Origin of the sequence: Crocinitomix catalasitica ATCC 23190, assembly GCF_000621625.1 — a bacterium.
Taxonomy (GTDB): Bacteria; Bacteroidota; Bacteroidia; order Flavobacteriales_D; family Crocinitomicaceae; genus Crocinitomix; species Crocinitomix catalasitica.
The window spans coordinates 288,357-340,518 of the sequence record NZ_JHXV01000005.1 but is presented as its reverse complement, the minus strand read 5'-3'; the positions used below and the strand labels follow the sequence as shown (position 1 = coordinate 340,518).

The 52,162-nt window shown below is 33.2% G+C and carries 46 protein-coding genes (1 of these 46 running past the window's edge); 28 read left to right on the top strand and 18 right to left on the bottom strand.

Annotation, left to right across the window (positions count from 1 at the left end; translation table 11 throughout):
• A partial coding sequence (locus T367_RS0103890; RefSeq protein ID WP_027418676.1) for an ISAon1 family transposase N-terminal region protein occupies positions 1 to 265 on the bottom strand: 265 nt, incomplete at its 3' end.
• 60 nt (positions 266 to 325) lie between these two features.
• Between T367_RS0103890 and T367_RS24470 the strand changes: the two genes are divergently transcribed.
• Together T367_RS24470 and T367_RS0103880 are read left to right on the top strand one after the other, a co-directional pair.
• Positions 326 to 958: an SGNH/GDSL hydrolase family protein gene (locus tag T367_RS24470; RefSeq protein WP_211252681.1), complete on the top strand. Its 633-nt coding sequence runs from the start codon at positions 326 to 328 to the stop codon at positions 956 to 958.
• A gap of 79 nt (positions 959 to 1,037) precedes the next feature.
• Positions 1,038 to 1,985 carry an NAD(P)H-dependent flavin oxidoreductase gene (locus T367_RS0103880; RefSeq protein WP_027418675.1) on the top strand — a complete coding sequence of 316 codons (948 nt, stop codon included), beginning with the start codon at positions 1,038 to 1,040 and terminating at the stop codon, positions 1,983 to 1,985.
• 10 nt (positions 1,986 to 1,995) lie between these two features.
• Here the strand turns inward: T367_RS0103880 and T367_RS0103875 are convergent, their stop codons facing one another.
• Together T367_RS0103875 and T367_RS0103870 are read right to left on the bottom strand one after the other, a co-directional pair.
• Positions 1,996 to 5,625, bottom strand: coding sequence for a TraB/GumN family protein (locus T367_RS0103875; protein WP_027418674.1), 3,630 nt, complete (start codon positions 5,623 to 5,625; stop codon positions 1,996 to 1,998).
• A 170-nt stretch (positions 5,626 to 5,795) separates the two neighbouring features.
• Positions 5,796 to 7,028, bottom strand: a complete 1,233-nt coding sequence (locus T367_RS0103870; RefSeq protein WP_027418673.1) for a DEAD/DEAH box helicase — start codon at positions 7,026 to 7,028, stop codon at positions 5,796 to 5,798.
• 165 nt (positions 7,029 to 7,193) lie between these two features.
• Here T367_RS0103870 and msrA point away from each other — a divergent pair, with 165 nt between their 5' ends.
• From msrA to T367_RS0103855, 3 genes are all read left to right on the top strand, one after another.
• Positions 7,194 to 7,901 carry a peptide-methionine (S)-S-oxide reductase MsrA gene (gene msrA, locus T367_RS0103865; protein WP_027418672.1) on the top strand — a complete coding sequence of 236 codons (708 nt, stop codon included), beginning with the start codon at positions 7,194 to 7,196 and terminating at the stop codon, positions 7,899 to 7,901.
• Positions 7,902 to 7,964: 63 nt separating this feature from the next.
• Positions 7,965 to 9,086 carry a M14 family metallopeptidase gene (locus T367_RS0103860; protein WP_027418671.1) on the top strand — a complete coding sequence of 374 codons (1,122 nt, stop codon included), beginning with the start codon at positions 7,965 to 7,967 and terminating at the stop codon, positions 9,084 to 9,086.
• 56 nt (positions 9,087 to 9,142) lie between these two features.
• Complete coding sequence (locus T367_RS0103855) at positions 9,143 to 11,434, top strand: FdhF/YdeP family oxidoreductase (protein ID WP_027418670.1); 2,292 nt, start codon at positions 9,143 to 9,145, stop codon at positions 11,432 to 11,434.
• 5 nt (positions 11,435 to 11,439) lie between these two features.
• On the opposite strand, the gene T367_RS0103850 is transcribed toward T367_RS0103855, so the two are convergent.
• Positions 11,440 to 13,971: a putative LPS assembly protein LptD gene (locus T367_RS0103850; RefSeq protein ID WP_157454115.1), complete on the bottom strand. Its 2,532-nt coding sequence runs from the start codon at positions 13,969 to 13,971 to the stop codon at positions 11,440 to 11,442.
• 100 nt (positions 13,972 to 14,071) lie between these two features.
• On the opposite strand from T367_RS0103850, the gene T367_RS0103845 reads away from it, so the two are divergent.
• The 6 genes from T367_RS0103845 (at position 14,072) to T367_RS0103820 (ending at position 19,435) form a co-directional block, all read left to right on the top strand.
• Complete coding sequence (locus T367_RS0103845; RefSeq protein ID WP_027418668.1) at positions 14,072 to 15,184, top strand: N-acetylmuramoyl-L-alanine amidase; 1,113 nt, start codon at positions 14,072 to 14,074, stop codon at positions 15,182 to 15,184.
• Between the two features lie 136 nt (positions 15,185 to 15,320).
• Positions 15,321 to 16,349: an MlaD family protein gene (locus T367_RS0103840; protein WP_027418667.1), complete on the top strand. Its 1,029-nt coding sequence runs from the start codon at positions 15,321 to 15,323 to the stop codon at positions 16,347 to 16,349.
• Between the two features lie 38 nt (positions 16,350 to 16,387).
• Positions 16,388 to 17,707 carry a (Fe-S)-binding protein gene (locus T367_RS0103835; RefSeq protein ID WP_035842302.1) on the top strand — a complete coding sequence of 440 codons (1,320 nt, stop codon included), beginning with the start codon at positions 16,388 to 16,390 and terminating at the stop codon, positions 17,705 to 17,707.
• A complete protein-coding gene (locus T367_RS0103830; protein ID WP_027418665.1) occupies positions 17,697 to 18,119 on the top strand; it encodes an LNS2 domain-containing protein in 423 nt (140 codons plus the stop codon). Before T367_RS0103835 ends, T367_RS0103830 begins: the two co-directional genes overlap by 11 nt.
• Positions 18,120 to 18,150: 31 nt before the next feature.
• Positions 18,151 to 18,939 carry a (Fe-S)-binding protein gene (locus tag T367_RS0103825; protein ID WP_027418664.1) on the top strand — a complete coding sequence of 263 codons (789 nt, stop codon included), beginning with the start codon at positions 18,151 to 18,153 and terminating at the stop codon, positions 18,937 to 18,939.
• A gap of 31 nt (positions 18,940 to 18,970) precedes the next feature.
• Entirely contained in the window at positions 18,971 to 19,435 is a 465-nt protein-coding gene (locus tag T367_RS0103820) for a hypothetical protein (protein ID WP_027418663.1), read from the top strand.
• 15 nt (positions 19,436 to 19,450) lie between these two features.
• Here the strand turns inward: T367_RS0103820 and T367_RS0103815 are convergent, their stop codons facing one another.
• Entirely contained in the window at positions 19,451 to 20,482 is a 1,032-nt protein-coding gene (locus tag T367_RS0103815) for a hypothetical protein (RefSeq protein ID WP_027418662.1), read from the bottom strand.
• 318 nt (positions 20,483 to 20,800) lie between these two features.
• Between T367_RS0103815 and T367_RS0103810 the strand changes: the two genes are divergently transcribed.
• On the top strand, positions 20,801 to 22,450 hold the full coding sequence (locus T367_RS0103810; protein ID WP_027418661.1) for a T9SS type A sorting domain-containing protein: 1,650 nt from the start codon (positions 20,801 to 20,803) through the stop codon (positions 22,448 to 22,450).
• Positions 22,451 to 22,636: 186 nt separating this feature from the next.
• On the opposite strand, the gene T367_RS0103805 is transcribed toward T367_RS0103810, so the two are convergent.
• Positions 22,637 to 23,845, bottom strand: a complete 1,209-nt coding sequence (locus tag T367_RS0103805; protein WP_027418660.1) for a 3-oxoadipyl-CoA thiolase — start codon at positions 23,843 to 23,845, stop codon at positions 22,637 to 22,639.
• Between the two features lie 155 nt (positions 23,846 to 24,000).
• Between T367_RS0103805 and T367_RS0103800 the strand changes: the two genes are divergently transcribed.
• Entirely contained in the window at positions 24,001 to 25,455 is a 1,455-nt protein-coding gene (locus tag T367_RS0103800; RefSeq protein WP_084274296.1) for a glycosyltransferase family 39 protein, read from the top strand.
• Positions 25,452 to 26,213 carry a Rossmann-like and DUF2520 domain-containing protein gene (locus T367_RS0103795; RefSeq protein WP_027418658.1) on the top strand — a complete coding sequence of 254 codons (762 nt, stop codon included), beginning with the start codon at positions 25,452 to 25,454 and terminating at the stop codon, positions 26,211 to 26,213. Before T367_RS0103800 ends, T367_RS0103795 begins: the two co-directional genes overlap by 4 nt.
• Here T367_RS0103795 and T367_RS0103790 read toward each other — a convergent pair.
• The 3 genes from T367_RS0103790 to T367_RS0103775 form a co-directional block, all read right to left on the bottom strand.
• Positions 26,210 to 27,688: a T9SS type A sorting domain-containing protein gene (locus tag T367_RS0103790; protein WP_027418657.1), complete on the bottom strand. Its 1,479-nt coding sequence runs from the start codon at positions 27,686 to 27,688 to the stop codon at positions 26,210 to 26,212. The two genes, T367_RS0103795 and T367_RS0103790, sit on opposite strands and share 4 nt — an antisense overlap.
• Before the next feature lie 129 nt (positions 27,689 to 27,817).
• Positions 27,818 to 28,921 carry a hypothetical protein gene (locus T367_RS0103780; RefSeq protein ID WP_027418656.1) on the bottom strand — a complete coding sequence of 368 codons (1,104 nt, stop codon included), beginning with the start codon at positions 28,919 to 28,921 and terminating at the stop codon, positions 27,818 to 27,820.
• Entirely contained in the window at positions 28,921 to 30,498 is a 1,578-nt protein-coding gene (locus T367_RS0103775; RefSeq protein WP_027418655.1) for a hypothetical protein, read from the bottom strand. The genes T367_RS0103780 and T367_RS0103775 overlap by 1 nt, the downstream gene beginning before the upstream one ends.
• Before the next feature lie 149 nt (positions 30,499 to 30,647).
• Here T367_RS0103775 and T367_RS0103770 point away from each other — a divergent pair, with 149 nt between their 5' ends.
• On the top strand, positions 30,648 to 31,112 hold the full coding sequence (locus T367_RS0103770; protein ID WP_027418654.1) for a DUF6495 family protein: 465 nt from the start codon (positions 30,648 to 30,650) through the stop codon (positions 31,110 to 31,112).
• Positions 31,109 to 32,320: a BaiN/RdsA family NAD(P)/FAD-dependent oxidoreductase gene (locus T367_RS0103765; RefSeq protein ID WP_027418653.1), complete on the top strand. Its 1,212-nt coding sequence runs from the start codon at positions 31,109 to 31,111 to the stop codon at positions 32,318 to 32,320. Before T367_RS0103770 ends, T367_RS0103765 begins: the two co-directional genes overlap by 4 nt.
• Here the strand turns inward: T367_RS0103765 and T367_RS0103760 are convergent.
• Positions 32,317 to 33,756: a two-component system sensor histidine kinase NtrB gene (locus tag T367_RS0103760; protein ID WP_027418652.1), complete on the bottom strand. Its 1,440-nt coding sequence runs from the start codon at positions 33,754 to 33,756 to the stop codon at positions 32,317 to 32,319. The genes T367_RS0103765 and T367_RS0103760 overlap by 4 nt on opposite strands.
• A gap of 171 nt (positions 33,757 to 33,927) precedes the next feature.
• Between T367_RS0103760 and T367_RS21265 the strand changes: the two genes are divergently transcribed.
• The 8 genes from T367_RS21265 (at position 33,928) to T367_RS0103715 (ending at position 39,520) form a co-directional block, all read left to right on the top strand.
• Positions 33,928 to 34,251, top strand: coding sequence for a YtxH domain-containing protein (locus T367_RS21265; RefSeq protein ID WP_035842297.1), 324 nt, complete (start codon positions 33,928 to 33,930; stop codon positions 34,249 to 34,251).
• A 4-nt stretch (positions 34,252 to 34,255) separates the two neighbouring features.
• Positions 34,256 to 34,618: a phage holin family protein gene (locus T367_RS0103750; RefSeq protein ID WP_027418651.1), complete on the top strand. Its 363-nt coding sequence runs from the start codon at positions 34,256 to 34,258 to the stop codon at positions 34,616 to 34,618.
• Between the two features lie 175 nt (positions 34,619 to 34,793).
• Positions 34,794 to 35,822, top strand: a complete 1,029-nt coding sequence (locus T367_RS0103740; protein WP_027418649.1) for an AI-2E family transporter — start codon at positions 34,794 to 34,796, stop codon at positions 35,820 to 35,822.
• The gene (locus T367_RS0103735; RefSeq protein ID WP_027418648.1) at positions 35,809 to 36,180 is read left to right on the top strand and encodes a response regulator; all 372 of its coding nucleotides are present in this window, start codon (positions 35,809 to 35,811) and stop codon (positions 36,178 to 36,180) included. The genes T367_RS0103740 and T367_RS0103735 overlap by 14 nt, the downstream gene beginning before the upstream one ends.
• A gap of 40 nt (positions 36,181 to 36,220) precedes the next feature.
• Positions 36,221 to 37,624: a sigma-54-dependent transcriptional regulator gene (locus tag T367_RS0103730; RefSeq protein ID WP_027418647.1), complete on the top strand. Its 1,404-nt coding sequence runs from the start codon at positions 36,221 to 36,223 to the stop codon at positions 37,622 to 37,624.
• A 167-nt stretch (positions 37,625 to 37,791) separates the two neighbouring features.
• A complete protein-coding gene (locus T367_RS0103725) occupies positions 37,792 to 38,214 on the top strand; it encodes a hypothetical protein (RefSeq protein ID WP_027418646.1) in 423 nt (140 codons plus the stop codon).
• Between the two features lie 120 nt (positions 38,215 to 38,334).
• Positions 38,335 to 38,883, top strand: a complete 549-nt coding sequence (locus tag T367_RS0103720) for an acyl-CoA thioesterase (protein ID WP_027418645.1) — start codon at positions 38,335 to 38,337, stop codon at positions 38,881 to 38,883.
• 136 nt (positions 38,884 to 39,019) lie between these two features.
• Positions 39,020 to 39,520, top strand: coding sequence for a DUF6155 family protein (locus tag T367_RS0103715; protein ID WP_027418644.1), 501 nt, complete (start codon positions 39,020 to 39,022; stop codon positions 39,518 to 39,520).
• Between the two features lie 77 nt (positions 39,521 to 39,597).
• Here T367_RS0103715 and T367_RS0103710 read toward each other — a convergent pair whose 3' ends face one another.
• The 5 genes from T367_RS0103710 to T367_RS23625 form a co-directional block, all read right to left on the bottom strand.
• Positions 39,598 to 41,742 carry a S46 family peptidase gene (locus T367_RS0103710; protein ID WP_035842295.1) on the bottom strand — a complete coding sequence of 715 codons (2,145 nt, stop codon included), beginning with the start codon at positions 41,740 to 41,742 and terminating at the stop codon, positions 39,598 to 39,600.
• Positions 41,743 to 41,854: 112 nt separating this feature from the next.
• A complete protein-coding gene (locus T367_RS0103705) occupies positions 41,855 to 42,643 on the bottom strand; it encodes a T9SS-dependent choice-of-anchor J family protein (protein ID WP_027418642.1) in 789 nt (262 codons plus the stop codon).
• 71 nt (positions 42,644 to 42,714) lie between these two features.
• Entirely contained in the window at positions 42,715 to 42,999 is a 285-nt protein-coding gene (locus T367_RS21260; protein WP_157454114.1) for a septum formation initiator family protein, read from the bottom strand.
• A 91-nt stretch (positions 43,000 to 43,090) separates the two neighbouring features.
• Positions 43,091 to 43,753, bottom strand: coding sequence for an endonuclease III domain-containing protein (locus T367_RS0103695; RefSeq protein ID WP_027418641.1), 663 nt, complete (start codon positions 43,751 to 43,753; stop codon positions 43,091 to 43,093).
• Entirely contained in the window at positions 43,746 to 44,327 is a 582-nt protein-coding gene (locus tag T367_RS23625; RefSeq protein WP_051568326.1) for a tetratricopeptide repeat protein, read from the bottom strand. Before T367_RS23625 ends, T367_RS0103695 begins: the two co-directional genes overlap by 8 nt.
• Positions 44,328 to 44,352: 25 nt before the next feature.
• Here T367_RS23625 and T367_RS0103685 point away from each other — a divergent pair, with 25 nt between their 5' ends.
• Positions 44,353 to 44,586, top strand: coding sequence for a hypothetical protein (locus T367_RS0103685; RefSeq protein ID WP_027418640.1), 234 nt, complete (start codon positions 44,353 to 44,355; stop codon positions 44,584 to 44,586).
• Positions 44,587 to 44,589: 3 nt separating this feature from the next.
• Here T367_RS0103685 and T367_RS0103680 read toward each other — a convergent pair whose 3' ends face one another.
• A complete protein-coding gene (locus T367_RS0103680; RefSeq protein WP_027418639.1) occupies positions 44,590 to 45,528 on the bottom strand; it encodes a hydrogen peroxide-inducible genes activator in 939 nt (312 codons plus the stop codon).
• Positions 45,529 to 45,626: 98 nt separating this feature from the next.
• Here T367_RS0103680 and T367_RS0103675 point away from each other — a divergent pair, with 98 nt between their 5' ends.
• Positions 45,627 to 46,097, top strand: coding sequence for a Dps family protein (locus T367_RS0103675; protein WP_027418638.1), 471 nt, complete (start codon positions 45,627 to 45,629; stop codon positions 46,095 to 46,097).
• 125 nt (positions 46,098 to 46,222) lie between these two features.
• Positions 46,223 to 46,684 carry a DUF4268 domain-containing protein gene (locus tag T367_RS0103670; protein ID WP_027418637.1) on the top strand — a complete coding sequence of 154 codons (462 nt, stop codon included), beginning with the start codon at positions 46,223 to 46,225 and terminating at the stop codon, positions 46,682 to 46,684.
• Positions 46,685 to 46,686: 2 nt separating this feature from the next.
• Here the strand turns inward: T367_RS0103670 and T367_RS0103665 are convergent, their stop codons facing one another.
• Together T367_RS0103665 and T367_RS0103660 are read right to left on the bottom strand one after the other, a co-directional pair.
• A complete protein-coding gene (locus tag T367_RS0103665) occupies positions 46,687 to 47,577 on the bottom strand; it encodes a DUF4249 domain-containing protein (protein WP_169736018.1) in 891 nt (296 codons plus the stop codon).
• A gap of 4 nt (positions 47,578 to 47,581) precedes the next feature.
• Entirely contained in the window at positions 47,582 to 50,014 is a 2,433-nt protein-coding gene (locus T367_RS0103660; RefSeq protein WP_035842288.1) for a TonB-dependent receptor, read from the bottom strand.
• A 371-nt stretch (positions 50,015 to 50,385) separates the two neighbouring features.
• Between T367_RS0103660 and T367_RS0103655 the strand changes: the two genes are divergently transcribed.
• Positions 50,386 to 52,162 carry the 5' portion of a transglutaminase domain-containing protein gene (locus T367_RS0103655; protein ID WP_084274295.1) on the top strand. It continues 221 nt past the right edge of the window, so only the first 1,777 of its 1,998 coding nucleotides appear in the window; its start codon is at positions 50,386 to 50,388; its stop codon lies beyond the right edge, outside the window.

Here is a 52,162-nt window from a genome sequence, read left to right as displayed (position 1 = left end):
TTTCAGATGTTTCTTTATCTGTCCATCTACGTCGTTTAATATGAAAAAAAACAAACATACCTTTTAAAGGAAAATCCTGAACTGTAATGGTTTTATGAAAACCTTTTGAAATTAATTGACGTGAATTAAATTCTTGGGGAACAGTATTCTTTTCCTCAAAATAAAGGTTCAATCGTTCTCCTACTTTTTTTGATTCCGTAAGCTCAAAATGTGCTACTAAAATCTCAGGTAAAATCATTTTTATTAAGTCTAAATATCCCTCCAAAACTTATTCTTTTTTACAAAGAAAATCATTTTAGTCTAAATTCTTCCCCAACTTTTGTGACTGATCCAAAAGGAGGACCAAAATATTTCTTTCCTCGCATTAGGAGACTCATACACTATTGGTGAGTCTGTTGATATTAATTTACGCTGGCCAAATCAACTGGTAGAAAAATTAAAGTCCCAAGATGTTTTAATTGAACCTGTAAAAATTATTGCTAAGACTGGTTGGAGAACGGATCAGTTATTATTAAGCGCTAGAACAGTATTAAATGAATCAAAATTTGATTTAGTCGCATTATTGATCGGTGTAAACAACGAGTTCCAAGGTGAAACAATTGAAAGTTTTGAAGAAAAGTTTAGAAAATGTTTAGCATTTGCAATAGCTCAAGCTAGATCAGGAGAAGCGGGTGTATTTGTTTTGAGTATTCCTGATTATGGCTTCACACCTTATGGTGCTCCCAATCAAGCTAAAATATCAGCACGAATTGATGGGTATAATAACATTTGTAAGTCTGTTTCGTTTGAATTCGGAGTGACATATTTTGATATCACGGAAATATCTAGACAAGGTTTAGTTGAAACAAAACTTGTAGCCTCTGATAATTTGCATCCATCAGGATATCAATATTCATTATGGGTGGATAAATATTATAAAAAGATTCTCGGTATGATTCAATCGAATTTGAATAATTAATTATGCGTGCATAAAATAATTACCATAAACGTTTGAGCTTTTAAATTAATAAAGTAACTTTATAAGGAATTTATTAAGTATGAAAGACAAACGATTATTGACCGAGATTTTGGGAATTGAATTCCCGATAATTATGGCACCTATGTTTTTGGTGTCAAATTCTAAAATGTTAATTGCTGCTTCAAACAATGGCATTACAGGTGCCGTTCCAGCTTTAAATTATAGAACAGACGAAGAATTTAGGGCAGCTATCAAAGAAGTTCGTGCAAAATCGACAGGTCCAATGGGCGTTAATTTGATTGTTAATAAATCGAATCCAAAAATGGAACAGCAATTAAAAACATCAGTCGAGTTGGGCGTTGACTATATCATTACATCATTGGGTTCACCAGCAGAGGTTATTAAACAATGTAAGGCAAAAGGAATTAAAGTCTTTTGTGATGTGGTGGATTTGAAATTCGCTAAAAAAGTTGAGCAATTAGGTGCTGATGCTGTGATCGCTGTGAATAAAGAAGCTGGCGGACATGCTGGACCGATGTCACGTGAAGAGTTGATACCTCTTTTAGTTGAAGAATGTAACATTCCAGTTATTTCAGCTGGAGGAGTAGGGAACAAGGCAGAATTAGACCATGTATTATCCCTTGGTGCTTGCGGAGCATCAGTAGGAAGTATTTTTATTGCAAGTGAAGAATCTGATGTGTCAGATGAGTACAAACAAGCTTGTGTCGATTACGGGGCAAAGGATATTGTTTTGAGTACAAAGGTTTCAGGTTCGCCCTGTACAGTGATTAATACACCCTATGTTCAAAAAATAGGAACGAAACAAAATTGGTTAGAAGCCATGTTAAGTAAGAACAAACGTTTGAAAAAATGGGTAAAGATGTTGACTTTTGTAAAAGGAATGAAATCGCTTGAAAAGTCAGCATTCAGTGCTACATATAAAACTGTTTGGTGTGCAGGACCGACAATTGAACATGTCAAATCAATTCGACCAATTTCAGAAATCATAAACGCTCTGGTAAAGTAGGGAAGAAGGATTAGTACATTCCATAAAAATCTTCGTAATTACCATATCCAGTATTCGTTTTAACACGTTTTCTATGTTGTAATTCGAAATATTCGATCGTTTTATGAATTGTAAGTTCTATTTCCTCTTCATTTTGTACAGCGAACCCCAACTTCTTTTCGAAATAGCCGTCGATTAACTTCTCGTCACTTATTGGTAAAAGTCCAACATAATCAATCATCCAATTTAAATTGTCATCATTCTTACGTTTAAAAAAGTAAATAAATCCCTTTTCTTTTCCATTGTCAACTTCTAATTTTTTCAAGAATACAATGGTATCTTTTTCATCATCTAAATTATTGTTGTAAAGAATAGCTTCTGCCATATCTTGCTGAGAAATATGCGCTGGGAAATATGTCAATAATTCCTCGTCTTCTAAACGGTTATAAACCCATTGTCTATAATCTAAATCATTCGCTACTTTATTAATTTTAGCAGTATCTACTGGTAGTCCTAATTGATGATGAATGATCTCTGCCTCTAATAAAAACTTATTATTTTCTATTCGATCAATATCTTTAAAAAACACATCAACATCTTCGTTCCCATTGACTTTAAAGCCACACATCAAAGTATAATAGTCCATCAATAGATTATGGTAAACACCATACTGATTAGTAAGCGTATAATCTCTATTATATTTGTCTTCTGATTTGATTTTTTTCTGCGCTGCGACCATTCGCTTTAACTCTATTTTTGCATTTCTGTAGATTGAGTTTTTTTCAGATTTGAAATTGTCAAAAGTGAATACTGAATCTAAGTATCCTTCAGCTAATAATTCTAAAACGTAAGGATTATAGTCGGCATATTGAACTAGATCTAACATTTCAGGGAAGTAATCTTTAGCTAATTCTAATGAATCGTATAGATTATCGAAGAAGTTCAATTTGCGTTGATTATTTGTGAAAGGCGGATTTTCTAGCAGTAATTTTTTAATAGCCGCGTAAGCTTCTTCTGTTTCCGTAAATGAGAAACAATGTAAAACAGCGAATTGCAGGTCGGCGTTAAAGTTGTTTTCGTCAAAAACTGAGAATAAAAAATCGTATGCTTTTTGATCTTCAACATTCCCTAAACCATGAATTAAATTCTCCCGTTGAAGAGCTTCCTGTTTTTCGTCAAATTCGAAATTGTGATATACTTCTACCAATTTTTCAATATCTTTTTCTTTAAAATCTATTGATTCGATAGATTTCATTGCATTTACCTTAAGTAAACTATCTGTCGAATTTACGTGCTCAAAGAAAACATCAGCTTTGTCTTCAAAAATATTTCTTCCAACCATGGTATCCATAGGGTTGAAAGTTTCAAAAAATGTTTGCACATATTCCGATGGACCTTTAGTCGTATCAATTAAAGCTTGTATGGTGTAAAGAACACCGTGTTGCGCAACCAATTGCGTCATTATTCCTTTTGCGCTTCCAGTATCGCTCAATAAGAACGAGAGTTGGTGTCCATTATCTAATTCTTTATGTTTTTCTCTTGACAGAATAAAATCATTGTCTTCAATAAGCTTCTTTTTTCTGTAATCCCAGAAAGCGGCTAATGAATCAGCGCCATCATAATTGTGGAATTTTGAATAACCTACATAGATGTCTTCTCCAGAACGCGGTTCGTTATGAAAATTACTTGACGTCGATCCTTTATAAGTCTCATCCTCGTCAGATTGATTATTATTTCTATAAAAATCATAACCACCACCAAAAGTTTTAGCTTCTTTCTTCTTGATTGTTTGAACAGTATAAAAACGAACAGTATCCTCGTATTCTTCGTATGGCTGGTCTAATTTATAATCCGTTAATTTAAACGAGTTAAAAAACTTTTCACCGTCCGCATCATTTGTTGTTGAGCACATCAAGTAGTATTGACCACGTTCAGTAATTAAATTGATATAAAGTGAAGATTTACGATCTGTATATTTGTCTTTTATTTTTAATTCTTGTCTGATATTAGCATACCCTTTATTCGTGCTAAAATCAGTTGATGCAATATCATATCCTAATCGCTCCGCAAATTGTTCCCCTAAATAAGCTAAGTCAAACGAATCCTCTTCAATATAATCTAGGTCGTTCAGTGTATACCTCATTGCCATATAATAATTCTTAGTTGATTGATCGTATGATTGGTAAAAAGGATCAATTCCGCTATCTTCAAGTCCTGGTATCAAGTCTTGGCCAGTAACAAGTCCTTTCATTTGCCATTCGGCACCACCAAATTCAGGTGTTACTGTCGTCCAATTAGAATGACTTGGAGCAAGGGATAATTTACTAAAAAACGATTTAGGGCCTGATTTTAGAATATAATCTTTCAATCCAAATCCTTTTAAAACTACAATCTCTGTAGGAGTGAAGAATACATTATAATTAACAAAGGCATTTTTACTCGTTTTGGTTAGAATATTATAACCTTTATATCCATTAACCTCAATATCTTCCTTTTTAATTAATTCCCCAGGTGTAGCGATATAAAGAAGACTATCTAAAGATTTTTGATAGAATTCAGGGTCTTTATTGAAAATGGGACCGAGTGTAAATTGTCTGATTACATTATAATAACCACCATTAATCGGCTCAGGGCACAAATATTCCATTCGTCCGACTTTGCCAGTTGGCATTTCATATAATTCTCCAGGTACGCTAACCTTCATAAAATCATCAATGGTTTCTTCTTCCTGAAACGGAATTGATTTGTATAAAGCTTCAAGTTTTTTTCTCATTTTATGGGACTTATTCGACGATTTAGAGGTTACGGAACGAACAGTAAAACCTTCATTTCTCAACAATTCAATCATCCCTTCATCTCCCGGTAAATGAGCGGCACCGACTCCAATGAATAAGGATTTGGAATTGACAATCGAATCAATTCTTCTCACCATATTTTTGTTTCTTTCAACAATAAAATACTTATGGTAAACCGAAGTTGGATTGTCAGTTTTACTTAGTGAGTCAATTTGATTCAAGTCGCCGCGTCTATATGCATCCTCTAATAGAACGTATTTGTGCTGTCTATCTTTTTCAAGTAATGAATTTTTAGTATTTTCTCTTTTCTTTTCCTTGTCCGGTGTCATTGATTTCACCGAAAGATCAATCACTTCATCAAGTGTTTCAAGGCTATAAATAGGTTTGGCATTTTTAGCACCCGCTTGATAGATAAACATGTCTAAAAAGGTATTCTCTTCATAATCATCGTTTCCAGGTCTATATCTGTACAAGATTTGGTTCATTAAACCATTTTTGTTTTGCAATAGATTATAGATGACAGCAGATTCAGGTGAGTTTATATTAAAAGCTTGTTGGTAAAAATCTTTACCGTATCCAAAATTTTGAGGCGTAAATGCTCCCATTTCTCGATAATCTTCCATCCAATTCGCCGGAGAAGATTCTAAAGCAATTCCCTCTGCGTTATTCAAACACAAATAGAATGAATCGCTCACATTAAAAGCTAATTTATTAGAAACATGCATCGTTCCATATAAATAACTGGGTGTGTTGAGTCCGTTCCCAGAGATTTCCCAAAGTAAACCTTGGTAACTTTTCTCTTGTGCATTTAAAAAGTTCGCTGAAGAAATAGAGATGATTAAAAATAATAGGGTTGTTATTTTCATGAGGAGGAGAATATTTTAAACGTTAAATTTAACAATGAATGATCAAAGAAAAGTCGAGATTAGATAATTGAATCAAGGAATTAAGGTTTCTTATGATTTAACAAAGCATAGTTATACATATAAAAGAATAAGTAACAATTTAAAAACTGTTACTTAGTGAAAGACCGAAGTTAATCAGCTTTTGCTTTATGTTGATTTGTTTTTTTAGGTTTCTTATTGAAAGGTTTTTTCTTGAATTGTGGTTTCGAAGGTTTTGCATTCCAATCAGGTGCAGCACCTAATTCTTCAGGAACAGCAATTTTAGGAACTTCATTCTCGATTAATTTTTCAATTTTACGCAATTTGTGAAAATCCTTAGGATTGACGAGGGTATAAGCTTCACCTTTTGTGTTGGCACGAGCCGTTCTTCCTATTCTGTGAACATAATCTTCAGCGTCATGAGGAACGTCATAATTAATTACCATACTTATTTCCTTAATGTCAATTCCACGTGACATCACATCAGTAGCAACTAGAATTCGAATTCTTTTCGCTCTAAATTGTTGTAAAACCTCTTCACGCTCAGTCTGGTTCAAATTCGAAGAGATCGTTTTCGATTGAAATCCATTTTTTCTTAAGAATTGATTGATCTGAGATACCTTAACTTTCGCAGATGTAAAAATGATGATCCCGTCATAGTCTTTTCTTTCGTCAAGAATATGTTTCAGTACAGCGTTCTTTTGATCGTCAAAAGTAATGTAAGCGCCCTGAGTAACACCTTCTGCAGGTTTTGAAACGGCTAAAGTAATCTCCATCGGGGACTTCATCGTTTTTCTTGCCAATTCCTTAATTTTAGAGGGCATTGTTGCACTAAACATTAATGTCTGAATGTTTTTAGGGAGGTAAGAAATGATTTTAGTTAAATCCTCATTAAATCCCATATCTAACATTCTGTCCGCTTCATCAAGAACCAAATGTTTAACTTGCTTAAAGTTAACATATCCCATTTTTAAATGAGATAATAATTTCCCTGGCGTTGCAACAATAATGTCTTTACCATTTTTTAGTGCATCTCTTTGTAAATCCCAGTCTTTACCGTCTCCACCTCCATATACAGCTTTAGATCCAACTGAAACAAAATAGGCTAAACCTTGAATTTGTTGTTCAATTTGGATGGCTAATTCTCTCGTTGGAACGATAATTAACGTGTTGATCGATGGATCTTTTTTACCGACTAATTTATTTAGAATAGGCAGTACAAATGCGGCAGTCTTACCTGTTCCCGTTTGTGCACATGCGATTAAATCTTTATTATCTAAAATATAAGGGATTGCTTTTTCTTGGATTGGAGTTGCATTTTCAAACCCCATATAAGACAATGCTTCAAGTAGCTCGTCTTTTAAGTTTAATTCTGTAAATTTCATAATTATCGGTTAAGATAATTACATTTTTCTGAATTTTCGGATGAAACTGATCATTTGATTAAAAAAAATGAATCAAATTCTCTGTCAATTATTTAATTTTATAAATTATGACTTCATATTTTGTAAGTTCAGCTGATTAAATGCGTCCAACAAATAAAATTAATTATGATCAAAGTAAGTATGTTATTGAATGTGTTTTTTATGGCAATATTCGGCTTAACAGCCTGTGATTCGCCTGTTGAAACAAATAAATCTGATCAAGAATTGCCATCTTTTTTAAGTGAAGAATTAAGTAAAGACGTCGATGTTTTAGAAGTTGATGAGGAGATTAACGAAGCTTATATTAAAAAGGCTTATTTCGCATCCGGTTGTTTTTGGTGTGTAGAAGCTATTTTTGAAAGTGTAAAAGGGGTAAAAGAAGTTTATAACGGATATTCAGGAGGTCATACAGATAATCCAACTTACGAAGCATCTAATACTGGTCAAACAGGACATGCTGAGGCGGTTGAAATTTTATATGATTCTACAATCGTAAGTTTCAAAGATCTTGTGGATGTTTATTTTGGTAGTCAAAATATTGAGCAAGTGAATGGACAAGGTCCTGATCATGGTAGTCAATATCGCAGCATTGCTTTTTATTCGAATAATATTGAAAAAGAGATCATCGATAAAAAGATAGTTGATTTAGAAGCTACAGGATTAAATGTTGCCAGTGAAGTCAAGCGTTTTGATAAGTTTTGGATGGGAGAGGGGTATCATCAAAATTATGAAAGACTTCATCCGAATAGTGGTTATATTCGTTCTGTCTCAATTCCAAGGTTGAATAAATTTCAGGCCAATTATCCGAATTTATTAAAGTCGAAGAGACATTAAAAAATCAATTCTTTTTCAATTTTTGTTTTCGATATTTGAGTATTTTGTGAAAAAAAACACATAATGAAAATCTCAACTAAATTTGATAGCGGTAATATCGAGGTCGTTAGCATAAATTCTAACGGTTTAATAAAACTGAATATCAGAAAAGATACGAAATCGGACTTTTTGCAATGGTTCCATTTTCGATTGACTGGAGTGATTAATCAAGCAGTTACTATTGAGATTTTAAATGCTGGGCAATCTACTTATCCTGATGGATGGGAAAATTATAATATTTGTGCTTCATACGATAGAATTGAATGGTTTAGAATTCCTACAACCTATGTGGATGGCGTTTTGAAAGTCGATTTTGAACCAACGCAAAACAGTTTGTATTTCGCATATTTCGCCCCATATTCATACGATAGACATCAAAATCTAGTGCATTCAGCAGAATTATCTGATTTATGTAAAGTTGAAGTTATTGGAGAAACGGTAGAGGGGAGGGATATCGATTTATTGGTTATTGGTGAAGAAGGTATTGGGAAAAGTGTTTGGGTAGTTGCACGTCAACACCCTGGTGAAAGTATGGCAGAGTGGTTTATTGAAGGATTAGTAGATCGTTTATTAGATAGCAATGATCCTGTTTCTAAAAAATTATTGGAGGATGTTTGTTTCTATATCATTCCGAATATGAATATTGATGGCTCTATTGCGGGAAATTTACGAGCGAATGCAGCTGGAATGAATTTAAATAGAGAATGGGCGAGTCCTTCTATCCAAAATAGTCCAGAAGTATATCATTGTCTAGCGAAGATGGATAAGACAGGGGTTGACTTATTATTGGATATTCACGGAGACGAAGCAATTCCATTCAATTTTGTGGCAGCTTCAGAAGGTATCCCAAGTTATAATTTAGAGCTAAAACAATTAGAAGAACAATTTAAGAACAATTGGATGGCGGTGAGCCCTGATTTTCAGGATGAACATAATTATGGGGCTGATAAGCCAGGAGAAGCAAATTTAACGGTCTGTTCAAATGCTGTAGCGGAAAGGTTTAATTGTCTGTCATTTACGATAGAGATGCCTTTTAAAGATAATGATGATTTACCGGATACAATTTATGGATGGTCTCCAGAACGATCAATGGTATTTGGGGAGTCAATTTTGAATCCAATTTTACATGTGTTGCCTGAACTCTAATAGAAATTTATTAATTTAGTTTTTCGTTCAATTCCTAACTGCTCAAACAAGCCAAAATGATCACAAAAAGAAAAGTGCAAATTGTTCCGCCTGAAGAATTTTCTCAACTTAAATTAACATCTCCGAAGAAAAAAGCTGTTGGTATTCCAGCATTGATTTCTTCTATGCAACATATCTCAAGAGAAATGGGATTATGGCGCGGGATAAAATTGTTGAATAAAATGAATCAAAAGGATGGGTTTGACTGTCCTGGTTGTGCTTGGCCTGATCCTGATGGTAAACGATCTAAATTAGGTGAATATTGTGAGAATGGCGTTAAAGCAATTGCCGAAGAAGCAACGATAAGTAAGGTTGGTCGTGAGTTTTTTGCTGAATATTCGGTTGAAGAATTGAGCACAAAGTCTGATTATTGGTTAGGAAAATCTGGACGTATTACAGAACCTTTTTATTTGGCTGAAGGAAGTTCGCATTATCAACCTATTTCTTGGGAAGAAGCGTTTGAAAAAATGGCGACCAAATTAAAGTCATTGAACGATCCGAATGAAGCTATTTTTTATACCTCAGGTCGAACAAGTAATGAAGCTGCTTATTTGTATCAATTATTCGTTCGTCAATTTGGAACAAATAATTTACCTGACTGCTCAAACATGTGCCACGAATCGAGTGGGGTAGGTTTAAGTGAGACTGTTGGTATTGGTAAAGGTTCAGTTACGTTAGAAGATTTATACGTTTCAGAATTGATCGTTGTGATGGGGCAGAATCCTGGAACGAATCATCCGCGAATGTTAGCAGCTTTAGAAAAATGTAAAGAGAACGGTGGAAAAATAATCAGTGTTAATCCAATTCCCGAAGCGGGGAACAACGTATTTGTTGATCCTCAGAATCCTTTGGCGATGATTAAAGGTGGAACACAATTAGATGATCATTATTTACAGGTGAAAATAAATGGAGATGTTGCATTGTTGAAAGCGATCATGATATTGATGCTTGAAGCTGAGGAGAAAAATCCTGGTACCGTTTTCGATCTTGATTTTATTGCCAATCAAACAGCTGGAATAGATGCGTTGTTGGCGGACTTAAAAGCAGCAGATTTTAACGAAGCTGTTGCTGCGAGTGGTGTAAGTGAAAAAGAAATTAGAACGGTTTCTAAATTATTCATTGAAAAAAAGAAGATAATTATTTGTTGGGCGATGGGCCTTACACAGCACGAGAATGGTGTTCAGAACATTCAAGAAGTAGTCAATATTCTTCTTTTAAAAGGAAGTATAGGGATTGAAGGTGGTGGAACTTGTCCTGTTCGAGGACACAGTAACGTTCAGGGTGATAGAACGATGAATATTTGGGAGAAACCTAAAGATGGATATATTGATAAAATTGATGCACATTTCAAAATGAAATTCCCTAGGGAGCATGGTTATGATGCTGTTGAATCGATAAAAGCATGTCATGAAAATAAAGTGAAGTTTTACTTCTTTATGGGAGGAAACTTTATTTCAGCAACCCCAGATAGTCAGTTCACTGGAGAAGCCATTCAGAATTGTGATATGACTGTTCAAGTTTCTACAAAATTGAATAGATCGCATATCGTTACTGGAAATGAGGCTTTAATTCTACCATGTATCAGTCGTTCAGAATTAGATATTCAAGCATCAGGAAAACAGTTTGTAACCATAGAGAATTCGATGGGTGTTGTACAGAAATCATACGGTAGTCTTGACAATGCATCACCAAATTTAAAAAGTGAACCTGCAATTGTCGCTACTTTAGCAAAGGCTGTTTTTGGCAATAGCCCAATTGATTGGGAGAAAATGAGAGACAATTATGACAATGTACGAGATGCAATTGAAGCAACAATAGACGGTTTTCATGATTATAATAAAAGAGTAAGAGTGCCTGGTGGATTTTATTTACCAAATTGTACAAGAGATAGAAAATTTAATACAGCTAATGGCAAAGCAAATTTTACAATAAATCCTATTCCTCAGAACAATGTTGCGGAAGGTCATTTAATTTTGATGACAATCCGTACGCACGATCAATACAATACAACCATTTATGGTATGGACGATCGTTATAGAGGTATTTTAAACGAACGTCGTGTGATTTTGATGAATAAGTCTGACATGGATGCACAAGGTTTAAAAAACGAAGAGGTTGTTCATATAAAAAGTCATTTCAGAGGAGAAGAGCGAATAGCTAATAATTTTAAAGTAATTGCTTATAATATTGCAAAAGGTTGTGCGGCGACTTATTTTCCAGAAGCGAATGTTTTAGTTCCGGTGGATAGTACAGCGAAAAAAAGTAATACCCCAGTTTCTAAATTCATTGAAATAAGTTTATTCAAATAAATTTATTATAATGGAAATGGATTCTTGATGGTTTGATCATACTTGATCGCCTGGAACATGTCGGCTTTAATTCCAATATGTAACTGAACTGACCAATTGGCTTTGAAGTCTGTAACTTCGGAATTTGTAAAAGGACCAAATTGTTGGAACTTTAAACTTGTTTCCCAGCAATGTAAATCACGCCAAATTTCAACTCTAAATTGCGGTACTTTTTTTGTGATAAGATCGAAATCTACCATATATCCTACTTTCCATTTCTCAGCGATATTAATGTCTCCGTTAAACTGGGCAGTATGCACAATTACTGCAGAATCAACATATTCTAAATTGTTGCTAATTGAAGCTCTTGTATAGCTAATATTATAGGCAATATTTAATTGCCATGGGATTTCAAAATCAATTAATCTATTGCTTGTGGCAATTTTATTATTATTGGCATTCTCTCTGGTTTTAGTATCATTCTCTTCTTGTTCTGCTCTACCTTTAGCGTTTGTAAAATTCGCATTAATAACACTCGATGCTTTTGAGAATCTTCCTAATCCATTGCCATCATTCCATGCATAGGTGCTCAGCTTAGCACCCGTTTCATTATTCCAGCTATAAGGCGTAAATGTAGCATTCGACTGGAAACTGAAAATATTAAAGAAACGAGAAGTTCTAAATGATAAATTAAAGTCACTCAAGTTAAACGAGTCCTTTAAAAAATCGTAGTTACCATTCACCGATAGGGCATCAATCAATTTCAAGGATTTGACTTCGTTGTTTAAAGTGTCTTTCTTGTTCTTACGTTTCATTTCTAATGTATTGTTTACATCGAAGTTAATTCGTCCAGAAGCTCCCGCTGAGCCTTCTCGATACTTGCTTTTATAAAAAGGAGAATAAAATTGAGTTTTACCAGTTGAGTCAATTTGAATTTCTTCAAACAGGCCAATATCTGGAGATAAAGTAAAGCTAACATTCGGTGATGCTACATGTCTAAATCTTGTTTCTGAAGGACCAACAAGTTGATAATAACCGTAGAAGTTAGAACTCACACGACCAGATAACGCAACATTTCTAGAACTTCTGAATCCATTTGAAGAAGTCGTGTCAATTTTTTGAAGATCCTCATTCCAAGTCAAATCTTCAGATTGAAAATTCCATAACTCATTATAAGTTAAAGCAGGTGTCAAAGTAAAACGACCTTTTAATACATTTAAATTGGATTGCAATCCAACATTATGTTTAATTCCATTCGCTGCATAATCCCCAATCTGATTAAATTCGTCGGCAGTAAATATACTATCTGGTGCTAAAATGGAATTCTCTGCATTTAAACTGTAGTTAACAGTAATATTCTCGTACCATTTTTTACCAATAGCACTTCCTCTTAATACTCCTAAATCGAATCTGTTGACGGTTAAGTTATAGCTAGGTAACTGAATTGTGTAGTTCCCGCTCTGTGTATTTTGTTGCAAAGAAGACTTTAAGGTCATAGCGCCATTAAAACGATTTGTATTCCAGCCTTTGGTTAAGTTAATGCTCGAGTTGAAAGTATTGTTAAAGTAATCTTCGTTGATTAGGTCTAATGTCGTTTTAGAACTATTATCAGAAACATAATTAATATTCGTTGAGAATTTGATAGAAGGATGTGATTTAGCATCTTGATTGTGCGTCCACTTTAAAGTAAGTTTATTACTAATGTTTTGGGCATAGAACTTTCCTCTTAACTGTTCGAATTTAAGGCCGAAATTACCTCTGTATTTATATTTTTGATAATAATTGGTTTCGTTTCGTATCCCCCAACGTCCACTCGTGAAGACAGTTCCATAAAAATATGTTTCCCAATATTCACCAAGTGGAATATAATATCCAAGGTCAGTGATACCAAAACCGTAAGAATCGTAACTATTAAAAGAAAAGTCAGGAATGATAATTCCAGCTTTTTTTGTTTCAGAATTAGGAAAAAAGCCAAATGGCGCAGCTAAAGGTAATGGTACACGCAAAATTTGCATATAAACTGGTCCAGTAATAATTCTTTTATCTGGAACGACAATTGCACGTGTTAATTTAAAATGATAATGCGGTTTTTCATTCGAACAAGTCGTGAATTTACCATCTCTGAAATGAATTTCTTCATTGGGTTGAACTTTAGATTCTGCCATGTGAATATAACCTTCACCTTGCTGCATTCTAACTTCTTTTACAAAACCTTTTTTTGTGTCGAAATTGTATTTAATATAATCACATTCGCTTTGTTCTCCACCAGCAGTAAATAACGGTTTTCCAAAAGGATTTCCGAGGCTATCAATGCCATACGTGGCAGTTACCTCATTCTTCTGAATGTCTATCTCTATTAGTTCAGACAACAATTCAATGTCTTCATAGTTCACTTTCGCATCACCATATAAACGAACAATCTGGTTCGGGATATCTGCCACGATAGAATCCTTAGCTTCGTAAAAAACAGGCGCATTTAATCCGCTTGATTGAACGGAAGCTTGTTCCTGCGCATAGATTTTAAATGATGTAGTGTTGATGATTATCAACAAACTCAAATTGAAAACTAACCTTATGTATTTGTTTAAATGCAAACTTTGGTCTTAACTTTGTATAGTAGGTTTAAAAAGATCAACAAATCTATAACAATTAGATCAAATGAAGATACAGGCTTATAACAAATCGAACTTAATTATATTGTGTTTGTTAACGTTTTTTATAAATTCGGCTCACGCTCAGTTAGATGATGCATTGCATGGAATTAAAAAAGTGGTAATAGATCCTGGGCATGGAGGGCAAGATCCAGGTTGTCACGGTAGTCATTCTAAAGAGAAAGAGGTTACTTTGGCCATTGGACTTAAATTGGGGGCTTTCATTGAAAAGAACTATCCTGATGTGGAAGTGATATATACGCGGAAGACGGATATTTTTATCGAATTGGACGAGCGTGCTAAAATTGCCAATACCAATAAAGCAGATCTTTTTATCTGTATTCATGCGAATGCAGGGCCTTCGACTGCGGTAGGTGCAGAAACGTATGTTTTAGGTTTACATAAGACAGAAGCGCAACGAGCGATTGCTGAAAGAGAAAACTCTGCGATCGAATTCGAAAAGGATAGTGATATTAAATATGAGAAACTCTCTGCTGACGCTATTATTGCGAGACAATTGCAATTGAGTGTTTTCTTAAACCACTCAATTGAATTTGCAGCAAGGGTTCAAAACGAATTCACTAAATTAGGTAGAGCGAGTAGAGGAGTCAGACAGGCTGGGTTTTTGGTGCTATATAAAACAACGATGCCAAGTGTCTTAATTGAAACTGGCTTTCTTACGAATAAAGAAGAGGAGTTATTTCTGAGCGATACAAGTAATCAGACAAAGATGGCAAACTCTATTTTTACAGCATTTGAAGATTATAAGGTTTATTACGAGACAGCTGATCAATCTACACATTTAAATACTAGCGAACCAGTAGATTTTGGTGGGGAAGACTTGACGGTGGATGCTGAAGAAGTATTATTTAGAGTGCAGATATCAACCTCTTCAAGTCCTTTAAAAACAAGCGATCCACAGTTTTTAGGAATGGATGTTTGGTCGTATGAAAATAATAACTTGTTTAAATATACCGTTGGCCTATTTAATAGTTTTGATGAAGCGAACAAATTGAAACAACAAATGAGAGAAAAAGGATTTGAAAACGCCTTTGTTGTTGCCTTTTCAGGAGGAGAAAGAATGAACATTGAAAAAGCAATTAAAATGACTCAAAATTAAATTCAATCGGATTTTTTCCATTATTTTAGCGAATTGAGTGAAATAATATTGGTAATAAACAGAATTAACAATATACCATTGCTTTAGAATATGTTTTGAGAAATCATAGTATTCATAGGCTTGATAATTAATAACAATGAAAGTATCAAAAGAATTTAAAGTAGGATTATTAGTCATTTTAGGCATATTCTTATTGCTCTTGGGGGTGAACTTTTTGAAGGGGAGCTCGCTTTTTGGTAAGAATAGAGTTTTTCATACTGTATTTACAAATTCATCAGGATTACAAGTTTCGAACGAAGTTCAATTAAATGGATTGAAAATTGGACAAGTTTCAAGTGTTGGATTGCATCCTGAAAATCCGAACATAATATTGGTGAGTTATACTTTGAATGATAACGAATTACAAATTACTAATTCATCCGTAATTGAATTAATTAGTTCTGATATTTTAGGAACTAAAGCATTAGATTTAAAATTAGATATAACACCTCGAAATGAGTTCGCTTATTTTGAAAATGGAGATACTATTCCTGGAACAATCGCAAAATCATTAGAAACGCAGATTAGTGAAGAGTTATTACCATTAAAAAAGAAAACGGAAGAGTTAATCAAGTCGGTTGAGTCTATCATCGTTTCTGTGAATGCATTTTGGGATACTAGTGCTGCTTACACCATTGATGAAGGTTTAGATGAAGCAAGGTATGCAATTGCTAAATTCGGTGATCTTGCGAATAACTTGAGTTACTTGATTAAAAAAGAAACAGACAGAGTTGATGTTATTCTAAGTAGTGTTGGAGGTATTACTGAAAACTTATCTAATAAGTCTGAACAAATTAGTGGTATCATCAACAATCTTGAAGCAATCACAGCAAGCGTCGCAGATGCTGATTTAAAACCATTGGTTGGAAACCTGTCAACTACTTTGGTTGAGTTGAACGAATTATTAACAAGTGTGAATCAAGGTGAAGGAACTATAGGTGCTTTATTACATACCGATTCCTTGCACAATGAATTGGTTAATACTAATTTAGCGATACAAAGTCTATTAGAAGATATGCAACGTAATCCGAATAAATACGTTCATTTTTCTCTGTTAGGTAGAAAAGTTAAAGGTGTTCAATTATCGCAGCCAGAAGAAGATAAATTGAGAGAGATATTGAAGTAAACCATTCGCTAAGTTTAAGATGATATAAAAGTGTTTTTATGACAATAAGTAATATAATATTTATAATCGTTTTTTTAGGAGCATTGGCCTTTTTTGGATTTAAGGTCAAGCAAATAATCGCTAACATTAAATTGGGGAAAGCTGAAAACAGATTTGATCGAAAGTCAGAAAGACTAAAAACGATGCTTCGAGTTGCGCTCGGCCAATCTAAAATGCGGGCTAGACCAATTGCTGCTATTTTGCACATGTTCATCTATGTTGCATTTATGATCACTCAAATTGAATTAATTGAGATCATTATTGATGGTGCGACAGGTTCACATCGAATTTTCCAGCCTATGTTGGGTGGTTTGTACACCTTTACAATCAGTTTAATTGAAGTTTTATCGCTATTAGCCTTAGTCGCAACGATTGCATTTTTGTCGAGAAGGAATCTAATCAAATTACCACGCTTTGTAAAAAGTGAAATGAATGGTTGGCCTAAATTAGATGGTAATATCATCTTATATCTTGAGTTTGTTTTAGTGATTTGTATCTTCACAATGAATGGGGCAGACGAAGTTTTGCATGTTAGATCTGGACATGAATCTTATGGTTTTGCAATTTCATCGTGGATGGGGCCAATGTTTTTCGGTGGTATGGAAACAACTACTCTAATCATTCTTGAAAGAGTAGGATGGTGGGGACATATCATCATGGTTTTAACTTTTTTATGTTATTTACCTTTCTCAAAACATTTACATATTATTTGGGCTTTTCCGAATACCTATTTTTCAAAATTGCGTCCAATGGGGCAATTTACAAATATGGAAAGTGTTACGAATGAGGTGAAATTAATGATGGATCCGAATGCTGACCCTTATGCTGTTCCCGCTGTCGACCCTGATGCTGTTCCTCAAAAATTTGGAGCAAAAGATGTTGAAGACTTGAGTTGGGTAAATATATTGAATGCCTATACTTGTACTGAATGTGGGCGATGTACATCTGAGTGTCCTGCGAATATTACAGGTAAAAAATTATCACCGCGTAAAATTATGATGGACGTTCGTGATAGAGCGGAAGAAGTAGGTGCAGGTAAAAGAAAAGAAGGAGATAAGTTTAATGATGGTAAATCGTTATTAGGAGATTTTATCACTGAAGAAGAGATTTGGGCTTGTACTAGCTGTAATGCATGTGTTCAAGCTTGTCCTGTGAATATTGATCCATTAGAAATAATTATGGATTTAAGAAGGTATTTGGTAATGGAAGAATCTAAGATGCCATCAGAATTGGCAACAATGAACACCAATATTGAGAATAACCAAGCGCCTTGGCAATTTTCACCATCAGACAGATTTAAATGGAAAGATGAAGCATAAATTGATAAAAGCAACTGATGGGGATCATAACCTTTCTCCAATTTTGCCTGAAGAGGTTAAAAACTATTTAATTGATATAGACGGTACCATTTGTGATGATATTCCTAATGAAGAGCCTGAAAGAATGGCTACTGCGAAGTTATATCCGGATGCATTAGAAACATTAAATAAATGGTTCGACCAAGGTCATATTATTACCTTTTTTACTTCTAGAATAGAAGAACATAGAGCAGTGACTGAGGAATGGTTGAATAAGCATGGTTTTAAATATCATAGCATGGTGATGGGGAAACCAAGAGGAGGAAATTATCATTGGGTTGATAATCATATTGTGAAAGCAACACGCTATAACGGTAAGTTTACTGATTTGATTAAAATTAATTCAGAAATTGAAGTATTTAAAGATAAATAATTGTTTTTTTAAGACATTAATATAAATTATTATGGGAGAATTGAGGGTGCCAACAATGGCGGAATTAGCAGCGAAAGGTCAACAACCTGACGTTTTATTCTGGGTAGGTTGTGCTGGTAGTTTTGACGATCGAGCAAAAAAAATAACAAAAGCCTTAGTCAAAATATTGAATAAGTGTGATGTTAATTTTGCTGTACTAGGTGCAGAAGAGTCTTGTACAGGTGATCCTGCCAAAAGAGCTGGAAATGAATTCTTGTTCCAGATGCAAGCAATGATGAATATTCAAGTATTGGACGGTTACGAAATAAAAAAAATTGTGACGGCTTGTCCTCATTGTTTTAATACACTGAAAAATGAATATCCAGGATTGGGTGGGAAATATGAAGTGATACACCACACTCAGTTAATTCAAGATTTATTCGATTCTGGAAAATTAACTGTTGAAGGCGGAACGTTTAAAGGAAAGAAAATAACTTTCCATGATCCTTGTTATTTAGGTAGAGCGAATGGTGTTTATGAAGCACCACGTGAAATTCTAAGTAAGCTTGATGCGGAATTGGTAGAGATGAAAAGGTGTAAAGCTAAAGGACTTTGTTGTGGAGCAGGGGGAGCACAAATGTTTAAAGAAGCTGAAAAAGGCGATAAAGAAATTAACGTTGAGCGAACAGAAGAGGCATTAAAAACGAATCCTAATATTATTGCTACTGGTTGTCCTTTTTGTAATACAATGATGACTGATGGTGTTAAAAACTTTAATAAGGAAAATGACGTTCAAGTATTAGATATCGCTGAAATGATTGCTAATGCTGCCGATTTATAGTAAATAACTATATTTAACAAAACTTTTAACTATGAAAAACGCTATTAATTTTATACTAATTGCATCTTTAATTCTATTTGTAGGTTGTAAAAAACCCGGCTGTACTGATGAGGCAGCTGAAAATTTTAAGCCTGTAGCCAAAAAAGATGATGGTACTTGTATTTATCCTCCTGCGGATAAAAGAATTACATACCTTGGAGATTATGTAATGGTTGATTCTCTATTTGCAGGTCCTGATTTTGTAGAAGTAAGAAAATATACCTTAAATGTGAAAATTGATGAAGGTGTTCCAGAAAGTCCAGAAATTTTATTGTCAAATATTTGGGGACAAACAATCGTCGTTAAAGCAGAGTTAACAGGAAATGTTTTTAATATTCCTAATCAAGAATATGAAGATAATCGCTTCGTAACAGGTAAAGGTCAGTTTATTGGCACTAAAATTTCTTTCACAACAGAAAGTGCTGGAGGAACATCTAAGGCTGTTGGTTACAGATAAGCTTCAGTTTTAAAATTAGAATATCCTGATACCCAATCTTATTTCAAGGTGGAGTATTAGAATTTCACCCATAGTCCTGCAACTCAAGAATTCTTCGTTTTTGTGATAAACACTAAGTTCCTTTCTTAGTAGGGTTACGTTTTCTTTTGTTGAAAGCGTATCATTTTTCATTCTTCTAAGAATACTTTTTGTTCGTTGCTTTTCGGAAAGATATCTCTTTTTTAATGCTGCTCGTTCTTGTTGTTTATATTGATCAGCAGTTTCATTTGATAATAATTCTTGCGCCAATTTAACTAAACTGATATTGTCTTTATAGAATTGAGGTAAATACATGTTTATTCGACCTTCATATGTTTGCTGGTCAAAATCCATCGCTCTTAATCGGTATTGAATATTGTCAAAATCCTGGTTGATTTCAACAACAAAATTATAGGCACGCATATCACCTAATAATTGAGTAAAGCATCGCTCGTTAAATTTGACAAATTCTTTCGCAAGTCTCAAACGATTTTCGACTTTTCGTTTTGCATGTTTTTTAATGAAATCATCACAAGGAACACCAATAACATGTTCTTCAATCAATGTGTTTTCGTGCACCAAATAGTTCATTTTATTCGGTGAAAAAATATGTTCAATTTCTAAACCATAAATTCGTGAAGCATCTGCTTTTTTTATATAATAATAATCGTGGTTGTCATTTATTTCATTCACAATCTTAATTCTAAACGGTTGTGAATTGCCATAAGTACAGAAGTCTACGCTACCAACTTTTATGTAGGCGGTTGGAGCACCATCAGCATAAAGTTTTTCATACAATAAAATTAAACTGTGATAAATTTGTTCCATATCACTCGGTTGAAATAATACAGCATTCCATAAAGTCGAATTCCCATTATCATCGGTAATCGGCAAGATGTCGCTATGATGAAGAAGATCTTCGTATGCAATTGGAAAAACATCTAAACGCGAATATTGTCGCAAGTGATCACGCAAAGGCTTCTTTATCTTATAAAATGGTTTTTTATATTTTATCTGATTGAATTTCATATGGAATAATATACTTATTATTTATCTGATCTAAATTGAAATTGTTATAATTTATTCTCTTAAATAGAGCGCTTAAAAATTGACTTAAGCAAAAGCATTGATTCTTATATAAATAATAATTAACTTTAAAAATCAGTTCTGATTAAATGAAAGGTTAAATCTATAAAAGAATACGCGATTAATTTTATTATTCGAATGTTATTCTTATCATTTCTATCAAATTGTTTGTGTCTTAAATCTTAAGAACTTTATAATGAAAAAATATAAAGGCTTGAGGATTGATTTACATTTCCCGGTAGGGATGAATTTTAAAGATTTATGAGAAAAATACTATTGCTTACACTATTTAATTTATGTTTTGTTCAGTTTTCTTCAGCACAATGTGATGAAACAGCAGAGGATAAAATTCTTCTATTGGGAGATAGCTGGGCTTTTTTTATGCATGTTGATGGTACTTTAAATACTATTGAAGAAAAATGGGGGCATTCTAATTATAGCTATTATAGTTCTCCGACATTGTCAGTGAATGGTGCGAGAACAGAAGATTTTTTAACTCCCACTAAAATGACAGAAATTGAAAATACCTTAATTGCTAATCCGCAATTCAAAGCAGTTCATTTAAGTATTGGAGGAAATGATGTTTTAGGATCGTGGACAGTGGATTTTACACCAGAACAAAGTGACTCTTTAAAAAGTAAAGTTTATGACCGTATTGTTTCAATTATAGACTTTATACATGGTGTTCGTCCTGAAATTCAAGTGATTTGGAGTGGTTATATGTATCCTAATTTCGAAGAAGTAATCGCCGAATTCGCTCCTTTAGAGACTTCTCATCCCTTTTACGGGAATTGGGAAGGTATGGGGTTTCCATCTTTTGAAGAATTGAATACTATTTTATCAGATTTTTCAAATGATCTTGAAGTATTAGTCGCAGGAGATCCCCTCATTTCTTTTGTGTCTGCTCCAGCTTTAATGCAGAAATATTATGGACAGGAATTGCCCTTAGAAGTGGCGCCGTTTGGAACTTATTCGGCGGGTTTTCAACCTCTTCCAGCTGGAGATATTACTTATCCATCGCCGAAAGTTTCAATGCGGGATTATGGTTTAGCAAGAGACTGCTTTCATTTATCGGCTGAAGGATTCGAAATAATGATGGATTATCAATTTCAAAAGATTTATCATAAATTATTAATGGATGATCTTTATTTATTCCCAGAAGGAGAAGGAATTTCAGGTACTATTTTTAATGATAGTACAGGTTCTGTTTTTACTGTTGGTGATGAAGGGATCGGCAAACAAGTAACGTTATTATCATTCAATACCGCTGAGATTACTGATACAGTGATTGACCAAGCCTCAATATTTTTAAGAAGAAAAAATTTGTCAGGCGTTCGACCTTTTACCTCTATGGTAAATGTTCGTTTTAAAAATGGCTACTTTGGAACAAGTGAGGCAATTGAATTAGAAGATAAAGACGAAGCCGGTGATTTAAGTAGTGATCTATGTGTTTTTGGTAAAAATGATACAGAAGGTGATTGGTTACGGATTGATTTAGATCCAGAAATGATTGCTATGATTTCGAATACTGAAAATTTTCAAGTTATAATAGAAGCCAATGCGGCGGGTGAGGACAATATTATAGAATTTAGTGATTTATTAGATGAGGAATTTGCTCCAGTTTTAAATTTACAATACAAAGGAATCAACTTGTCAATTTCAGAAAACGAATTGACGCAAGAAAAAAATAGGATTCAACTTTTCCCCAACCCAACCCAAGGTGTCTTATATTTCAATGCACATGGAGAAGAAGTTAAAAGTATTTCAATCCTTAATTTGGCAGGCCAATCAATAATGCATGAAGAAATTAATTCGAATTCGATTGATTTATCGGCAATTCCACAAGGAGTTTATTTCTTCAAGGTAGAGACGATTAACGGAGTGTTTGTTGAACAATTTGTTAAACAATAAAACTTTTTTTGTTTTCATTGTAACTTTATTCTCGTTCAAGTGTCTTATAAGTATGTGGGAAACAATAGCTAAGGAACTCCCACTTTTTTAGTTCTATTTTTTTTATGAGTAAGCGTGTTTAAGAAATAGTAAACTTTTTCAAAAAACCGCATTTGGTCAACGGACCGAATGCGGTTTTTCTTTTTTTTAAACTCTTTCTATAATTGTAGCATAACCTTGTCCAACTCCTATGCACATTGTTACAAGCGCATATCGTTTATTTGTTTTCGCTAATTCAATAGCAGCAGTCTGTAAAATTCTACCACCAGACATTCCTAGAGGATGACCAATTGCAATTCCACCACCATTAGGATTGATACGTGGGTCATTGTCAGCAATTCCCAACTTTCTTGTACAAGCAAGAACTTGAGCCGCAAATGCTTCGTTGATTTCAATGATATCCATATCATCAATTGTTAGTCCAGCTCGCTTTAACGCCTTTTCTGAAGCGTAAACTGGACCGATACCCATTATTCTTGGTTCGACTCCTGCAACTGCAGCTGAAACAATTCTAGCCATAGGCTTAAAACTATTTCGAATGACAGCCTCTTCTGAACCTATTAATAATGCAACTGCTCCATCGTTTAAACCTGAAGCGTTACCAGCAGTAACTGATCCACCTTCTCTTTTGAAAGCGGGTCTTAATTTCCCTAATATTTCAAGTGTTGTAGTTGGCTTGATAAATTCATCCTGATCAAAAATAATTGGATCTTTTTTTCTTTGTGGAATTTCAACAGCTACAATCTCTTCTTTAAATCTGCCTGAAGCTTGCGCTTTTGTCGCTTTCATTTGACTATTAAAAGCAAATAAATCTTGATCTTCTCTTGAAATACCATACAATTCAACCAAATTCTCAGCTGTATTTCCCATACCATCGGTACCAAACATTTCTTTCATTTTTGGGTTGATAAATCTCCAACCAAAACTTGAATCATGCATTTCTGCATCACGACCGAATGGGGTAGAGGCCTTGGAAATAACCCATGGTCCTCTTGTCATATTTTCTACACCGCCAGAAATATATAAATCACCAGCGCCATCTTTGATTGCACGCGCTGCATTAATTGTAGATGCCATACCAGAAGCACATAATCTGTTTACTGTTTCACCACCTGCTGTAAAAGGTATTCCAGCTAATAATGAACTCATACGTGCAACATTCCTATTGTCTTCACCTGCTTGATTGGCACATCCAAAAATTACATCCTCAATTTCTTTAGGATCTAAAGAAGAATTTCGTTCAAGCAGTGCTTTCATTACTACCGCTCCTAAATCATCTGTTCGAACTGGAGCTAATGTTCCACCGAAATTTCCAACTGCTGTTCTAATTGCGTCAATTATAAATATATCTTTCATTTATTGTTCTTAAGTTTGAATTGTAAATTTAATAAGATTATATTGAATCGTAATTTACGATGGACGAAAAGGTAAATGTATATTTGCTTAATCATGCATAATATAAATTAAGAATGATTAATAATGACAATGAATAATGAATTAGAATATTGAATATGACAGCGCTAAGGACATATTTAAAAAAGGATCATCGCTTTACCATTTTAATATTAATCTGCATTCAGTTATTATTGACTTTACCTTTTATAAACTTCCATCCAATAGCCCTAGATGAGCCTTTTACGATTTTTCATTCACAGAAATCATTTGGGGACTTGTTAAGTTTGTTTACAAATGAAAATAACCCCCCTTTACATTTTATTTTAGTTCATTTTTGGATTAAACTTTTTGGAATTGGTGTCGTTCAATTGCGACTTCTATCGTTGATTTTTAGTTTAATCACTATTCCAATATTGTTTAATTTATCATTAAAGATATTTAACAAACAATACAACATTGCACTCTTAATATCTGGTCTATTTATATTTTCTACTTTCCATCATTTCCATGCCGTTGAAATAAGAGTTTATTCTATACTTGTTTTACTCTTTTCTTTGATTGTGAGTGATTTATATAGATTGATTTTCGAACAGGCAGAAGGAAGGATTTGGACATTGATTTTTTGGAATATTTGTTTAATTTATGCCCATTATTTAGGGTTCATAATAATTATTAGTGAATTAATAATAGGATTAGTATTCATTCGACAAATATCGAAAACAGCAAAAATAAAATTACTTATAGGTGCTTTAGTTATGGTGCTCTCTTTTATACCAATAATGCAAATATTTTTGACGAGACTTGGTACGGTTTCATCTTCAGGAACCTGGGTTCAAGCACCACATTGGACTGAATTGTATGGTAATATATTGAGGTTTTTTAATGGGACTGTTGCTTTCTTTTTGATCTTATTTGTTTTATTAATTCTTTTTATAAGAGAGAAGAATAAAGACTATTCGGTATCATTAATTTTCACAAAAAAGAATGTTTTCATTATTTTGTTTTTTGCGATTCCTTACTTTGGGATGTATCTAATATCAATATTTTTTGAACCTGTTTTTATTGATAGATATCTTCTTTTCACAACAATTCCGTTATACCTTACTTTTGGTATTGTTGTTAAATATATAACGCAGAATAAATTAACTTTTGAATTTGTCTTAATAGCTCTTTTACCGTTGATTATTTTTTTAAATTATGAGCCAAATAATGATCGCGAGCCTGACAAAATTGCATCATATTTGGCAACTAGTTACGAAAAGCAGGAGGCTACAATTATAATCTGTCCACCTTATTTTGATAAAACATTACTTTATCATTTAGATCAAAATGTATTCTCTCAGCCAGTTAAATTTGACTCGTTGTTAATGAAACGAAACATTTTTCCAATATTTAATAGTCAAGAACTAGCTTCTATTGAATTGATGGATATTGTCCGTTTTATTGATGTAAACGCGTCTTTTACTTTACCAGAGAATAATATAATAATAGAACTATTAAAAAGTTATGACATGATTGATAGTGCAGGTTTTAAGGGTGGGGTAACGGTTTACAAATTATCTAAAAAATGATTAAGATAAATATTATTGGTTCTGGAAATGTTGCAAAAGCTTTTGCTTTACAACTTTATAAAAAAGTAGAAATTGTTTCTGTTTATTCTCGAAATTATGAGAATGCACTTGGCCTTGCTAATAAAGTCAAAGCATTTGCTTATAATGATTTGGAAGAATTGAATTTTGATGTTGATCTAAATATTATTGCTGTTAAAGATGATGCGATAGAAGATATCGTGAAGTGTTTACCGAATAATATATCTGTTGTACATACATCAGGTTCTGTGGGAATTGAAAGTTTAAATAAGTTTGATGAATTCGGTATACTTTATCCATATCAAACATTTACAAGTGGACGAATAATAGATATGACTAATATTCCTTTTTTCTTGGAAGCAAACACGACTTCATTTAAAAATGAATTAAATGATTTCTGTTTAAAAAACTTCTCTGCTCAAATTTATGAAGCTAATTCAGAAAAACGAAAACACATTCATTTGGCGGCGGTGATTACGAGTAACTTCACGAATCATTTATTGTTTGAGGCAGAAAAAATTTTATCAGAGGTAAATTATCCTTTAGATATTTTAAAGCCATTGTTATTAGAAACCATCGAAAAAGCAATAAGTATAGGACCGAAAAACGCACAAACTGGTCCAGCGAAAAGGAACGATGTAAAAGTGATGTCTAATCAGATTAATTCTATCGAGTCCAGAGAATTGAAGATTGTATACGAATTAATGTCAAAGTTGATTATAGATGTAAAAAAAGATTAATTTTTAATTATTTTCCTTGTAAACGTTTGCCCATTTCTTACAACCTTTATAAAGTACATTCCATTGTCTACAATTGAGATTTCTATTAGGTTGCTATTAACTATATTTTTTTGAATAATTTGTCCGTTAAGGTTAATCAAAAACACTTCATCTAATAATTCTAGCCCTTCAATATAAACTGTATTCGTTGTCAATGTAGGGAAAACACGGATATCTTTTAACGCTTCCTGTGAGTGAAAGCTGAGTGTGATATCTTCATATCCCATATCCAAAGGAGATATAGGTTCAGTATTAAACTCATCAATTTTAAGAATAAACATATTAACTCCTCCTGACGAAGTAAACGGCATAGTTCCAACAGCAACAACTCCGTTATCCGTACAGTATTCAACACCATTAATCACATCATTTCCTAAAGCTCCAACATTTCTGACATAGGTCGCGTCAGTATAATATGTAAAAGCCATTCTTCCAAGAAAAGCTTCTGTTTTGCCTTCGCTTATATCCACGGATCCCCAGCTAGTAGTTGAACCTCCGTAAAAAATATCATTGTTTGCGTTTATTGTGATGTCATTCACAATATCATTTCCAACTTGTTCGCCATCCCAAGATGTATCTGCGATAATTGAATAATCGAATTTATCCATTTTATAAATCCAGAAATCATTAAAACATTCACAACCATATGCATTATGGTAGCTTCTAGAGCCTCCTAATAAATAATAGTCTTCGTTAGTGAGGATTGAATTAAAATAATCGTCACGATCCTTCCCTGCTAATTTTACCCAACCTAAGGTTCCATCGATATGATACTTCAAAATAATTCCATCAGACATGCCAGCACCAAACGAATTTGTACCACCAACAACCACAATCGAATCGCCATCAAGGATAACATCTTTTGCATAATCATCAGCTAATCCTCCATAAGTTTGAGTCCAGAGGGTATCACCAAATTTATCCGTTCGTACGATGTAAATATCTGTTCCACCAGCTCCATAACTATATGTTTCTCCAACGAGTACAAAGCCGCTGTCTTCTAATTGAACTAAACTGTATGCTTTGTCCCAATCACTTCCGCCATAAGTTTTCTCCCAAATTGGAACGCCGCTGTGGTTAGTATGAACCATGTAAAAATCGAATCCTCCGGCACCAAAACTATTTGTATATCCGGCAATAGTAAAAGATGAATCGTGGGTTAAAATTACTTTTTCGCTCCAATCCGAACCAGATCCACCATAATTGTAAGACCATTTAAAGTTTCCCATAGAGTCCACTTTTAATAGAAAAGCATCCGCGTTCTCGGAAAGAAAACTACTTGAGCTTCCTGTTGCTATATACCCTGTGTCTAATGTTTGTTTAATGTCTCTTCCGTAGTCATACCCCGTATTACCGTATGATTTTAGAAAATTTATATTCTGTCCAAAAATGAAATTGGAGCAAATAAGTGTTAAAATAAAAAGTAATTTTTTCATAACGTTAAAGTTTAAAATTTAACATGAGGTTCGCACCGCGTCCATAACCTTGTTTTTTAGAAGCTAGTCCAATAACATCATAGGTTCCTAATGCAAGTGAGAATTTATTAATGGTCCAGAAGTTAAGGTTTAACCCCATTTCAAACCGCCAAATCCTCCGTATGATAATCTACTAGATATTGCGATATGATCGGTTGGTTTGTAAAATCCACCAGCAAATATGTAGGGGAAGTAAGCAGAAGTTAAAATGGTTTTAAACCCGCCTATGAGTTGAAATTTTTGATGACTTTTAAGGTCAGGGATTTTTTGTAATACAAATTCAATAGGTAGACTTGTGTAATAGTTGTCTTGTTTTGTCAATATACCTATGGTATCTTTAAAATTATAGACGTCATTCTCTTCGTTAAGAAGTCTGTTGACATCAAACCCGTCATAAGAGATAGTAGAATCAATATATACACGATTCGAAGATTGATTCCAGAAAATAACACCTAAATTGTTTAGCTTTAAGTTAACGATTTGCAGATTTCCTTTTTTGTTTTCAAATAAAAGATTATAATTCATATCAATTGAAAAACCACTTCCTTGGAATCCAAAATAAGGTGAGAATTCATTACTATAAGAACCAAGTCCCAATAGTTTTAAATGAACGCTATCTTCTTCGCTAAGCATATACGAATTGTTCAAATTCATATTGACCTCTTTTGAACCGGCAACGAATGAGACTTGAATGCTTGACATCGTTTTTTTGTGGAAGAAACCAAATCCCATTTTCTGGAAATGTAAATATTCCATCATCGCACCTTGAAAACGCATTGTATCTCCTAAATAGTTTGCATTTCCATACATGCCGAGATTAAACAAATCTGTAGGTACATTAGCTGTTAAGAAATGATTATCGGAAAAGGAAGCGACAAAACCGAAATTAGGATTCTTAAAAAGTTTTATATCCTTGTTGTAGAAAGTGATTGACTGTTCGGCTTCAGCTCCTAAAACATTCGAGCCTGATAATTTATTAGCATTTCTTGTTTTTAAATCTTCCGTAATTGTTCCTCCAAAAATAAATTTATCTGTTAATTCATTATTAAAGGTATTACTCGAATAATAATTGAATGTTGAGATTTGAAATTCATTTTTTTCAAAAACAGTATCTGAAAATAAAGGCAGTAATTCTTGACTAAAACCACAAGATATGGCGAATACGAAAATCGTTGATGTAAGTAGATGCTTCATTATAATTCAATCCCTAAGTTTAAGTTAGAAAACATTTTAAAATCAAAATATGCAGTTGGATCAATCTTAACTTTAGCTGACTCGTGAGAATTAAATGAGACAAATAATAATAATTTCGATGCAGATTCTAGATTCCGCAACTTGGCTGCTGTGAAATTAAAAATTGAATTACCGATATACGGACTTGTCTCATAAGTGTCTGAATTGTATATGCCTGCATTGATGTTGGCTACATTGTTCAACGAATCAATTTTTTCACCTGCCTCATTTAGCATGTATAGAACTGCGTTTGCTGCAATTGGAAAAGCATTTTCATAATTAATTTTTAAATAACCATCACCTGGAATTATCTGGGCAGGTGCTTTATAATCAATTTCAAAAGTATCTGCAATAGTTAAATCATTCGCTCCAAAAGATAATGGGAATTCACCATCTAGAAAAAGTTCAAATTTAGATCCAGGAAAAAACTCATCATCACCACCAGTAATATTCCCAAATGGATTAATTGCCAATTCATATCCCAATTCAACAGAATCAGGCAAAAGTTCAATAAAGTCTATAATGTTCGAATTTCTACTATTCATCAATAAATCATAACTTGAAGGAACAAAATCCCAATATCCCCCTGTCGCTGGATTGATATTAAGCATGTTATTCAAGCTTGGGAAGTCTAACAATACATTTTCACCCGTACGAGAATTCAGGCCGTTAATTAAGCTTATTTTAGCTTGAGCTACAAGATTAAATCCATTTAACACGGATATTTTCAAATTGATAGAATCGAGATTTATCGAACCGCGAACAATTTTTTTCATTGGAGGTAATGCCAAACCAATTGTGTCTGTGAAATGATATTCTCCGAAATAACCTTTGGCATATTTTGGAACCAAGCCTTTAAAAGAGAATTCAAAGTTTATTTTATCTGCACTTGTAATGGTAAATGGTAATTCTTGATTCGATTGCATCACGACATTAGCCAGTATAGTATTGATTAGTGTCCCATCTTCACCGGTTAAGCCCATGTCAAAATCTTTCATATCAACTGTTGAGCTCGCAGTAGAAGGAACTTCAATGGATCCTGCCTCTAGAAAATAGGTTCTGCTGAAAACGCCATCGGGCGTTTCTATATAAGGAAAAGAAAAGTCTATTTGTGATTTCCCAGGCCATGGCGATTTAATGCCTACTTCAGTTGTACCTTCAGATAATATAACTCGTTTTAATTCAATTTCATCCAATACATAGTTTTGTTCAAAATTATCATCGATTACCAATTCAGGACCAACTTCAATACTGGGGATTTCAATGCCAGAATTTACGACAATTGATGTGTCTGGTAATTTAATCAAGGTGTCTAAAGAAAATCCAAAGACTGATTCATGAATGACCAACGACAAATAACCATCATCATTAGTTGTCGTGTATTCGATAGGAATCATATCATTGATAGTGAGATGTCCATGCGCTATAGGTGCTTGCCAAGCAGTCGACCATTTTGTTTTCTCTTTCTTACATGATGAGAGATAAAAACAAAAAATCAAACCAATGAAAATTATTGTACTTTTTCCGAGGAACTTCATTTAGTATTCTTTGTTAAGAAAACGAAAATAATCATAATTTGGTTGGTATAGAAGTGTTGAAAGAATTACTTATGGCTAAGAAATTAACAATCATGTTTAAATCTCCTATTATTAAATTTATCTTTGCATCTAATTTTGAATATTAAAGAATGATTAAATATCGCGTCTTAAATCAAGTTGAATTAGAGGAATTGGAACCTGAGTTTATTCAGTTTCTTGTCGTGAATGGAGTGACTGCTGATGATTGGGTTCGTTTGAAAGAAGAAGAAAAGGAGAAAGCAAATACACTAATCGAACTGTTTAGTGAGGTTGTTTGGCAAAATATAATTGATAAAGTCAAATTCCTTGAATTGTACACTGATAAGTACATTCAAGCAATTCAATGTAATAGTGATAAGTTTATAATGGTCGCAGTGACGCATACTGATAAATCGTTTGTTTTTACGGAGAAAATTAAGTTAGAAACAGCATCTGGAGAGGATTTCTTATTGCATACTTCTGAAAAGGAATATACTAAAGGTCGCGGTGAAGAGATTTTTAAATTGTTGAATCAGGGGTATCAGATAAGTGAAGGAGCAGCATTCAAGAAATTAATTCTAGCTTCTGTAAAATGAGAATAGCTGTTATTGGAGGTGGTGCGGCAGGTTTTTTCTCAGCGATTCATGCGAAAGAAAATCATCCTATTGCTGAAGTGACAATTCTAGAGAAATCCAAGAAGCTATTGTCAAAGGTTAAAATTTCTGGAGGTGGAAGGTGCAACGTGACCAATGGAACAGATTCTTTAAGTATGCTTGCAAAGGCCTACCCAAGAGGTGAGAAACAATTGAAAAAGATCTTCCCTACATTTTCTAATAAAGATACAATTGCTTGGTTTGAAGCAAGGGGAGTGCCATTGGTTAAACAGCCTGATGGTTGTATATTTCCTAAAAGTCAAAACTCTCAAAGTATAATCGATTGTTTTTTGAAAGAGACCAAACGTCTTAATATCTCTGTTCGAACAGAGACAAAAGTCAAAGAATTGATTCCAATTGAAGGAGGTAGGATTCGTCTGCAAATTAATGAATCGGAAATAGAGGATTTTGATAAAGTGATTGTTGCAACCGGCGGATCTCCCAAGAAAGAAGGTTTATTGTGGTTGGAACAATTGGGACACGAAATTATAGACCCTGTTCCATCTTTATTTACTTTTAATATGCCTGATGAGGATGTGAAATCCTTGATGGGAATTGTTGTCGATCCAGTGCAAACAAAAATAGAAGGAACAAAGTTAAAAGCTTCAGGTCCGTTATTGATTACGCATTGGGGAATGAGTGGTCCTGCTGTTCTAATTTTATCAGCTTTTGGAGCTCGATTATTGAGTAAGAAATCATATGAATTTAAACTTCATGTGAATTGGTTTAATGATTTGAATGAGATCGGTATTAGGAGAGAGATAGATGCGTTAGAAGAAAATTATCCTAAGAAGATATTACAGAATATACGTCCACTACAAATTCCTGACAGATTATGGCAATTTCTACTAACAAAAGGGAATATTTCTTCTCAAAAGAAATGGGAAGAAATAGGGAAGAAGGATAAAAATAAACTGGTTGATTTACTCTTTAACGACGTTTATCGGGTAAAAGGTAAAACTACGTTTAAAGAAGAGTTTGTGACTTGTGGTGGGGTTAGCCTGAACTCGATTGATTGTTTAACTATGCAAAGTAAAATAGTTCCTAACCTTTACTTTGCAGGCGAGGTTATGGATATAGATGGGATTACAGGAGGGTATAACTTTCAAGCCGCTTGGACAACAGGTTTTTTTGCGGCTAAACTTAGTTAACGTTGATTTATTTTAATTGTAAAAGTCGTTCCTTTATTGAGTTCACTAGTTGCTTGTAACAAACAATCATGCTGCAATAGAATATTCTTTACATGTGTTAAACCCAGACCAAATCCTGTTTTTTTCTTCGTGTAGAATGGGTTGTATATATTCTGTAAAGTTGATTGATCCATACCACATCCATTGTCAGTTATTGTCAAGTTGAGTTCCTTATCATGTCTTGTCAGCTCTATAAATAACTGAGGATTTTCAGTTTCAGACATAGCTTCAGTTGCATTTATCATAATGTTAGCTATTGCAATTTTGAATTTTTCAATGTCTAAGTCGAGTAAAATTGCGCAATCAAGGCCGCTCACTTTTAAGTCGATTTCCTTTAAAATGATTCGGTCCTCACATAAAGCAATCGCATCTTTAATAATTGGAATTAAGTCAGTCTTTTTCATGTTCAATTCAACGAGACTGGTACTGTGCAATAGATTATCTATTAAGTCTTTTATTCGAGTTGAGTTTCTCTTAATCATCTCGAAGAGTATTTTACTGTCATCCGATTTAAGTTCAACTTCCTCTTTTAATTCATCTGTTGCCAAAAATATATTGGTTAATGGATTCCGAATTTCATGTCCGATCAGTCTTGCCATTTTACCTGAATAGTTCATTTTTTCAGTTTCAATTAGTTTTAATTGTACCGTTTCTAAATCTGATACATCTTCAATCACGCCTTGGTAATAAGTACTTATTTGATCAAATTTTTCATGAATCCTACTTAGTTTAAATTTGGCAATTATAATTTCTTTTCTGGTGTTAACCATTTGAACTTTAATTACTTTATTTGTGCCATTCTTCTTTGTGCGCGTTAATAATTCTTCAAACTTTGTATAATCGTAAAATAGATCTCGAATTTCCTTCATCTCACCTTCTTCTGTTTTAAACAATTTAGCGAATGAATTATTAAACTCAATAATTTTAAAATCTTGATCTGCTATGAAAACGGCATCTATGGTGTGCTGAAATAGTTTTTTATACCGTTCGTTTTGTATTTTAAGTTTTCTTTTTTGATCTAAAAAGGCTATTGCATGGAGTAGGGTGTTTTCAACAGTACTCGAAGTTAAATGACCGGTATTTAAATGTTTGATAAAACGTTTAGAGGAATATTCAAAAAGGTCGTCTTTCTCTGTGAATAAGATAGTAGGTACATTCGACAATTTATCATTTAAGAGGACCCTAGTATTGGACACGAGAGAATCATTGACACAGCAAACATCAATTTGTTTGAGTTCTTTAATTCCTGTTAGGCTTTCAAAGTTTGGAATATCAATAATATTCCACTCAAAATCCTTTGGAAGCTTATTAAAGCAAATTAATGCAACATCAGTCAGCCCAATTCTTAAAATCGTTTTCGGTTTGATTGTCGATCTTGATATTTCTAACTCCTTCATGTGTGTATAAATGTAAATTGTGTGGAATTTTATCACAGTTTATGTGTAAAACAACTACGTATTCGATACCAATTTATAATTTATTGTTTAATTAGTGACCTAATTGCTCATTTATATAAGGCTGGCATAAGATTTGAATAATACTAATCAAATTATAAAAACAAAAACATTATGGAAAATCAAGCAAAAAATATTGTAGCAACAGCAGTAGCAGGTGTTGCAGTAGGAGCATTATTAGGTGTGTTATTTGCACCAGCCAAAGGAGCCGATACAAGAGCTGCCATTGCAGAAAAAGCGCACGACGTGAAAGATTCTGCGGTTGACTTAAAGGATAGTATTAAAGATAAGTTTACAAGTGGATCTTTACAACCGTCTGAATTATTGAATAGTCTAAAGGACCAAGTTCAAACAACATTATCTAATGGTAAAAAGGATGTGAAAGACGGTTTGTTAAAAAAGATACAAGAATTAGAAGAAGCAATTGCTAAAGCCTAAAAATATGAGTGTTATAAAAGAAGATATAAAATCTCTAGTAGAAGATGCTCAGGCATATACTGAAGCAAAAATTGAACAGTTTCAATTAGATGCGATGGAGAAATCGATACGTGTATCGAGTAAAGTGATTACATGGTTAGTTATTTCTGTTTTAGGAATACTTGCATTGATGTCATTTTCTATCGTGTGTGGATTGTTACTTTCTGATTTAATTGGAAGTTATATAGCTGGTTTCGGAATACTTGGGGCTTTTTATCTTCTTCTTTTTATCTTGTTCTATGTATTGCGAGATAAATGGTTGGATCACCCAATTAAAAATGCACTATTCGGTGTCATGCTATCCATATATACTAAGAGAGATGAATAATATAGAAAAATTCGAAAAAATAAAGCAATTACAGCGGCTAAAGGTCGAGTACCATAAAAGAAACATGTCATTAACAGTTCGACGATATACAAGTTTATCGGAAGGAAATGGATTAGAACGTGTTTTTAAAATTTCAAAGTTGGTATATAAAGTTTATAGATTATTTAAAAAATAAATGAAGACAAAAAGCTTAATAGATGTTTATCTTAAAATTGCTATTCTATCGACAATAGTAATACTTGCGGTATACTATGCAGGCAATATTATTATGCCAATTTTACTGAGTGGTGTGATTTCATTGATACTTTTTCCGCTTGTAAGAAAGTTGAATATTTGGGGCATTCCTAAATCTTTAGCTGTTGGACTGGTTGTTCTGCTTGCTTCAGCAAGTATGCTTATTGTGATTTTTGGAATTGGATTTCAAACCCAAAAAATTATCAGTGAATTTCCTGAAGATGAAGTAGAGGAAGTATTTGATGATCCAATTCAATCTGTTGAGGATAAGACAGACGTAAAAATATCAAAATACACCAAGGAAATTGAAAATGTTATTGAACAAGTCAAGAGTGTTTTGGTGGAGGCAATACCTTCAGCATTAAATCGTTTAACAAATACAATCGTATTTTTTATTACTTGTCCAATTTATATATTCTTCATGCTATTATATAGCGAGAATATAAGAGATTTTTACCTGCAAAGTATTAAAAATAGAAGTAGGGGTAAAGCGTTTATTAAATCTTTAGAAGCTACTTATCAAAACTACGTTAAAGGAATGTTGATGGTAATACTTATCGTTTCTGTACTGACCGGGTTAGGATTATTCTTACTTGGAATTAAGTACGCTATTTTTATTGGTATATTGACTGGTATTTTAACCTTAATTCCATATGTCGGTGTATTTATAAGCGCTTCGATTCCAATAGTTTTAGCATTGATAACGAAAGAAAGTATTTGGTATGCTGTAGGTGTGTTATTGGTGTATGTTGTTGTGCAATTTTTGGAAGGGAATTTCATCACTCCAAAAATTGTTGGCAATCAAGTCAGTCTAAATCCCCTTGTAGTAATAATAGGATTGGTTATATTTGGAGCGGTTGGTGGCGTCGCTGGAATGATTATTACGATACCTGTTTTAGCCCTTATTAAAACTATGGCCAATCATAATCCTTCGTGGAGACCATTGAAAACATTAATTGAAACTCGATAAATTGAAAAAACAAGCCAAAATATTAGTTGTAGACGACGAAGAAGATATTTGTTATTTAACAAAAAGTATTCTGCGTAAAAACGGTTATACAAATGTGCGGATTGCAAATTCTGTAGAGAAAGCTAGTGAACTAATTAATCAGCACGAATTTGAAATATTGTTCATTGACCTAAGTCTAGGAGATGGAACAGGAATAGATATTGTTCAATATGTAGAAAACACATATATGAACCATCCTTTAATGAATATCATTACAGGTTTTTGCTCAATCGATGACAGGAACAAATTGGAGTCATTAGGAATAGACTCAATCATAACGAAACCATTAACCAGGGAAAAAATATTAAATGCGATTTAAAATTATTAATTAATCGTAAATTCAGGCCAAATTAATATCTATGAATAGAATACTGGTAATTGATGATGACAGAGATATTTGTATGCTCTTACAGCGTTATCTAAAAAAAAATGATTTTATCGTTGATATTGCACATGACGGTCAATCTGGTTTGAATGCTTTAAAAAAAACACGATACGATTTAGCGCTATGCGATTTCCGTTTACCAGATTTTACTGGATTAGAAATGATTTCGCAATTAAAAAGTATTCATAAGGATATTGCTGTAATTATAATCACGGGTTATTCTGATGTGCAAATGGCCGTAAACTTAATTAAAAAAGGGGCCTATGAATATGTTGTAAAACCAATTCAGCCTGAAGAAATTTTATTCAATATTAAAAGTGCGATCAAACAAATTAAAATCGCAAAAGAACAGCCTGAACCAGCAGAGAAGATAGATGCTAAAGCGAAAAAAGGCGCGCTAAAAGTCGATTTAGGATTCATTAAAGGAGAGAGCGAACAGGCTAAACAAATTTATAAACTTGTAGATTTGGTTGCACCCACAGATATGTCTGTATTGATATTTGGTGAAAGTGGAACTGGAAAAGAAATATTAGCAAGAACAATACACAATCAAAGTAAAAGGCGGAATGAGAATTTTGTTGCGATTGATTGTGGAGCCATTCCAAATGAAATTGCGGGAAGTGAGTTGTTTGGATATAAAAAAGGATCATTTACTGGTGCTACGCAAGATAAAATTGGTTTATTCGAGGTAGCAAATAAAGGGACACTATTCTTAGATGAAATAGGAAATCTGTCATACGAAAATCAAGTCAAATTATTGAGAGTAATTCAAGAGCGTAAAGTCAAACAAATTGGTGGAACCAAGGAAACCGATTTAGACATTCGAATTCTAGCTGCAACGAATGATAATTTGGTGGATTCCATGTCTGACGGATCTTTTAGAGAAGATTTATTCTATCGATTGAATGAATTCAAGATTGAAATTCCAGCCGTGAGAGAAAGAAAAAAAGATATTGAAAATTTCGCGGATTTTTTCCTGTCTAATGCGAAGATTGAATTGGAAAAGGATAAAGTTGAATTTCATGATTCAGTATTAGATCTATTTAAAAATTATCATTGGCCAGGTAATTTAAGAGAAATGAAAAACGTTATTAAGCGTGCTGCATTATTATCTGAGAACGGGACTATTAAATTAGAGCACTTACCTGTAGAAGTGAAGATGGGGGTACATGCAGATGTTACGCCTTCTAATTTTATCGAATCGAATGATGGTGATTTAGATTTAAAAACAATAATTGAAAATACTGAACGTCGAGCAATACTAAATGCATTGGTCAATACTGACTACAATAAAAGTAAGGCTGCACGAATTTTAAATATCGATAGAAAAACCTTGTATAATAAAATCAGTAGTTACGATATTGATATGCCGGAATAATTATGGGCAATTTGTGGAATTGATCATCCCTTTTGGGGACATAGACCACAGTCATCTTTCTTGTTTCAATTTATTTTTATTGATAATCAGGTATTTAAGGTCTGTTTATTCGTTTGGCAAATTAATTGCCTTTATATAGTCAAACAATAATTAAAACAATAAATTTTATGAAAACGATTAAAGTAGCAAGTATTATAGGGTTATCAGCGTTAACATTATTTTCATGTAGTAAATATGAAGAGAATGACGGTGTTACGGTAAAATCAAAAAAAGCGAGAGTAGCAAATACGTGGGTAATTGATCAAGCTTTCAGTGATGGAGAAAATGTTACTGAAAATTATGATGAATTTACATTAACGACGAAAGAAGATGGAGATGCACAGTTGAATGCGAAGTTTGAATGGGGACCATTTTCTTACGAATATGAGACTGATGGAACTTGGGAGTTTACATCGTCAAAAGAGAATATCTCATTCGATTATGAAGATGACGACGCTGACAAAACTTATCAAATCTTAAAATTAGAAGTTGATGAAATGTGGTTGAGAGAAACAGGTGGAGAAGATGAGTTGCATTTGAAAGCTCAATAATTGAACAATATTTAAAGTATTATTATCACCTTGGGTTTAAGCTTAAAAGCTTAAACCCTTTTTTTATTTTTTATCATCAAATACTTTCTTATTTTTAGATTGTAAGAAACTTAAAACTTTATGAGCGCAAAATCAGTTAATGATTCGAGAACAACGATAACAGAATTAATGATTCCACATTTCGCTAATTTTTCAGGGAAGGTACATGGTGGAATTTTACTTTCCTTGATGGATAAGGTGGCTTATGTGTGTGCAGCGAAACATTCAGGAGCTTATTGTGTAACGGTATCTGTTGATGGTGTTGAGTTTCGAGAACCTGTAGAAGTAGGGGAATTAGTATCGTTGGCAGCGTCTGTTAATTACGTCGGTAACTCTTCAATGATTATTGGGATCAGAGTCGAATCACTTAAACCCAAGACAGGGGAGGTGACCCACACAAATTCATGTTATTTTACAATGGTCGCCAAAAATGAAGATGGAACCTTACAGCAAGTTCCTGAATTAATTTTAGAGTCACGAACGGATATAAAAAGGTTTTATGAAGCCAAAAAATTAAAAGAAAAACGCCGAGAAATTGATGAGATTATGCATAAAGAAAGACTTCATCTATCTGCTGAAGTTATTGCTCAAGAGATTAAAGATAATCGTTGTATAATTAACTTAAAATAAATTTACCAACCCTTCAAGCAATATTTCCGTTATATAATTAAGGGAACGGTTTATTACCCTTGCAGATTATATTTATTTATACGGTTTTATTAAGAGTTCTTTGTGCTAACGAAGAACTCTTTATTTATATTTGAATATGAGTAAGAGATCCCTTCAAAAGTATTTAACCGATCTATCTAAGGAAGAGCTAGAAGAGCAAGTATTGGAATTGTACAATAGAATTAAAGAAGTTAAAACTTTCTATGATTTTGTTTTTAATCCAAGAGAAGAAAAATTGTTTGAAGCTGCAAAGTTCAAAATCTCTAAAGAGTATTTCCCGCCGAACAGAAGGAAGGCTAAGAAAAGAAGGTCTGTCGCTCAAAAGGAAATAAAACAATTTAGAATTTTGGATGCAGATCCTAGTAAAATTGCTGATTTAATGCTTTATACTATTGAAATTGCATTAGTTTTTAACGCTGATTCTCCACAAACACAATTGGCCTTTTATAAAAGTTATTTGAATACATACAATGAATTCATTAAGTATACTACCGAATTGGGGATCATTAGTTTTTATGAAGATAGGATTCATAAAATTGTGAAAGATATCGAAGCACAGGAATGGCCTAATTCACATCTATATGAGCTTCCATATTAAATAAGCGAAAAAAAAACGGTGACCTCATTGAGATCACCGTTTTATATTTTAAAGCGATTGTTTAAAAATTGAGTTAATTACTCAATAATCGTCATCTCATCAATTAAGTTATTAGCACCTGCGCATTTATCAATAATGAATAATACGTATCTGATATCAACACTAATTGTTCTTTGAAAGTTTTTCTCAAAAGCAATATCACCACTCATAGCTTCCCAGTTGCCATCAAATGCACATCCGATTAATTCACCGTTTGCATTCATTACTGGACTGCCAGAGTTACCACCAGTAATATCATTGTTGGAGATAAAGTTTACCCATAAATTACCGTCTTTTGCATATCGACCATAATCTTTTGCTTCATACAATTCTTTTAATTTTGCAGGAACGATAAACTCATCATTCGTAGGATCTTCTTTAGCCATTAAGCCGTCAATAGTCGTGTAGTAAGGGTAAGTTTTACCTTCAATTGAAGTATATGGTAAGATATTTCCAAATGACAATCTAAGGCTGAAGTTTGCATCTGGGTAATACTTCGTTTTCTTATTCATTTGACGTAAACCATCAATAAATAAACGATTTGCCTTATTCAATTGAGCTTGTGCCATTTGTGTTTCAGGACCATAATTATATTTTCTAAATTGATCCAATAAATCTTGGTTTAGCATGAATAATATTTCATTCTCTAAAATAGTTTTAGTTGGATTTGCAATGAATGCAGAATAACGTTTTTCACTCGTGAATACAGAATTCTTTACAGCATCATTCGCAAACTTTTTCCAATCACCATTATACTCTTTATGTAAGGCTTCTATTTTTTCACCGTGCTGATCTTTGGGTACATTGTTATAATACATTTCAAGCATTGCAGCTATAAGAGATTCTTCTGTCTCAGCGTTAAACGTTTTGAAGAATTCTTCTTTTTGTTTCTCTAAACCTTCTGCAGATTTAGAAATGGCTGCTTCATCTAGTTTTTCAGCTTTTAATTGGTTGTATAGTCCTGTGTGTTGAATTAAGAATTTATTTAGTCCTATAGAATATACCGATTCGAAGAAATAAACCTGTAAATCATTTACAACTTTCAATTTATCATAAGCCTGATCGATGTCTGATATAACGTTTCCATATTTTTCTTGTCTTTTAGATTTTGCATTTACCCAATTAGAAAAATCTTTTTCTATCGTTTGTTTTTTCTCAAAAACTTTGTTGTTTTTTAATTGCTCAGTTTGACCAATAAAATACTTCCAGTAATTACTTACTTGTGCGTAAGTTGAAGCGTATTTGATTCTTGTAGCGGCATCTTTGTTCATGTCAGCTTTCATAATATCAAGCTTTTTACCACGAATTTTAACACGACTTGGTTGATCTTTCTCGATCGCCATTTTTACGCCATAAGATGTTAAGAATCTATCAGTACTCCCAGGAAACCCCATAACCATCGCAAAATCTTCTTCAGCAATTCCTTTAATGCTAATTGGTAAATAATGCTTTGGAGCATAAGGTTTATTGTCTACAGAATAAGGTGCTGGTTTATTATCCGCACCAGCATAAATTCTGAATAATGAAAAATCACCTGTGTGACGTTCCCACATCCAGTTGTCAGTATCCCCACCATATTTACCAATTGATGATGGTGGAGCTCCAGCTAAACGAACATCTTCGAAGATTTCATAAACAAATAAATAGAATTCATTTCCACCATAAAAAGGTTTTACTTCTGCCGAGTAATGTGTACCTAAAATAGCTTCGTTAGAAAGTTTATCTGACATTTCACGAATCATAGCATTTCTTGTTGCTTCATCCATATCGTCTGTCAAAACTTCAGCGATTGATTTTGTCACATCAATAGTATTAACGACAATAGAAATTGTTAATCCTGGGATTGGTTTTTCTGCTGCATAATTTTCAGCCCAAAATCCGTCAGTTAAATAATCATTCTCAGGTGTAGAGTTTTCTCTGATGGCATCGTAACCACAATGGTGATTGGTTAACATTAAACCTTTAGGAGAAATGATTTCACCAGTACAAAAACCTCCTAATGAAACAATCGCATCTTTAACACTTGGTTTTTTTGTATTGTAGATATCCTTGTATGAAAGTTGCAGACCAGCTGCTTTCATACTTTTGGCATAGGTTTTCAATTGGAACGGCAAGTACATGCCTTCATCCGCACGTAAAAATTGCGAGGATGTAAATAATAGAATTAAGATTAAATATTTCATGTATGTTATAATTTTAACCCCCAAAAGTACGTTTTAAAGGCCTAAAATCAATGAAAATATCATTAAATATTCAAAATAAAATGAATAATTAATTCCTTAAAAATGGAAGTATTTAATTCTTAACGAACTGTTGTCTAAAGACACCTGTAGAAGTAGATATCTCAGTAATATAGATGCCTTTTTCTAAGGATTCCGTCTGAACTTGATGCTCATTTGTTGAGCGTACCAATTGTCCAGTTGAATTGTAAATTTTCACGTTCTCTACAGGTTGATCACTACTGATATTTAATATGTTTTGAACTGGATTTGGGAATAATGAAATTGAAGCGGGAGCTGGTGTAGTAATCGATGCAAATTCAGAACCTAATATTGCAAAATCATCAATTAAGAGAATGAACCCGTCATTAGTAACATTCTTGAATGCGATATAAATATCCTGATTACTGTATCCTTCTAAATCAAGTTGGACACTTCTCGTATTCCAAAGCGCATTCTCTTCTGCAACAGTAGCAATAGTATCTGTAAAACTCGCTGGCAAACTATCCGTTGTCGATAATAAAACAAAGTAGGTTTCTGGATAGGAAGCGTCAACCGATTTCGCAGACCAAAGTAATCTACTATATGACCCGATACCAATTCTATTTGAAATTAAGTAATCAGCTGAGAATCCACTTGGAGTGTAAAAAGATGTGCTAGCCATTGCTGCTTCGCCATCCATATTATAAGGAATCCATGCCGAAGTAAATTCTTCAACCTCGGGTGCCGGAATATTTGAATCACCATCATAAACTGTCCATTGAGCAGGTAATCCATCTGTAAAGTCTTCTTGTACGATAACTTCTTGTGCTTGGCTAGTTGTAGCTGCAACTATGATCAATAAACTGTTTAAAATATATTTCATTCAATTTTTTTTTACAAAAATAAGGATATGCTTCAATAGATGAGGCGATTTAACAGAATTTAGCAGATAAATTATTCGAATGAAAAAATAAAAAGTTCTTCATTCTCCTTTTTAAAGAAATGTTTCTCTCTCGCATACTTCTCTAAAGAACGTAAATCTTCAAGTTCAGCAATTGAATTTTTTAATTCTACTATCCCTGCTTTTTTACGTGTGATTTCCAACTCTAAGGCTTCAACTTTCTCTTTGCGTTTGATAAGTGTGACAATATCGGTATCGTGCATAATTAGTATGTACAATAAAACGAATGCCGAAGACAGAATGTATTTGTTCTTTAGATATGGCAACAGTTTTTTCACAGTTCAAATTTAAGCACAGATTGCCTTGATAATATGTGTATAGCTTAATTCTTATTAACAGGCTTAGTTTAAAAACGTTTAAACATTACGCTCATTCAAAAGAATGCCAGTCTTTAAAAGTTGATTTTACTTTTTTAGTTCCAATTTTCCGCGTGATAAAATCCTTTTCTAATAAAGGACTGCGGGATGGTGAGTATTCGCGTCCGTAATAGATGATTTGTACGTGAAGTTTGTTCCACTTTTCACGGGGGAATATTTTTTTTGCATCATTCTCAGTTTGAACGACAGATTTGCCATTTGTAATACCCCAGCGTGTTAACAATCGGTGAATATGAGTATCTACAGGAAAGGCTGGAATATTAAATGCTTGTGCCATTACTACAGATGCTGTTTTATGACCGACTGCAGGAAATGATTCTAATGCTTCAAAATCTGCAGGAACAACGCCATTGTATTGTTCAACTAACATCTGTGAAAGGCCATATATTCCTTTCGATTTCATTGGTGATAAACCACAAGGTCTAATAATTTCTTTAATTTCGGCGACATCCAATTTTATCATGTCAAAAGGATTGTCAGCACGTTTGAATAGGATAGGAGTGATGGTGTTTACACGTTTGTCTGTGCATTGCGCAGACAGTAAAACAGCTATCAATAATGTATAAGGATCTTTATGATCTAATGGAACTTCAACTGTAGGATAAAGTTCTTCCAAAGCTTCAATTATATACGCTGCTTTCTCAATTTTAGTCATTCGATTTAATTTTAAATCCGTTTTTAATGAAACGAATAAAATCTTTAAACCCTGATTTTGTTGTTAGCGTTTCCTTCACAACAGATTTTTGAGTAGGCTTCACTTCATTAGTGACTTCTTCTTGATCACGCTCTTTTGATTGTCGCGCAATTCTAGTCGCTGTTACACCCGTTAAATCATCTGATTTTTTAAAATTCGATTTAGCCTTATTCGCGTAGCCTAATTGTTCTTGAGCTAATGCGAGGTTATTATAATTAATGCCGTCAGAAGGATCTAGTTCAGCAGCTTTTTCATAATCAGCAACAGCGCCTTCTAAATCACCAATTCTAGTCTTTAAATAAGCTCTACTGGCGTATCTATAACTATAAAGTGGATCAATTTCTGCTGCTTTATTCATATCAATCAAGCTCAAATCGTAACGTTCTATATTCAAGTACGCGACAGCTCGTTGCGAAAGTGCATCCGCATGCCCATTTTCAAGTGTTATAACTTCTGTAAATATTTTTATGGCATTAATATGATCATTTTCTTTAACTTTGATCATGCCTTCATCAAATAATGCTTTTGTTGACATAGTACAAATTTAATTCTTTTAGCTTTTGTTTCCTATTTATCGAAAATATGTTGGTCGGAATGTTTGGTTTAAAATTTTAAATCAAAATGAATTCCTAGAAATTAACCAATTGGGTTCTAAATTTCTAATTCATCATATAAATGCTCAGCAATACCCTGAGATTTTATTAATTCAAGACATGATTAATAAAATGGAAGATAGGTGGGAAGATGCTGATTCGGAATTTATTGACGGATTATTAAAAGCGAACAATTATTAAAGTTTAATCCCATTCCACAATATCACCGCGTTCACGATTTAAAAGATCTTGCGGAATACTTGTTTTTATTGACTGTTCTAAAACGTCTAGAATTCGTTTTTTGATAAATTTTCGATTGGTAATAAGGCTCACTTCTCGAACAGGTTTGATATGTTTAAATGGTTTTACAAAAGCGGATCTTTTTTTACTTAAATCCCTTGTAGCAAGCTCTGGAATCAATGTTAAACCTCCTTCTTTGTCGACCAATTTTATCAATGTTTCTATAGATGCACTTTCATAATGAAACGAAGTCTTGTCAAAATCCTCTTTTAATTCACATAGGTTCACTACCTGATTTCTAAAACAATTTCCATTGCTCAATAACCAAATTTTCTCCTTTTTCATTCGCTCAATATCAATCGCTTGAAGATTGGCAAAGTTATGATCAGCGTTACAATACAAAAGAATTTTTTCGTAGAATAGGGGCGAATGATTAAAACCAGGTTTGTTATAAGGTGTCACTAAAATTCCTACATCGATGATGTCACTTTCTAATGCTGTAGCAATATCCTCTGATAACATCTCTTTGATGGTGATTTCTAACCCGTCATATTGCTTAGAAAAACTACCTATAAATTCCGGTAATAAATAAGGCGCCAATGATGGAATAATCCCAATTCTTAATTCACCTACTAAAGTTTTTTTATTGATTTGAATGATTTCATCAATCTGTTTGGTTTCTTTCAGGATTACTTTTGCTTGATTGATGATGAGTTCGCCAATGTCCGTTGCTTTAATAGGCTGTTTAGATCTATCAAAAAGAATGATCCCCAGATCTTCTTCCAGTTTCTTAATTTGCATGCTCAACGTTGGCTGTGTAACAAAACATTTTTCAGCAGCAAGTGAGAACTGTTTGTATGAATCCAGCGCAACAATATACTCTAATTGTATTAAACTAATCATAGGGTCAAATATAGATAAAATTAATGTTGCTATAAATAATATCAATTTGATTGATGCTTAAATTTTTAGTAAATTTGTGTAAACAAAAAATAGATAATATGAAAGTTAATTATATAGGATTAGACAGTGAAAAAACAGGTGTCGTAATCAATAAATTGAACCATTTATTAGCAGATTATCAACAGTTTTACATGAATATTAGAGGGTTTCATTGGAATGTTAAAGGGAATTCGTTTTTTGAACTACATGTTAAGTTCGAAGAGATCTATACAGATATAAATTTAAAGGTTGACGAAATTGCTGAAAGAATTTTGGCATTAGACGGAACGCCTTTGCATAGTTTTACTGATTATCAAAAAATATCGAAGGTTAAGGAGACAAAAAATTTAACTGAAGGAAAAGAAATGGTTGGTGTTTTACTGGCTGATTTTAAAACGTTGATTGAAGCCCAACGCGATATTCTTGCAGAAGCCGGTGAGAATTCTGATGAAGGAACAGTTTCTTTGATGAGTGATTATATAACAGAGCACGAGAAAACGATGTGGATGTTGAAGGCTTATTTGGCTTAATTTATACGAAACTAGTAGTTTAAGTGGTGAAACGTATTGTGATTATATTAACAGTGATATAAATACAATAAGTTTTTTGCTACTAATCACTAGTTAATGATAGATTTGCACTTAAATTCGAAAGTATGTTTTCAAAAGACGAAGAAAAGGAATTCAAAGCAAAGTTTTGGAGCGATTTAAATGAAGAGTTAGCATTGGTTAAAGGTGTTCATGCCAATAAAGTGAATTGGACAAACTTTAATACTGGAATTAAGAATATCTATTTTCGTATTGATATAGAGGGAGATATTCCAAAGATTTGTATTGATATTCAATTTTTGGATGCTGGTATACGTGAAATATATTACCAACAATTTGAAGAGTTTAAAGAACGTTTAGACAAGTCTTTTAAAGGTGAAATTAAGTGGCTTCCAACATTCGAACATTCGAATACACGAACAATTTCTCGTATTTCTGTAGCTAATCCTGATCTAAATACAAGGAATCATGATGAATGGCCAGCTATTTACGCCTTTTTAATTGAAAACTTTCAGGTATTAGAAAGCTTTTGGGCAGAATTCAACGAAGTTTTTAAAGCGCTTAAATAAGCTTATTCGAGTACCAATTCCTTTTCATAACTCCAATAACCACCAAAGATTCCAAAACCGTTGGTGAAATTTGAATAAACTTGAACTGGTTCAGCGAAAAAATTCCCTTCAGTTTGCCAATATTTATCCAACGATAAACGGTGTTTGATTATGCCTTCACTATAAGAGTTGAGTTGAATATTTAAGGTATCACCACTACCAACTCCTTTCTCAAGTGTGAAAGAGATTCGGCTTCCATCTTTATTTTTATCATCAAATAGTAGTTCCAGACCACAAAATTTGCCGTTAATATTAGCGGTATTATCGAAAAATGTTTCTTGCGTACAAATAAAATAATCGTCGTATGTTACTTCAATTGAATCTTCTAATTCATAATCATAATAGGTTGATGTTCCAGTGTAATAAACCGAAATTCCATAATTATTGATTTCATTGGCTTGATCAGTAAATGCCACATGCAGGTCTGTTCCACGCTCGCTAATCTCATATGAATATTCGATATCATTTGCTTTAGATGGCATTGTAAATGAACTCTCAGCTGATTCGAAATCGGGATGAGATACAACAAGCTTATAATTAGTAAGTGGAGTCAATACCAAATTCGAATAATAATAAACACCTGGACGAGTCAATGGATTATATTCTACAAACTCTCCCAATTTTACGTCGTTTTCAAATATTTCAACTTTAGCGTTGGAAAGTGTCTTAGCTGAGAAATCATTCGATAATATGCTAACACTCTGTGATACTAGACAATAATTTGTGTCAGCTTGTGTTAACTCTGCTTGTACAACCAGTCTAGATGCTGACTCTTCCTCCTTAAAAGGAATTTCTTTCTCACAAGAAATCGTTATCATGAAGATAGCAGCAGTGATATATTTAAAATAGTACATAAAATTAAAATTTAAAGGCATAACTGACTGAAGGGATTAAAGGGAATAGACTGTATTGTATTAATCCCAATTTGCTGTAGCCATTATTGTCTAGCTGATCAGAATAACCGACTTCCAAATAAAAAGGATTCTTTCTATTATAAGCATTGTAAATGCCGAAACTCCAAGTAGCTGTTCCCCATTTTTTCTCTTTATGAATGTTTACTCCAACATCTAGCCGATGGTAAGAAGGCATTCTATAATTGTTTTTGCTAGCGTAGTGGTCAATAGCCTGAGTTTGATAATTACCATTACTAACACCGCCTTGGCCCTGTAAATAGTGATACTTTTGAAAAGCCATAGAGACTGCATTACCTGTTCCATAAACCCAAACAATGCCAATATCAATTTTATCATTGAATTTATGCGTTAGCACAAAGCTCACATCATGTCGGCGATCATAACGATAAGGATATGTTTTACCGTCATTTAAATTTTCAAACTTTCTATTGGTCCAAGAGAGTGTATAACCAATCCAACCAGTTGTTTTACCCATTTTCTTTTCGAATAAAATTTCGGCACCGTAACTTACACCGTCTCCAACTTCAACTAAATTTTCCCAATCTTGATTCGATCCAAAAAAGCTTGCACCTTCTTTATATTCTATTAAGTTTGACATGGTTTTGTAATAACCTTCTACACTTATACGAAAGCCCTTTGGTAACTCGCGTGTATAACCCGCGGCAAATTGATGTCCTGTTTGAGGAGGAATACTATCTGTAGCTGGTACCCATAAGTCTGTCGGTAAACCAATAGATGTATTTGTTAATAGATGCAAGAACTGTGCTGTTTTCGCGTATGATAATTTTAATGAAGATTTTTCATCTAGTTTATAATTGATAGCAATTCTTGGCTGTAAAGAAGAATAGTATTTTTCTCGTACAAGAAAGTTCGAAAAATGTAAGCCGAAATTTACAGCTAATCTTTTACCAATTTTAACATCATCTTGAATAAATGCGTAAAATTCGTGTGAGTAGATTTGTTTCGAGCCAAAACTTGTATCAATTGAAGCGCCGCCTTCGACTAAATTTAACTGATTAACTCCCGGTTTAAAAGTATGATACGTTTCACCGATACCAAATTTAATTTCATTGTTCGGATTTAAGTAGTAATAAAAATCCAATTTACCGCCCCAATCGTTAATGCCTGAATCATAATCAAAAGTGAAATTATCTACTGGATTCTTTTCGTTGTCAACTTCATAAGTTTTATTTCCGAATCCTGTATTAAATTTATAATTACTATAATTTATAGTTGTATTCATGAATAATTTAGGGCCATATTGATGGTTCCATCTCAAAGCCATTATTTTATTACCCCATTTCATACCTCCCGTAGATTCATCAACGTATGTCTTACCGGTGTTACCAACGAACTCTCCTTTATTATCAAGATAGAATTTATCATCCCCCATATACGCACTGAAGTAGATTCGATTTTTAGTATTTATGATATGGTTTATTTTTGCGTTTACATCATAAAAAAAATAACCAAGATTTATCTTTTCATTTCCAGCTCCAGGTATGCCTTCATTACTTTTTTTATTGGCGTAATTGATAAAAGGCTTAGATAAAATATCGATATAAGTCCTCCGCCCAGAAATCATAAAAGAAGTTTTGTCTTTAATTATTGGCCCACTTAACATTAATTTAGAAGAGATAATACCTATAGATCCTTCACCATGAATTTTTTTCATGTCACCATCATTCATTCGAATATCAATTACGGAAGATATTCTACCGCCATATTCAGCAGGGAATCCTCCTTTAATCAATTTCACTTGATTGATGGCATCAGCATTAAATACAGAGAAAAAACCAAAAAGATGATTGGCGTTATAAATTGGAACGCCATCTAAAAGAATTAAGTTTTGATCTGGTCCTCCTCCCCGTACATATATTCCACTAGAACCTTCACTTCCTGACTGAATACCTGGTAGAAGTTGAGCTGTTTTTATGATATCTCTTTCCCCTAATAAAACAGGTAAGGTCTTTACCTTTTCCATTGATAATTCTATCGTGCTTATTTCTGTACTTTCTTGCGCCTTTTTCTGGCCAGTGACAGTTACTGTTTCAAGTTGCCCCGCAGGAATTAGTTCAATATTTAAAGTAATATTCTCGTTTAATTCAATTAATTTTTTTGAAGGTTCTTTGCCTACAAAACTAAATAACACGACGTGGTTACCTTCAGGGAGCGTGATACTATAAAATCCATAAACATTAGAAACTGCACCTTTTTTTAATGAGTCAATATATACTCTTGCACCAATTAAAGATTCTCCTGTTTCAGCATCTTTAATATAGCCACTTAATGTGTTATTCTGACAATAACCAATATTGGAGAATAAGAAGAGAAGGATAAAAAAGGCAAAACTGAAACTGAGATGTATTTTAAACATTTAGTAATTTTTAACAAGGAACGACAAAAGTGTATATAATATTATAAATGCGAAAAAAATATTTTTACGATAACTATTCTAATTTACAATGGGGTATATATATTTATTGTTGAAACCTAACTTTTTCGTTTTCGTATACGTCTATGCAGAAATATTATAGTATTTTTTAATACATTGATACAATATTAAAATTACTTTTGACATTGAATTCTGTTGAGCGATTAAATTATAGATAATAAAAAATAAAAAAAAATAATTTGGTAGCTCAAATTTGAAAGAAGAATGATTATGTAAACATGATTAATATATAGATACGATTTAAGAATCGTTAATTAAGATTTATTGCTAATTGCTCCTCAAAAAACTACGCTATGAAACTCTTATTAACCCTAATTACCCTGAGCTTGCTATGTTTAAATGGTAAGGCTCAAAAGCCAGTCGAAGATAAAATCTCTAAGAAAACGCTAAAGTCCATTTCTTTGCTTACTGAATATTTGACATTAGGAATGTCCGATAAGCATGAAAAGGTTGAGGCCATATATACTTGGATTACCGAGAATATAGAGTATGACTATGCCTTGATAGAAGGAGATGATTATTTTACAGGAATTGATCCCACAAAAGTTTTAAAATCTAAGAAAGCGATTTGTAGCGGGTACGTAGAATTAATGAAAGCGATGTTAGATCACGCTGGTATTGTTTCGGAAACAATAAATGGCTATACTCGTGATGTAAGTTGGAGTCCCGGACAATTGGTAATGGTTGAATCTCATGCTTGGATCGGTTATAAAATAAAAGAGCAATGGTATTTGGCGGACCCTACTTGGGATGCTGGGTATATTGGACGAATTCCAACCCATTCTAAGCCTTATAAAGCAAAAGAATATAAAGAGAAAGTCTTTAAATCAACAAGCCAAGAAGAGAAGGTGCTTACTAAACGAGCAGCGAAAGAAGAAAAACGGAAAAAGGCATATGATTCCAAACCTAAATATTCTAAGAAAATAGGATTCGTTAGACAACCGACATACGAGTATTTTAATTTACATACAGATACCTTTTTATTGACCCATTTGCCTATCAATCCAATTTGGCAAATGCGATCGAATATCATATCTATTGAAGAGTTTTCAACCACAGAAGATTCAATTATCCTTCATTTGAGTAATAATAAAGGGTTGAACATTGATTATCTTAGTGAAATTGAGAACTATCAAAGCAAAGATTATCTTCATCAGTTATTAATTAACGGAGAAGATGGATTTGATTACAATCAATACAATCCGAGTGTAAAAGCGATGAATTACTACAATTTCATGGCGTTGATCAGTAATAAAAATGTCCAAAAATTAGCAAGGGGAAGTATTTATGAAATTACACCTGCAAAATATGAGTATTTGAGAGGGATAAATGATACCGTGATTAAATACGGGAAATTATACAAGACATTCGAAAAGGGAGTTTATAAGGAGAATCGAACATATGATAAATCAAATTATAAGGCTACGACATTCAACGATAAAAATATTTCGAAAAATGTTCTTAAAATGAACAAGGAAAATGAGAAATTAATCGCTAAAATTCATAAGAATTTTGATGTGATTGAATCTAATTTAATGAGGATTGTTACAGATAGGGAAAATTATGAAATGAAGTTTCCAGGCGTCGTGAATTATGAGCGTCCGGCAGATTTAGATACCTTATTATTGGGCGTTTGGAAAGATTCAATATTATTGGAACGTCAAATATTGCAAGATCTATATGATAAGTATGATACGTTACGATCGTACAGTTCTATCAATGATTTATTGTCGAACATTCAGAATATTAATTATCTATTCCAAAAAAATGCAGAGTTTATCCAGTTCAATAGTTATTCGAACAATGAGATTATTGATCATGTAGATAGTTTATTGTATTTCTATGCGGCACATTCTAATCAATTGTATAAAGATTCTATTCCATTAGAAATTATGGGTAAGGACGTAATGAATTCGTTAAAGAATGGAAAGAATTATATGAGAGGAGCAAAGGCGGATTTAAGAATTCTTTTAAACGAAGGTAAAATTACTTCAATTACTCCTTATGAAACCTATATGTTGAGAGAATATATGCTTTTACTGAATTTAGCTGAAGAAGCCAATTTGGCGA

What these genes read in the sequence shown, in the direction of transcription:
- T367_RS0103840 (WP_027418667.1), top strand. Translation starts at nt 15,321, where the DNA reads ATGAAAGTATCAAAAGAATTTAAAGTAGGATTATTAGTCATTTTAGGC.
- T367_RS0103695 (WP_027418641.1), bottom strand. Translation starts at nt 43,753, where the DNA reads ATGACTAAAATTGAGAAAGCAGCGTATATAATTGAAGCTTTGGAAGAA.
- T367_RS0103675 (WP_027418638.1), top strand. Translation starts at nt 45,627, where the DNA reads ATGAAAGTTAATTATATAGGATTAGACAGTGAAAAAACAGGTGTCGTA.
- T367_RS0103715 (WP_027418644.1), top strand. Translation starts at nt 39,020, where the DNA reads ATGAGTAAGAGATCCCTTCAAAAGTATTTAACCGATCTATCTAAGGAA.
- T367_RS0103820 (WP_027418663.1), top strand. Translation starts at nt 18,971, where the DNA reads ATGAAAAACGCTATTAATTTTATACTAATTGCATCTTTAATTCTATTT.
- T367_RS0103740 (WP_027418649.1), top strand. Translation starts at nt 34,794, where the DNA reads ATGAAGACAAAAAGCTTAATAGATGTTTATCTTAAAATTGCTATTCTA.
- T367_RS0103845 (WP_027418668.1), top strand. Translation starts at nt 14,072, where the DNA reads ATGAAGATACAGGCTTATAACAAATCGAACTTAATTATATTGTGTTTG.
- T367_RS21265 (WP_035842297.1), top strand. Translation starts at nt 33,928, where the DNA reads ATGGAAAATCAAGCAAAAAATATTGTAGCAACAGCAGTAGCAGGTGTT.
- T367_RS0103830 (WP_027418665.1), top strand. Translation starts at nt 17,697, where the DNA reads ATGAAGCATAAATTGATAAAAGCAACTGATGGGGATCATAACCTTTCT.
- T367_RS0103660 (WP_035842288.1), bottom strand. Translation starts at nt 50,014, where the DNA reads ATGTTTAAAATACATCTCAGTTTCAGTTTTGCCTTTTTTATCCTTCTC.
- T367_RS0103810 (WP_027418661.1), top strand. Translation starts at nt 20,801, where the DNA reads ATGAGAAAAATACTATTGCTTACACTATTTAATTTATGTTTTGTTCAG.
- T367_RS0103750 (WP_027418651.1), top strand. Translation starts at nt 34,256, where the DNA reads ATGAGTGTTATAAAAGAAGATATAAAATCTCTAGTAGAAGATGCTCAG.
- T367_RS0103790 (WP_027418657.1), bottom strand. Translation starts at nt 27,688, where the DNA reads ATGAAAAAATTACTTTTTATTTTAACACTTATTTGCTCCAATTTCATT.
- T367_RS0103720 (WP_027418645.1), top strand. Translation starts at nt 38,335, where the DNA reads ATGAGCGCAAAATCAGTTAATGATTCGAGAACAACGATAACAGAATTA.
- T367_RS0103875 (WP_027418674.1), bottom strand. Translation starts at nt 5,625, where the DNA reads ATGAAAATAACAACCCTATTATTTTTAATCATCTCTATTTCTTCAGCG.
- T367_RS0103825 (WP_027418664.1), top strand. Translation starts at nt 18,151, where the DNA reads ATGGGAGAATTGAGGGTGCCAACAATGGCGGAATTAGCAGCGAAAGGT.
- T367_RS0103770 (WP_027418654.1), top strand. Translation starts at nt 30,648, where the DNA reads ATGATTAAATATCGCGTCTTAAATCAAGTTGAATTAGAGGAATTGGAA.
- T367_RS23625 (WP_051568326.1), bottom strand. Translation starts at nt 44,327, where the DNA reads ATGTCAACAAAAGCATTATTTGATGAAGGCATGATCAAAGTTAAAGAA.
- T367_RS0103780 (WP_027418656.1), bottom strand. Translation starts at nt 28,921, where the DNA reads ATGAAGCATCTACTTACATCAACGATTTTCGTATTCGCCATATCTTGT.
- T367_RS0103680 (WP_027418639.1), bottom strand. Translation starts at nt 45,528, where the DNA reads ATGATTAGTTTAATACAATTAGAGTATATTGTTGCGCTGGATTCATAC.
- T367_RS0103800 (WP_084274296.1), top strand. Translation starts at nt 24,001, where the DNA reads ATGACAGCGCTAAGGACATATTTAAAAAAGGATCATCGCTTTACCATT.
- T367_RS0103765 (WP_027418653.1), top strand. Translation starts at nt 31,109, where the DNA reads ATGAGAATAGCTGTTATTGGAGGTGGTGCGGCAGGTTTTTTCTCAGCG.
- T367_RS0103855 (WP_027418670.1), top strand. Translation starts at nt 9,143, where the DNA reads ATGATCACAAAAAGAAAAGTGCAAATTGTTCCGCCTGAAGAATTTTCT.
- T367_RS0103795 (WP_027418658.1), top strand. Translation starts at nt 25,452, where the DNA reads ATGATTAAGATAAATATTATTGGTTCTGGAAATGTTGCAAAAGCTTTT.
- T367_RS0103775 (WP_027418655.1), bottom strand. Translation starts at nt 30,498, where the DNA reads ATGAAGTTCCTCGGAAAAAGTACAATAATTTTCATTGGTTTGATTTTT.
- T367_RS0103665 (WP_169736018.1), bottom strand. Translation starts at nt 47,577, where the DNA reads ATGTACTATTTTAAATATATCACTGCTGCTATCTTCATGATAACGATT.
- T367_RS0103805 (WP_027418660.1), bottom strand. Translation starts at nt 23,845, where the DNA reads ATGAAAGATATATTTATAATTGACGCAATTAGAACAGCAGTTGGAAAT.
- T367_RS0103880 (WP_027418675.1), top strand. Translation starts at nt 1,038, where the DNA reads ATGAAAGACAAACGATTATTGACCGAGATTTTGGGAATTGAATTCCCG.
- T367_RS0103815 (WP_027418662.1), bottom strand. Translation starts at nt 20,482, where the DNA reads ATGAAATTCAATCAGATAAAATATAAAAAACCATTTTATAAGATAAAG.
- T367_RS0103705 (WP_027418642.1), bottom strand. Translation starts at nt 42,643, where the DNA reads ATGAAATATATTTTAAACAGTTTATTGATCATAGTTGCAGCTACAACT.
- T367_RS0103725 (WP_027418646.1), top strand. Translation starts at nt 37,792, where the DNA reads ATGAAAACGATTAAAGTAGCAAGTATTATAGGGTTATCAGCGTTAACA.
- T367_RS0103835 (WP_035842302.1), top strand. Translation starts at nt 16,388, where the DNA reads ATGACAATAAGTAATATAATATTTATAATCGTTTTTTTAGGAGCATTG.
- T367_RS0103710 (WP_035842295.1), bottom strand. Translation starts at nt 41,742, where the DNA reads ATGAAATATTTAATCTTAATTCTATTATTTACATCCTCGCAATTTTTA.
- T367_RS0103870 (WP_027418673.1), bottom strand. Translation starts at nt 7,028, where the DNA reads ATGAAATTTACAGAATTAAACTTAAAAGACGAGCTACTTGAAGCATTG.
- T367_RS0103860 (WP_027418671.1), top strand. Translation starts at nt 7,965, where the DNA reads ATGAAAATCTCAACTAAATTTGATAGCGGTAATATCGAGGTCGTTAGC.
- T367_RS0103670 (WP_027418637.1), top strand. Translation starts at nt 46,223, where the DNA reads ATGTTTTCAAAAGACGAAGAAAAGGAATTCAAAGCAAAGTTTTGGAGC.
- T367_RS0103760 (WP_027418652.1), bottom strand. Translation starts at nt 33,756, where the DNA reads ATGAAGGAGTTAGAAATATCAAGATCGACAATCAAACCGAAAACGATT.
- msrA (WP_027418672.1), top strand. Translation starts at nt 7,194, where the DNA reads ATGATCAAAGTAAGTATGTTATTGAATGTGTTTTTTATGGCAATATTC.
- T367_RS0103730 (WP_027418647.1), top strand. Translation starts at nt 36,221, where the DNA reads ATGAATAGAATACTGGTAATTGATGATGACAGAGATATTTGTATGCTC.